Annotated in this window: 44 protein-coding genes and 1 riboswitch (2 of these 45 only partly in view); of the genes, 22 read left to right on the top strand and 22 right to left on the bottom strand. The window is 67.9% G+C overall.

The features are described from left to right. On the top strand, positions 1–1464 hold the 3' portion of the coding sequence (locus tag H1343_RS16055; RefSeq protein ID WP_185983827.1) for a M48 family metalloprotease. 81 nt of this gene lie to the left of the window's left edge; only the last 1464 of its 1545 coding nucleotides appear in the window; its start codon lies off the left edge, out of view; it ends in the stop codon at positions 1462–1464. A gap of 72 nt (positions 1465–1536) precedes the next feature. Here the strand turns inward: H1343_RS16055 and H1343_RS16060 are convergent, their stop codons facing one another. The 8 genes from H1343_RS16060 to H1343_RS16095 all read right to left on the bottom strand — a co-directional run bounded on the left by H1343_RS16060 (position 1537) and on the right by H1343_RS16095 (position 10404). Beyond that, positions 1537–2403: an RNA polymerase factor sigma-32 gene (locus H1343_RS16060; RefSeq protein ID WP_185983828.1), complete on the bottom strand. Its 867-nt coding sequence runs from the start codon at positions 2401–2403 to the stop codon at positions 1537–1539. A 279-nt stretch (positions 2404–2682) separates the two neighbouring features. Further along, positions 2683–3282, bottom strand: a complete 600-nt coding sequence (locus H1343_RS16065; protein WP_185983829.1) for a CarD family transcriptional regulator — start codon at positions 3280–3282, stop codon at positions 2683–2685. Positions 3283–3700: 418 nt separating this feature from the next. Next, entirely contained in the window at positions 3701–4039 is a 339-nt protein-coding gene (fdxA, locus tag H1343_RS16070; protein WP_185983830.1) for a ferredoxin FdxA, read from the bottom strand. A 202-nt stretch (positions 4040–4241) separates the two neighbouring features. Then, the gene (locus tag H1343_RS16075) at positions 4242–4628 is read right to left on the bottom strand and encodes an RNA-binding S4 domain-containing protein (protein WP_185983831.1); all 387 of its coding nucleotides are present in this window, start codon (positions 4626–4628) and stop codon (positions 4242–4244) included. Between the two features lie 10 nt (positions 4629–4638). After that, complete coding sequence (locus tag H1343_RS16080) at positions 4639–7839, bottom strand: helicase-related protein (RefSeq protein ID WP_246333162.1); 3201 nt, start codon at positions 7837–7839, stop codon at positions 4639–4641. Positions 7840–7953: 114 nt separating this feature from the next. Beyond that, entirely contained in the window at positions 7954–8289 is a 336-nt protein-coding gene (locus H1343_RS16085) for a PepSY domain-containing protein (RefSeq protein ID WP_246333163.1), read from the bottom strand. A gap of 107 nt (positions 8290–8396) precedes the next feature. Then, on the bottom strand, positions 8397–9122 hold the full coding sequence (phbB, locus tag H1343_RS16090; protein WP_185983832.1) for an acetoacetyl-CoA reductase: 726 nt from the start codon (positions 9120–9122) through the stop codon (positions 8397–8399). A 97-nt stretch (positions 9123–9219) separates the two neighbouring features. Then, positions 9220–10404 carry an acetyl-CoA C-acetyltransferase gene (locus H1343_RS16095; protein ID WP_185983833.1) on the bottom strand — a complete coding sequence of 395 codons (1185 nt, stop codon included), beginning with the start codon at positions 10402–10404 and terminating at the stop codon, positions 9220–9222. A gap of 252 nt (positions 10405–10656) precedes the next feature. Here H1343_RS16095 and phaR point away from each other — a divergent pair, with 252 nt between their 5' ends. Next, on the top strand, positions 10657–11253 hold the full coding sequence (phaR, locus tag H1343_RS16100; protein WP_185983834.1) for a polyhydroxyalkanoate synthesis repressor PhaR: 597 nt from the start codon (positions 10657–10659) through the stop codon (positions 11251–11253). 189 nt (positions 11254–11442) lie between these two features. On the opposite strand, the gene rpmF is transcribed toward phaR, so the two are convergent. Further along, complete coding sequence (gene rpmF / locus H1343_RS16105; protein ID WP_185983835.1) at positions 11443–11628, bottom strand: 50S ribosomal protein L32; 186 nt, start codon at positions 11626–11628, stop codon at positions 11443–11445. A 216-nt stretch (positions 11629–11844) separates the two neighbouring features. After that, positions 11845–12525 carry a monofunctional biosynthetic peptidoglycan transglycosylase gene (mtgA, locus tag H1343_RS16110; protein WP_185983836.1) on the bottom strand — a complete coding sequence of 227 codons (681 nt, stop codon included), beginning with the start codon at positions 12523–12525 and terminating at the stop codon, positions 11845–11847. Positions 12526–12693: 168 nt separating this feature from the next. On the opposite strand from mtgA, the gene H1343_RS16115 reads away from it, so the two are divergent. After that, complete coding sequence (locus H1343_RS16115) at positions 12694–13602, top strand: polyprenyl synthetase family protein (protein WP_185983837.1); 909 nt, start codon at positions 12694–12696, stop codon at positions 13600–13602. Positions 13603–13609: 7 nt separating this feature from the next. Here the strand turns inward: H1343_RS16115 and H1343_RS16120 are convergent, their stop codons facing one another. After that, entirely contained in the window at positions 13610–14305 is a 696-nt protein-coding gene (locus tag H1343_RS16120; protein ID WP_185985721.1) for a RibD family protein, read from the bottom strand. Between the two features lie 160 nt (positions 14306–14465). On the opposite strand from H1343_RS16120, the gene H1343_RS16125 reads away from it, so the two are divergent. Further along, the gene (locus H1343_RS16125) at positions 14466–15437 is read left to right on the top strand and encodes a bile acid:sodium symporter family protein (protein ID WP_185983838.1); all 972 of its coding nucleotides are present in this window, start codon (positions 14466–14468) and stop codon (positions 15435–15437) included. Here H1343_RS16125 and H1343_RS16130 read toward each other — a convergent pair. Then, complete coding sequence (locus tag H1343_RS16130; RefSeq protein WP_185983839.1) at positions 15427–16275, bottom strand: lytic transglycosylase domain-containing protein; 849 nt, start codon at positions 16273–16275, stop codon at positions 15427–15429. The two genes, H1343_RS16125 and H1343_RS16130, sit on opposite strands and share 11 nt — an antisense overlap. Then, on the bottom strand, positions 16272–17537 hold the full coding sequence (gene ispG, locus H1343_RS16135) for a flavodoxin-dependent (E)-4-hydroxy-3-methylbut-2-enyl-diphosphate synthase (RefSeq protein ID WP_185983840.1): 1266 nt from the start codon (positions 17535–17537) through the stop codon (positions 16272–16274). The genes H1343_RS16130 and ispG overlap by 4 nt, the downstream gene beginning before the upstream one ends. Positions 17538–17692: 155 nt before the next feature. Here ispG and H1343_RS16140 point away from each other — a divergent pair, with 155 nt between their 5' ends. Continuing rightward, a complete protein-coding gene (locus H1343_RS16140) occupies positions 17693–17851 on the top strand; it encodes a DUF3309 family protein (protein ID WP_185983841.1) in 159 nt (52 codons plus the stop codon). 84 nt (positions 17852–17935) lie between these two features. Further along, positions 17936–18088: a DUF3309 family protein gene (locus H1343_RS16145; protein WP_185983842.1), complete on the top strand. Its 153-nt coding sequence runs from the start codon at positions 17936–17938 to the stop codon at positions 18086–18088. A gap of 43 nt (positions 18089–18131) precedes the next feature. Here H1343_RS16145 and pyc read toward each other — a convergent pair whose 3' ends face one another. The 5 genes from pyc to H1343_RS16170 form a co-directional block, all read right to left on the bottom strand. Next, complete coding sequence (pyc, locus tag H1343_RS16150) at positions 18132–21590, bottom strand: pyruvate carboxylase (RefSeq protein WP_185983843.1); 3459 nt, start codon at positions 21588–21590, stop codon at positions 18132–18134. A 91-nt stretch (positions 21591–21681) separates the two neighbouring features. Then, on the bottom strand, positions 21682–24396 hold the full coding sequence (gene treY / locus H1343_RS16155) for a malto-oligosyltrehalose synthase (RefSeq protein ID WP_185983844.1): 2715 nt from the start codon (positions 24394–24396) through the stop codon (positions 21682–21684). Next, positions 24393–26204 (bottom strand): 4-alpha-glucanotransferase, encoded by a 1812-nt coding sequence (malQ, locus tag H1343_RS16160; protein WP_185983845.1) that lies wholly within the window; start codon positions 26202–26204, stop codon positions 24393–24395. The genes treY and malQ overlap by 4 nt, the downstream gene beginning before the upstream one ends. Further along, entirely contained in the window at positions 26197–28071 is a 1875-nt protein-coding gene (gene treZ, locus H1343_RS16165; RefSeq protein WP_185983846.1) for a malto-oligosyltrehalose trehalohydrolase, read from the bottom strand. The genes malQ and treZ overlap by 8 nt, the downstream gene beginning before the upstream one ends. A 142-nt stretch (positions 28072–28213) precedes the next feature. Further along, entirely contained in the window at positions 28214–29341 is a 1128-nt protein-coding gene (locus H1343_RS16170; protein ID WP_185983847.1) for a zinc-binding metallopeptidase family protein, read from the bottom strand. 224 nt (positions 29342–29565) lie between these two features. On the opposite strand from H1343_RS16170, the gene H1343_RS16175 reads away from it, so the two are divergent. From H1343_RS16175 to H1343_RS16185, 3 genes are read left to right on the top strand one after another with little or no spacing between them, the layout of a single operon-like run. Beyond that, entirely contained in the window at positions 29566–32877 is a 3312-nt protein-coding gene (locus H1343_RS16175) for a transglutaminase family protein (RefSeq protein ID WP_185983848.1), read from the top strand. After that, on the top strand, positions 32867–35152 hold the full coding sequence (locus H1343_RS16180) for a circularly permuted type 2 ATP-grasp protein (protein WP_246333164.1): 2286 nt from the start codon (positions 32867–32869) through the stop codon (positions 35150–35152). Before H1343_RS16175 ends, H1343_RS16180 begins: the two co-directional genes overlap by 11 nt. Beyond that, on the top strand, positions 35149–36018 hold the full coding sequence (locus H1343_RS16185) for a transglutaminase family protein (RefSeq protein ID WP_185983849.1): 870 nt from the start codon (positions 35149–35151) through the stop codon (positions 36016–36018). Before H1343_RS16180 ends, H1343_RS16185 begins: the two co-directional genes overlap by 4 nt. Here H1343_RS16185 and H1343_RS16190 read toward each other — a convergent pair. Continuing rightward, complete coding sequence (locus H1343_RS16190; RefSeq protein ID WP_185983850.1) at positions 36015–36722, bottom strand: TenA family protein; 708 nt, start codon at positions 36720–36722, stop codon at positions 36015–36017. The genes H1343_RS16185 and H1343_RS16190 overlap by 4 nt on opposite strands. A 36-nt stretch (positions 36723–36758) precedes the next feature. Next, a riboswitch (TPP riboswitch) is annotated at positions 36759–36853 on the bottom strand. A gap of 92 nt (positions 36854–36945) precedes the next feature. On the opposite strand from H1343_RS16190, the gene H1343_RS16195 reads away from it, so the two are divergent. Next, positions 36946–37974, top strand: a complete 1029-nt coding sequence (locus H1343_RS16195) for a DUF1176 domain-containing protein (RefSeq protein WP_185983851.1) — start codon at positions 36946–36948, stop codon at positions 37972–37974. On the opposite strand, the gene H1343_RS16200 is transcribed toward H1343_RS16195, so the two are convergent. Genes H1343_RS16200 through puuE form a run of 3 tightly spaced genes read right to left on the bottom strand, consistent with a single transcriptional unit; the run spans position 37947 to position 40896 of the window. Further along, the gene (locus H1343_RS16200; RefSeq protein WP_185983852.1) at positions 37947–38444 is read right to left on the bottom strand and encodes an ureidoglycolate lyase; all 498 of its coding nucleotides are present in this window, start codon (positions 38442–38444) and stop codon (positions 37947–37949) included. The two genes, H1343_RS16195 and H1343_RS16200, sit on opposite strands and share 28 nt — an antisense overlap. Continuing rightward, positions 38441–39460, bottom strand: coding sequence for an allantoicase (gene alc / locus H1343_RS16205; protein WP_185983853.1), 1020 nt, complete (start codon positions 39458–39460; stop codon positions 38441–38443). Before alc ends, H1343_RS16200 begins: the two co-directional genes overlap by 4 nt. Beyond that, a complete protein-coding gene (gene puuE, locus H1343_RS16210; RefSeq protein ID WP_185983854.1) occupies positions 39457–40896 on the bottom strand; it encodes an allantoinase PuuE in 1440 nt (479 codons plus the stop codon). Before puuE ends, alc begins: the two co-directional genes overlap by 4 nt. 163 nt (positions 40897–41059) lie before the next feature. Between puuE and uraH the strand changes: the two genes are divergently transcribed. From uraH to treS, 12 genes are all read left to right on the top strand, one after another. Beyond that, entirely contained in the window at positions 41060–41431 is a 372-nt protein-coding gene (uraH, locus tag H1343_RS16215; protein WP_185983855.1) for a hydroxyisourate hydrolase, read from the top strand. Continuing rightward, positions 41431–42861: a xanthine dehydrogenase small subunit gene (xdhA, locus tag H1343_RS16220; protein WP_185983856.1), complete on the top strand. Its 1431-nt coding sequence runs from the start codon at positions 41431–41433 to the stop codon at positions 42859–42861. The genes uraH and xdhA overlap by 1 nt, the downstream gene beginning before the upstream one ends. Then, the gene (xdhB, locus tag H1343_RS16225) at positions 42861–45263 is read left to right on the top strand and encodes a xanthine dehydrogenase molybdopterin binding subunit (RefSeq protein WP_185983857.1); all 2403 of its coding nucleotides are present in this window, start codon (positions 42861–42863) and stop codon (positions 45261–45263) included. The genes xdhA and xdhB overlap by 1 nt, the downstream gene beginning before the upstream one ends. Next, a complete protein-coding gene (gene xdhC / locus H1343_RS16230) occupies positions 45260–46168 on the top strand; it encodes a xanthine dehydrogenase accessory protein XdhC (protein ID WP_185983858.1) in 909 nt (302 codons plus the stop codon). The genes xdhB and xdhC overlap by 4 nt, the downstream gene beginning before the upstream one ends. Further along, a complete protein-coding gene (locus H1343_RS16235) occupies positions 46152–47690 on the top strand; it encodes an ABC transporter ATP-binding protein (protein WP_185983859.1) in 1539 nt (512 codons plus the stop codon). The genes xdhC and H1343_RS16235 overlap by 17 nt, the downstream gene beginning before the upstream one ends. After that, positions 47680–48750 (top strand): ABC transporter permease, encoded by a 1071-nt coding sequence (locus H1343_RS16240; RefSeq protein WP_185983860.1) that lies wholly within the window; start codon positions 47680–47682, stop codon positions 48748–48750. Before H1343_RS16235 ends, H1343_RS16240 begins: the two co-directional genes overlap by 11 nt. Next, on the top strand, positions 48747–49673 hold the full coding sequence (locus tag H1343_RS16245) for an ABC transporter permease (RefSeq protein ID WP_185983861.1): 927 nt from the start codon (positions 48747–48749) through the stop codon (positions 49671–49673). Before H1343_RS16240 ends, H1343_RS16245 begins: the two co-directional genes overlap by 4 nt. Positions 49674–49711: 38 nt before the next feature. Then, the gene (locus H1343_RS16250) at positions 49712–50791 is read left to right on the top strand and encodes a BMP family ABC transporter substrate-binding protein (protein ID WP_185983862.1); all 1080 of its coding nucleotides are present in this window, start codon (positions 49712–49714) and stop codon (positions 50789–50791) included. 183 nt (positions 50792–50974) lie between these two features. Further along, entirely contained in the window at positions 50975–52222 is a 1248-nt protein-coding gene (locus H1343_RS16255) for a urate hydroxylase PuuD (protein WP_185983863.1), read from the top strand. After that, positions 52210–53610: a guanine deaminase gene (guaD, locus tag H1343_RS16260; RefSeq protein ID WP_246333165.1), complete on the top strand. Its 1401-nt coding sequence runs from the start codon at positions 52210–52212 to the stop codon at positions 53608–53610. The genes H1343_RS16255 and guaD overlap by 13 nt, the downstream gene beginning before the upstream one ends. 195 nt (positions 53611–53805) lie before the next feature. After that, on the top strand, positions 53806–55848 hold the full coding sequence (locus H1343_RS16265; RefSeq protein ID WP_185983864.1) for an alpha-1,4-glucan--maltose-1-phosphate maltosyltransferase: 2043 nt from the start codon (positions 53806–53808) through the stop codon (positions 55846–55848). Positions 55849–55922: 74 nt separating this feature from the next. Then, positions 55923–57671, top strand: partial view of a maltose alpha-D-glucosyltransferase gene (gene treS / locus H1343_RS16270; RefSeq protein WP_185983865.1) — the 5' portion only. It continues 1587 nt past the right edge of the window; the window shows 1749 of its 3336 coding nt (coding positions 1–1749); it begins with the start codon at positions 55923–55925; its stop codon lies off the right edge, out of view.

Genomic DNA, 57671 nt, shown 5'->3' on the forward strand with positions numbered 1-57671 from the left:
CTGTTCGCGGCCCTTTCCCTCGGCGCTTGCAACACTCTCGGCCAGAGCTTCGAGGAAGCGGCCGGCGAGGCCGAACTGCGCTCGGGCTATCTGCCCGGCGCCGCACGCCAGCCCGTCACCTTCGAGGGTATCCAGCAGAACGACCCGCAATCCTCGATCGGCCGCACGCAGCATCCGCGCATTCTCGCAGCCTATGGCGGCGCCTATTCGGATGAGCGTCTGGAGCGGACCATCGCCGGCATCGTCGGGCGATTGAGCTCGGTTTCGGACGATCCGGGCCGCGCCTATCGCATCACCATCCTGAACTCGCCCAACATCAACGCCTTCGCGCTGCCGGGGGGCTATCTCTACATCACCCGAGGGCTTCTGGCGCTGGCCAATGATTCGGCGGAGGTCGCGGCCGTGATCGCGCACGAGATGGCGCACGTCTCGGCCAATCACGGCATCGAGCGCCAGCAGCGCGAGGAAGCGGCCGAACTGGCGGGCCGCGTCGTCAACGAGGTGCTGTCGGGTGATACGGCGGGCCGCGCCGCGCTCGCGCGCGGGCGCCTCAGCCTCGCCAGCTTCTCGCGCAACCAGGAACTCCAGGCCGATGCGCTCGGCATCCGCCAGATCGGACGCGCCGGTTACGATGCGACGGCGGCCGCGCGGTTCCTGGGCGCGATGGAATCGTTCACCAGCTTCCGCAACGCCTTCCAGGCCAGCAACCCAGAGCTCGACTTCCTCGCCTCCCATCCGGCCGCCCCGCAGCGCGTGCAACTGGCCAACCAGCACGCGGCCGAATTCGCCTCGCAGACCGGAGCGACCGACCGCGACCGCTATCTCGACGGCATCGACGGCATGCTGTTCGGCGACACGGCCGCCGAGGGCTATGTGCGGGAACGCTCCTTCTTCCATCCCGCGCTCGGAATCGGCTTCACGGTGCCGGAGGGCTTTATCATCGACAACACCGCCGAGGCGGTGCTCGCGACCGGGCCCGGCGACGTGGCGATCCGCTTCGACGGTGTCGCACTTCCCCAGCGAACCAGCCTGACCGACTATATCGGCAGCGGCTGGATCGGCGGGCTCGACCGCTCGACGATCCGCACGATGCGTATCGGCGATCTCGAAGCGGCGTCGGCGCAGGCTGCAGGTGGATCCTACGTCTTCGACGTTACGGTGGTCCGGGTCGGCGGGCAGGTCTACCGGTTCCTCACGGCGCTGCCGGCGGCCTCCTCGGACCGGCTGGAGCCGATCGCACGGCAGATGTCCTCGTCCTTCCGTATGCTTTCGGCACAGGAACGCGAGGCGCTGAAGCCGCTGCGCATCCGCGTCGTCACCGCGAGGGCCGGCGACACGCAGAACTCGATCGCGTCGCGCATGGTTGGCGTCGACCGGCGCGTCGAACTCTTCCGGCTCCTGAACGGGCTGGAGGGCGGCGGCACCGTGCGGCCGGGCGAGCGCTACAAGATCATCGCCGAATAGGTGCCTAACGGAAATAATAAAAAAGGCCGCCCCCGAGGGCGGCCCTTTTTATTCCAGCGTATCGAAACGAGATCAGCTTACATAAGCGGCCTGATCGGGGTTGGTTTGGAGCAGCGCGGCACGAAGCTTCTCGAGAGCGCGCGTCTCGATCTGGCGCACGCGCTCCTTCGAGATGCCGAGCTTGGAGCCCAGGGCCTCCAGCGTCGCGCCGTCGTCCTGCAGGCGGCGCTCGCGGATGATCTTCAATTCGCGCTCGGACAGAACGTCGAGCGCATCGTGCAGCCAATGGACACGGCGCTCGTCATCAATCGAAGCCGAAACCATCTCGTCCGGCAGGGGATCGCCGGCGACGAGGAAATCCTGCCGGTCCGCGCTGCCCGACTCATCTTCCATCAGCGGCGCGTTCAACGAGGAATCCGGGCCCGAAAGGCGCGAGTCCATCAGGGCGACGTCGCTCTCGGAAACCTTCAGCGCCGTCGCGATCTCGCGGTACATCGCCGTGCCGGAGAGGCTCTCGGAGCCTTGGCTAAGACGGGCGCGCAGGCGGCGCAGATTGAAGAACAGGGCCTTTTGAGCCGAGGACGTACCGCCCCGCACGATCGACCAGTTGCGAAGGATGTAGTCCTGGATCGAGGCGCGGATCCACCAAGTCGCGTAGGTGGAGAAGCGCACCTCGCGCTCGGGTTCAAAGCGGGCCGCGGCCTCCAGAAGGCCGACATGGCCTTCCTGGATGAGGTCGTTCATGGCCAGACCGAAATGCCGGAACTTCGAGGCCATCGAGATCACCAGGCGCATATGCGCCGAGGTGATCTTGTGCAGGGCATCCTGGTCGCGCATTTCCTTCCAGCGAATGGCGAGCTCGTATTCCTCCTCGCGCTGCAGATAGGGCGCTGCCATTGCTGCGCGGATCATGACACGGCGTGCGGACTGGGATTTCATGAGTTCCAACCTTCCGGATCGCTGGGCTTCTGGCGATGGAAGACGCCGTTGCCGCGAGTGGACGCCGACGCCTGTGTCTGTTCACAACAGCGCGAAGAGCCAAACGTTCCGGGAAGGGAAAACTTTTTTGCGCGATGTAGAGGAGAGCGCAGAAAAGACAATGGCGGCCACTTCGGGCCGCCATCACGTTATTCAGCACTAGCAGGCGTAGCCCGCAAAGAAAAGGCCGACTGCGCGAGCAGCCGGCCTTTTCAGCATTCGCGGTAGAAAGGCGCTGCCTCAGGCAGCCTTCTCCTGCTCGGCCGGCTCCACGCCGTCCTCGTCCTCGGCGTCCACCTCGGCCTCGGCCTTGGCGCCGCGCTTGGGCCCCTTGGCGAGGTTGAGCTCGATCAGGCGCACGCCCTCGGTCTCGGAGACCTCGTTCACGGCCGCGATCTCGCGGGCCATCCGCCCGAGGGCCGCCTCGTAAAGCTGGCGCTCGGAATAGGACTGCTCAGGCTGCGAATCGGCTCGGTAGAGATCGCGCACGACCTCGGCGATCTGGATCAGGTCACCGGAGTTGATCTTCGCATCATATTCCTGCGCCCGGCGGCTCCACATGGTCTTCTTCACGCGGGCGCGACCTTGCACGACCTTGAGCGCGCGATCCACGAAGTCCGTCTCGGAGAGCTTGCGCATGCCCACGCTCTCGGCCTTGGCCACCGGCACCTTCAGGCGCATCTTGTCTTTCTCGAAGTCGATAACGAACAGCTCGAGCTTCATGCCCGCGACTTCCTGCTCCTCGATCGCCACGATCTGGCCCACGCCGTGGGCCGGGTAGACGATGCTCTCGCCGGTCTTGAAACCCTGACGCTGGGAGGTCTTCTTCTGGATGCTCATACGCTTGATCAAACTCCCTATTGTGCCGAGCCGCGACAGCCGCTAGGCACGGGGACGACGAAAAACCGTCGCCGGTTTGTGAGAGCACCACCGACAGGTGGGCAACAGGCCGATCCGCACGAATGCGCACGCAAGAACGCTGGCGGATAAGCCAGTGCCCCTTGTCCCGAGTTGACGAAGAAAACGCCTTTCGGACGTGCCGAGAATACCGAGCCCTAACGGCTCGCCATCATGCCGGCGTTCGACTGTTGCAGAAATAATACCTTATCGCAGCGCGAATTTCAACAAAATTGCTGCGGGTGCGCGCGCGTGCCCGCCTCCCCTTGCCGGGATCCCTAACGCCGCCCTGACGCGGCCGCTGCGAATGAAGCGGTCTGGTGGCGCTTCACACTCTCATCACCCTTTGGCGATGCGCCCGTCAATCGCCCTGGCCCGGCTCCGGGGAAAAGAATTCCTCGAACTTGCCGGTCTTGCCATCGAACTCCTTCGCGTCGGCGGGGGCTTCCCGCTTCACCGTGATGTTCGGCCAGGCGGAAGCGTATTGCGCGTTGACCTTCAACCACTTGTCAAGGTTGGGCTCGGTATCGGGGCTGATCGCCTCGGCCGGGCATTCGGGCTCGCACACACCGCAATCGATGCACTCGTCGGGATGGATGACGAGCATGTTCTCGCCTTCGTAGAAGCAGTCCACCGGACAGACTTCGACGCAATCCATGTATTTGCAGCGAATGCAGTTGTCTGTGACGACGTAGGTCATGGCAGGCCTTGAACGATGGTGCGGCCGGCGCGGCGCAGCGCGCGGACAGTCTTCTGGCGCGGGGTCACGCCCTGCTTGCTCACAGAATGCTCCACGCGCCAGCCGAGGTAGCCCCTGGGAACCGCAGTTGCAAGGGACAAGCTTTGCGCCGAACGCTGCGCGGACGGAAGCGTTTTTCGCGGCGCGGCGCACAGCCATGCCGTCAACCGTCGAAGCCGCCCCTCTTGAAGGCCGCCGCCTCACGGCGCTCACGCCTGTCGGGGCGCCCTTCGGCGACCGGGGCGGACAGTCTCTCGACGCTTGGTGTGGCAGGCACGACCGGCGAGAGATCCTCGTAGAGTTCCTGCGCCTCAGGAGCCGGTCCGCGCCGATCGCCGATCGCGACGACTTTCAGGACACGCACCCGCTCGTGGACGGACAGGGTCAGCACGTCGCCCGGCCGCACGAGGCGGGCCGCACTCGAAACCTTCTCGCGGTTGATGCGCACCGCGCCCGAGACAACGAGCTTCTGGGCCAGCGAGCGCGTCTTCAGGAGACGCGCGAAGAACAGCCACTTGTCGATCCGCTGTCCGCTGCGCGCTTCGCTCATTCGGGCCCGGCTATTTCTTGAGCTGCTCTTTCAGGGCCGCCAGCTTGGCGAAGGGCGAATCCGGGTCGATGGCTTTCGCACGCTCGGGGCGCCGGTCCTGACGCCCCTCGCCATGCGCCTGTGCGCCCTCGAAGCGCGGCTTGCCGCCCGGCCGCTTGCCGAAGCGCTCGCCCCGGCCGCCATCCTCGCGCTTGCCTTCGCCGCGCTCGGGACGCTGGCCACGTCCGCCGCTCTCGTTCCGGTCGCGCTGGCCGCGGCCCTTGTTGCCACCAGCCTCGTCGCGACCGCCGCCCCGCGTGTTGCGCCCGGCCTCGGCGCCACGGCGATGATCGCGGCGTGCTCCGCCACGGCCTTCGCCACGCGAGGGACGCCACAACTGCACCATCTTCGTCGGCTCGGCCTCGGCTGCCGGTTCGCTCGCCGCGGCGTTGCCTGCAGGGGGCGCGCCGTCGCTCGCCTCGGCCGTTACGGGTTCTGCGGCAACGTCGGGCGATGCGGGTTCGGCCGCAGGCTCCTCGACCGTTGCGGGCTCGGGCGCATCCACGGCCAGCCGTTCGTCCGCCGGCTGCCCGCCCCCGGCTTCTTCGCTGGCGGCTTCGACCGTGAAAGCATCAGTCGCGGGCGCGTCGGCCGCCTCATCGCCCTGCGGCGCCTCGACAGGCGCCTCGTTCACCGGCGCCTGACTCGCGGCGCTCTCGCTCGTCGTGATCTCGGCGAGCTTGGCGTCGACTTCAGTCGCCTCAACCTCCTGCGCACGATAGCCGAGACCCTTCAGGATCGCGTCCATGTCCTCGGCGGTGGCGCCGAGGATCGACATCATCGCGGGCGTCACGATGAACTCGCGACCGTTATAGGCGCCTTCGGGGCGTTTGGCCGCGCCCGGCTTCCAGGCCAGCGCCGGACGAATGAGATCCGCCAGGCGTTCGAGGATATCGACGCGCACGGCTCGGCTGCCGAGAAGGCGATAGCCGGAAAGCGCATAGAAGATCGGATCGAACCCCGCTTCCGGGCGCGCTGACGTGCGTCCCGTCGCCAGGAGCTGCGTGACCTCGCCATAGCCCGGCCTGTCGCGCCCCTCGTTCGCGATGCCCCAGAGCAGCGTCAGGAGGCCGGCGGGCGCCGGCTTGATCAGCGCGGGGACGAAAATGTGGTAGGCGCCGAAGCGCACGCCGAGGCGGCGCAGCGCAGCGCGCGCATCCTGATCGAGCGCGCGCACGTCATCGGCCACGTCGCGGCGCTGCAGGAGACCGAAGCTCTCATAGAGGCGATAGGCGATGCCTTTCGCCGTGCCTTCCAGCCCTTCGCCGGACTGCAGATCGGCCAACGGCTTCAGGATGGTCGAGACCTGATAGGTAACGTAGCGTTCTGCACGCGCGGCGACCTTCTCCCGCGCCGCGCCTTCGAGCTGTTCATCCGCCAGAATCACGATGCGAGGCTTCAGCGGGTCGTCGCTGGCGCTGAGTGTGGCGACGGGCGCGCCGAGCCAGCGCAGGAGCCCGTCCTGGCCGAGCGCGATGTCGCCGTTGGGCGCGTTGAAGAAGCGCTCGGCACGCGTCTCGTACTCGCCGGCCAGGGCCTTCTGGGCCGCGGCCCGAACGGCGCGCGCGTCCTGTCCGTCCGACTTGGCGTCGGCCGTGAATCTGAAGCCCTGCAGCTCCCCGACATGGTGGCCCTCAACGAGCACCGTGCCGTCGCCGCCGATTTCAGCTTCCATGAATGCGTTCTCTCTCAACCGCCGCATCAAGACGCTTGTCCTGCGATCTACGAAGCGTTTCGTCAACCGCTCGTGAAGCGCGTCGGAAAGCCGGTCCTCGATGGCGCGCGTCTTTTCCTGCCAGTGTGTCGGATCGGCCAGCCAGCCGGGCCGGTGCGATATGTAGGTCCAGGTGCGAATCTCCGCGATGCGCTGGGACAGCGTGTCGATATCGCCCTCGGTGCGATCCGCGCGCTCCACCTGGTTCGCCATGTAGTCTTCCGCCACATGCCCGTGCCCGACGAGATCGGCGTAGATCGATGCGATGATCTCGGCGTGCTGCGCGGGGGCGATGCGTCGGTAGTCCGGCAGCTTGCAGGCCTCCCAAAGAAGCTCGACCGCCTTCGCGCCGACGGCCTTTCGGGCAACCGCCTCATCACGCGACAGGAATTCCAGCGCGCGCTGGTCCACCGAAGGGAGCGAGCGGGCGAGCTCCGGCGTGCCGGAGCCGCGCTCGAGGCTCGCGCACAGGCGGTCGATCGAGCCGAAGTCGAGCTCGCGGGAGCGCCACTGCACCACTTTCACCGAAGCGAAGCGATGCGCCTCCAGATCCTCGACGAGTTCGGGAGAGAGCGGATCGACCCGGCCGGTCACACCGAAGGTGCCGTCGCGCACATGGCGACCGGCGCGCCCGGCGATCTGGCCAAACTCGGCCGGCGTGAGCTGGCGGTACTGGAAGCCGTCGAACTTCCAGTCCTGCGCGAAGGCGACATGGTCGACGTCGAGATTGAGGCCCATGCCGATCGCGTCGGTCGCGACAAGGAAATCGACGTCGCCGTTCTGGTAGAGTTCGACCTGCGCGTTGCGCGTACGCGGGCTGAGCGCGCCGAGAACCACCGCCGCCCCGCCCCGCTGCCGACGGATCAGCTCGGCGATCGCGTAGACCTCCTCGGCCGAGAAGGCGACGACGGCCGAACGTCGCGGTAAGCGCGTGATCTTTTTCGAGCCGGCGTAGAGGAGGTTGGAAAGGCGGGGACGCGTGACGAACTGGATGCCCGGCAAAAGCCGCTCCAGCACACCACGCATCGTCTGGGAGCCGAGGAGAAGCGTCTCTTCGCGCCCGCGCGCATGCAACACGCGATCCGTGAAGACGTGGCCGCGTTCCAGATCACCGCACAGCTGAACTTCGTCGATCGCCACGAACGCGGCGTTCGGCTCGCGCGGCATCGCTTCCACCGTGCAGACCTGATAGCGCGCGTTCTTGGGCTTGATCTTCTCCTCGCCGGTGATCAGCGCGACAGCGCCGACGCCGACGCGCTCCACCACCCGCGCATAGACCTCGCGCGCCAGAAGCCGCAACGGCAGGCCGATGACGCCGGAGGAGTGGGCCACCATCCGCTCGATGGCCAGAAACGTCTTGCCGGTGTTGGTGGGGCCGAGAACGGCCGTGACGCCGGCCCCGTCGAAGGGCCGGACTGTGCCCTGGGGCGGAGGGCTCGAGAAGGGCGCGTTCATCATCACTGCGCCTTGATAGTGGGGAGCGCGCCCGCGAAACGCAACGCGGCTTCATGCCTCGCGCACAAGAAAGGGCTCCGCTGACCGGCGGAGCCCTTCAGGTGAGCTGCGACGATGTCAGCGGACCGATATCACCGCGCCGGTGCGGCGGTCTATATCGACCTGCAGGTCGTCGCCGCGTCGGTCGGCGCCGACCACGCGGTAGCTGTTCGAGCGGCGGCTGACGGTGTCGATCTCGCGCATGCCTTCCGAGCGCGCGATCGAAACGGCGTCGCGCTCGCCGATCTCACGGCCCGTGCCGCGCTGCGGCGCATCACGGTCGCGCGTGTTCTCGCCGGGCTGGACGATGCGAACGCCGTCCGGACCAATCTGGATGCCCTGCGCTAAAGAGGGTGCGGCACCGGCGATGAGCGCGGTGGCGGCCAATGCGAAGATGGAGGATTTCATGCTCATGCTTCACTCCCATGCCTGAGCCAAAAGGTGCATTCACATGGGAGAAAGAACGGCCTTCGCCGAACCGCGTTCCCGGCCGCCCTGCGCAAGCCATGAGGCGAGATGTCTCAGGCCAGGTACTGTCCGCCATTCGCCGTCAGGGTCGCTCCTGTGATGAAGGCCGATTCGTCCGAGACGAGGAAGAGAACACAGCGCGCCACTTCATAGGCCTCTCCGAGCCGTCCGACCGGGATATGCGCGACGATCTGCTTCTGCATCACCTCTTCGGGGATCGTCGCCATCATGTCGGTGTTGATGTAGCCGGGGCAGATGGCATTGACGGTAATGCCCTTCTTCGCGCCCTCCTGCGCCAGCGCCTTGGTGAAGCCGATGTCGCCGGCCTTGGCGGCCGAGTAGTTCGCCTGCCCCATCTGGCCCTTCTGGCCGTTGATGGAGGAGATGTTGACGACGCGCCCGAAGCCGCGCTCGCGCATCCCGTCCCAGACAGGCCGCGTCATGTTGAAGAGGCCCGAAAGATTGGTGGTGATCACCGCGTTCCACTGCTCGGCGGTCATCTTGTGGAACATCGCGTCGCGCGTGATGCCGGCATTGTTGACGAGAATCTCGACCGGGCCGAGATCCGCCTCCACCCGGCGCACGCCCTCCTCGCAGGCCGCGAAATCGCAGACGTCCCACTTGTAGGCCGGGATGCCGGTCTCTGCGGTGAAGGCTTTCGCCTTCTCCTCGTTGCCCGCGTAACAAGCGGCCACCTCGTAGCCCGCCTCACTCAACGCCTTCGAGACCGCAGCCCCGATCCCGCGCGTTCCTCCCGTCACGATCGCCACCCTGCCCATTCGCGCCTCCCGTCGTTTCTGGTCAGTATCGATGCTGTCTCTCTTCCTAGATGCAGAACGGCCGGCGCATCTCCAGAGCGCGCCGGCCCTTCATCGATCACATGCGCTCGAGGCACATGGCGACGCCCATACCCCCGCCGATGCACAAGGTCGCGAGGCCGCGCCTGGCGTCGCGCCGCGCCATCTCGAAGAGCAGGGTGTTCAGGATGCGCGCGCCCGAGGCGCCGATCGGATGGCCGATCGCGATGGCCCCGCCGTTGACGTTGACGTTCTCGACGTTCCAGCCGAGTTCCTTGTTCACCGCGCAGGCTTGCGCGGCGAAGGCCTCGTTGGATTCGATCAGGTCGAGATCGGCGATCGTCCAGCCGGCTTTCTCCAGCGCCTTGCGCGAGGCGGGGATCGGCCCCGTGCCCATCACCGCCGGATCGACGCCCGCCGTCGCCCAGGAGACGATGCGCGCCATCGGTGTGATGCCGCGCCGCCCGGCCTCGACCTCGCTCATCAGCACGGCGGCGGCCGCCCCGTCGTTGATGCCGCTGGCGTTGGCGGCCGTGACCGAGCCCTCCTTGTCGAAGGCGGGGCGCAGCGCCTGCACCTTCTCCAGCGTCGTGCCGTGCTTGATGTACTCGTCCTCGGAGACGACGGTGTCGCCCTTTCGGCCCTTCACGGTGAAGGGGACGATCTCGTCCTTGAAGCGGCCGGCCTTTTGCGCGGCCTCGGCCTTGTTCTGCGAGGCGACGGCAAAGGCGTCCTGCTCCTCGCGCGTGATCTGCCACTGGCGCGATACGTTCTCGGCCGTCGTGCCCATGTGATAGCCGTGGAACGCGTCGATCAGCCCGTCCTTCAGCATGGTGTCGACCATCTTCATGTCGCCCATCTTGGTGCCGGCGCGCAGATGCGCGGCATGCGGGGCCATCGACATCGATTCCTGCCCGCCGGCGACGACGATCTTCGCATCGCCCGTGGCGATCTGCTGCATGCCGATGGCGACCGCGCGCAGGCCCGAGCCGCAGAGCTGGTTCAGCGCCCAGGCCGTCGTCTCCTGCGGGCAGCCGGCGGCCATCGCCGCCTGCCGCGCGGGGTTCTGCCCCTCGCCGGCCTGCAGGATCTGGCCCATGATCACTTCGTCGACGTCGCCGCCCTCGACGCCCGCGCGCGACAGCGCCTCACGGATAGCCGTCGCGCCGAGCTCATGCGCGGGCACGCTCGCGAAGGCGCCGTTGAAGGCGCCGACGGGCGTGCGCGCCGCCGATGCGATGACGATCGATTGCTCAGAAGCCATGAGATGTCCTTCCCTGCCGTGGGCGAGCGCATGCCGCATCCCGGGCGGCTCGCCCGCGCCTTGCCAAATCGTTTCCTCGCGCAACTCCGCCCGAGCGCGCGGCCCACCCTACTTAGGACGAACCTGCCGTCCTGCACAACGCGAGGGCAACAGCGAAACTCTTTGGCGGCGCGGCAAAACTATGGCTACATTCCATTCAAGCCCATCCGACGAAGATGGCGCGCCACGGAACCGCCGGGAGACGATCCGAACATGGCTCGAAATACCGAAACGACGATCATCAAGAAATATGCGAACCGCCGGCTCTACAACACCGGCACCTCGATGTACGTGACGCTCGAGAACCTTGCGGCGATGGTGAAGGGAGGCGAGGACTTCACCGTGCAGGACGCCAAGACGGGCGACGACATCACCCATCAGGTTCTAACACAGATCATCTTCGAGCAGGAGAACAAGGGCGGCCAGAACCTCATGCCGGCCACCTTCCTGCGCCAGCTCATCCGCTTCTACGGCGACCAGATGCAGATGGTCATCCCGGCCTATCTTGAGCAGTCGATGGCCGCCCTCTCGCGTGAGCAGGAAAGCTTTCGCGGCGAGGCCAACCCGATGGCGCAGACGACGCGAATGATCGAGGAGCAGGTGCGCCGCAACACGGAGATGTTTCGCGAGGCGATGGGCATGTTCAATCCGTTCCTCGCCGGTGCCGCGCCCAGCGGAGCGCCAGGCGCCAAGCCCGCACAGCAATCCGAGGCCCAGGAAGGGTCGAGCGACGATCTGGCGGCTATGCGCCGCGAAATCGCCGAGATGCAGAAGAAGCTCGAGGCGTTGAGCGGGGCCAAAGCGAAGTAGCCAAGGCGCCGCGCGTCATCTCGCGCACCCAAGACTGGCCTGTCAGGCTTTCAGAACCGATCAGGGTTTCCGAGCCGAAGCCGGCACCGGAGAACCGGCGCCAAAGAAAAAGCCGGGCATCGGCCCGGCTTTTCGATCTCATGCAGGGTCACGGCCCTGTTCGGCCGCGCACCACCGACGGCGACGGTGTCAGCCGTTGTCCTTGACGGCGAAGACCTGCTTGCCGCGGTACATGCCCGTCTTCAGGTCGATGTGGTGCGGGCGGCGCAGCTCGCCGGAGTTCTTGTCCTCGACATAGGTCGGGGCGCTCAGCGCGTCGGCCGAACGGCGCATGCCGCGCTTGGAGGGGGTGGTCTTTCGCTTGGGTACGGCCATCTTCTAAGCTCCGTGGCGGCTCTCGGCGCGTGCGCCTTTCCGCCCAATCTCGTTCACATCACCGGGGGCCGGAACTCTTCGTCCGCCACCCCTGCCGCCACGAATGTCGTGAGGACCGTGACGGGCACGACCGCTCCAGACCACCGAGGCGACGGGAATTCGTGCGTGCCCATAGCAGGATCGCCGCCGCCTGTGAAGAGGGTCGGGCCGTCGAGCTCAAACGTCGAGACACTCGACATAGGCGCCCGAGCCTCGCGCGCGAGCCTGGACGCGGTCGGCGATGCGGGCGAGGCCGGCGGTCGGATTGGCCGGGTCGCGCGCCAGCGGCGCCGGAAGCGACGCCGCCAGAAGCGCGGCCTGGCGCGCCGAGAGGTCGCTCGCAGGACGGTTGAAGTAGTAGCGTGCGGCGGCCTCGATCCCGTAGATGCCCGGCCCCCACTCGGCGACGTTCAGATAGATCTCCATCATCCGGCGCTTCGACCAGAGGGCATCGGCATACATCGCCAGCGGCACCTCCAGCCCCTTGCGGAGATAGGATCGGCCGTTCCACAGGAAGAGGTTTTTCACGGTCTGCATCGGGATGGTGGAGGCGCCGCGACCGCCCGAACCTTCGGCCAGTGCCTGGTCGATCACGGCGCTGAGCTCGGTCCAGTCGATGCCGTCATGGGCGCAGAACTGGCCGTCCTCCGACATCATCACCGAATGGACGAGGACGGGCGCGATCCCGTCCAGCGGCACCCATTGCCGGTCGAAGGGCTGGAAGGTGAAATGCTCCGCCAGCATCAGCGTCGAGAGCGGCCGCAAGGCCGGCGAGGCGTAGATCGGCACGAGCAGAAGCGGAATCGCTGCGAGAACGAGAGCGACGACGACGATCAGGCGCAGGATGCGTCTCAGCATTCGCTTATCGCTCGCCCCTTCCCTGCGAGCGGCCCCGCTCGCGCGCCACGGCCCCTCGCCTTGCGTCGCCCTCGTTGTAGAGCATCGACGAAGCGCTCTGCAAACACCCTTGCGGCGCGGCGTGGATGAGGCCACAGACGGGCCCTTGGTCTTCGAAGGAGCGACGGCATGAGCGAGCGGGCGGCGGCGTTCGAAGCAAGGTTTTCGGCAGCGGCCGGCGAGACGGAGGCGCGGCTGGCCGCGATCCTCGCCGACGGGTCGCACTTCGTCGAGGGCACGCCCCAGACGCTGCTGGCCGCGATGCGCCACGGGGCGCTCGGCGGCGGCAAGCGGCTGCGCCCGTTCCTCGTCGCCGAATCGGCGAGCCTCTTCGGTGCGGTCGGCGACGGCCCGGCGCAGATCGGCGCCGCGCTCGAACTCCTGCACTGCTATTCGCTCGTCCACGACGATCTGCCGGCCATGGACGACGACGACATGCGGCGCGGGCGACCGACCGTCCACAGGGCCTATGACGAGGCGACGGCCATCCTGGCGGGCGACGCGCTCCTGACGCTGGCCTTCGCGCTCGTCGCCGATGCGCCGGGCGTGCCACCAGAAAGCCGCGTCGCGCTCGTCGCGGCACTCGCGAGTGAGGCGGGCGCGGCCGGCATGGTCGGGGGGCAGGCGCTGGATCTGGCAGCAGAAGCGCGCTCGCTCGACGAGGACGAGATCGCCCGGATGCAGGCCATGAAGACCGGCGCGCTGCTCACCTTCGCCTGCGAGGCGGGGGCCATCCTCGCCGGCGCGTCGAGCGCGGACCGGGCGCGGCTGCGCCATTTCGGTCAGGCCATCGGCCTCGCCTTCCAGCTTGCCGACGATCTTCTCGACGAGACGGCGGACGCTGCGACGCTTGGCAAGGCCGCCGGCAAGGACCGCGGGCGCGGCAAGAAGACCCTACCCGCGCTCCACGGCGTCGACTGGACGCGAGCGCGCCTCGCAGCACTCGTGGCAGAGGCCGAGGCGCTCCTTTCGCCCTTCGGCGAGCGCGGCGACACTCTGGCCGCCGCCGCTCGCTTTATCGCGAACCGCGATCGCTGAGGCGCGCTCAGCGGTTCGTCACGCGGTAGCGCAGCCAGACCGCGCCCCCTTCGATTACTTCGTGCGAAACGAGTTCGATCGCCTCGACGGGCGCCCGCTCGCCTGCCGCCGTCTCCGATGCGTTGAAAACGCTCGGCGCGCCCTCCGCCCCGTCGACGGCCGGGGCGATCACGACGCTGATCTCATCGACCAGGCCGGCGCGCAGAAAGGCCCCGTTCGCACCGCCCCCGCCCTCGATCAGAAGCGTCTCGAGGCCGAGTTCGTGTCCAAGCGTCTCGAGCGCCAGCGCGAGGTCGATTTCCGTCTTTCCGGCGAAGACGTAGGAGACGCCGTCGCTCCGGAGCCCGGCCAGATGCGCATCCGAAACCGCCTCCGTCAGCACCACGACGATCGGGTCGCCGTCAATGTCGGCGCGTCCCCAGGCGATCTTGCCGTGCGCGTCGAGGACGATGCCGTAGGCTTCCGCGCCCCTTTTCGCGATGAAGGGCTCGCGCGCGAAGGTCTGTTCGCTCGCCTGCGGGTAGCTCTCGCCCTTGGCGAACTCCTGCCCGGTCGTGCGTCCGACGATCCACGAGCCTCCACCCAGGCGGTCGTGCACGCCCTCGAACAGCGCGCCCATGTCGATGCCACGCGGGCTCCAGCGGCTGCCGAGCGTGCGCCCGTCGATCGAGGATACCATGTGGCAAATCGAGTTCGGTCGCATCGTCGGCATTCCTTCGTCCATTGCCTTGCTCGCCTCGACGGCGGGTCGGAGCGCTACAGCTAAGCTGGAACCGGCCTTCGGCAAGCGGGCGCAAGGAACGCTTTGCATCCGCGCGCGATGGCGCTATGGGGAACCGAACCCACCGGTACGGACCAACCCCATGCTCGACGCGCTAGGCCGCTTCTCCGCCTTCATCGGCAGAACTTTCGCCCTCTGGAGCTTGCTCTTCGCGGTCGCTGCCTTTCTCGTGCCCGCTCCCTTCACCGGGCTCGCCGGCTGGATCGTGCCGCTGCTCGGCATCATCATGTTCGGCATGGGCCTGACGATCTCGACCGACGATCTGCGCCAGGTCGTCAAGCGGCCGGGCGACGTCGCCATCGGCATCGCCTGCCAGTTCACGATCATGCCGCTCGTCGCCGTTCTCCTGACGATGGTCGTGCCGATGTCCCCGGAGGTCGCGGCGGGCGTCATCCTCGTCGGCTGCTGCCCCGGCGGCACCTCGTCCAACGTCATGACCTATCTCGCCAAGGGCGACGTCGCTCTCTCGGTCGCCTGCACCAGCGTGACGACGCTGCTGGCGCCGCTCGTCACGCCCTTCCTCGTCTGGCTCTTCGCCAGCCAGTATCTGCCGGTGGACGCCGGCGCGATGTTCCTCTCCATCCTGCAGGTGGTGCTCCTGCCGATCGCCGCCGGCCTCCTGGTGCAGAGGATCGTGCCGCGCGCGGTGCGCGCCGCCCTGCCCATGCTGCCCCTCGTCTCGGTCGCGGGCATCGTCCTCATCATCGCGGCGGTCGTTTCGGTGAACCAGGAACGGATCGCGACGACCGGCCTCCTGATCTTCGCGGTCGTCGCCGCGCACAACCTCTTCGGCCTCGCGCTGGGCTTCTTCGCCGCGCGCCAGCTCGGCCTGCCGCTGGCCAAGGCGAAGACGATCAGTCTCGAAACGGGCCTGCAGAACTCGGGGCTCGGCGCAGCGCTCGCGGCAGCGCATTTCTCGCCGCTCGCGGCCGTTCCGTCCGCCATCTTCTCCGTCTGGCACAACATCTCCGGGGCGCTGGCCGCCAACTGGATGGCCACGAAGACCGACGGCTCGGAGCGTCCGGTGCAGCCCGCGCCGCCCGTCAGTTCCTGATCACGACGCAGGAGCCGCCCGCCGAGCGCAGGCGCGTGCAGACGCTCTCGGCCTCTCCGCGCGTCTGCGCCCCGACGCGTACCGCGCTAATGCGGCGCGGCCCGGAGATCGGGCGCGTGCGCATCACGATCGGATCGACGCCGCCGAGGATGCCCGGATAGGCGTCCTGGAGCTTGCGGTACATGCGCATGGCGATCGCCTCGTTGACGTGGCCCGCGACCTGCGCGCCCCAAGGCTGCATCGGTGCCGATTCGGCGCTGGCGAACACGGCCCGCGTCTCCATGATCGGCAGGCGCCGGCAGCTCTCGTCGAAGGGCCGCTCGGCATCCAGAGGCTTCACAGCCGCCTCGCGGATCTCCTCGCGGAACCATGAGGCCGGCTGCGCGGTGATCGAATAGACGTAGTCCTCGGTCTCGTAGGGAAGGCGCCCGCCGCTCGTCATCCAGCGCTTCACGCGGTTGATGCCGCCGTTGTAGGCCGCCGCCGCGAGCCCCCAGGAGCCGAGCTCAGTGCGCAGATCGCGCAGATAGAGCGCCGAGTGGCGGATCGCCTCGTTCTTGTCGAAGGGGTCGGCGAGCCCGCGCTCGGCCGCCGTGTAGGGCATGAACTGGGCAATGCCCTGCGCACCGACGGGCGAGCGCGCGCCCTCGTCGAAGCGGCTTTCCTTCCAGATCAGCCGGGCGAAGAAGTCCGGCGACATGCCGGTCGCCGCCGCGTTCTGCGCGATGAGGTCGCAGATCGCGCCAACGCGCGGGTCCGCTTCGGGCTCCTGCGCGCGCGCGGCAAAGCAGGCGATGAGGAGCGCGGCGGCCGCGATGCCGGCGCGCCATGCGCTCATTCGGCGGCGTCGCGCCGGCCGAAGCGGCGTTCGATGTAGTCCGCCACCATCACGCGGAAATCCTCGGCGATGTTGGCGCCGCGAAGCGTCGCAACCTTCTGCCCGTCGACATAGACCGGGGCGGAGGGCGTCTCGGCCGTGCCGGGCAGCGAGATGCCGATATCGGCGTGCTTGGATTCGCCCGGTCCGTTGACGATGCAGCCCATCACAGCGACGGACAGCGCCTCGACGCCCGGATAGCGCTCGCGCCATTCCGGCATCGCCGCGCGGATGTCCGACTGGATCGTCTCGGCCAGTTCCTGGAAGAGCGTCGAGGTGGTGCGCCCGCAGCCGGGGCACGCCGCGACGATCGGGATGAACTGCCGGAAGCCCATCGTCTGCAGGATCTCCTGCGCGACCTGCACTTCCTTCGTCCGGTCGCCGCCGGGCTCGGGCGTCAAGGAGACGCGGATCGTGTCGCCGATGCCCTCCTGGAGGAGAATGCCCAGCGAGGCCGCCGAGGCGACGATGCCCTTCGAGCCCATGCCCGCTTCGGTCAGGCCGAGATGGATCGCGTGGTCCGTGCGGCGCGACAGATCGCGATAGACCGCGATGAGGTCCTGAACGTTGGAGACCTTCGCCGAGAGGATGATCTTCTCGCGCGCAAGGCCCGTCTCTTCGGCGAGTTCGGCCGAATAGAGCGCTGAACGGATGATCGCCTCGCGCATCACCGCGCGCGCCGGCAGGGGCGCCGCGCTCTGCGAGTTCTCGTCCATCAGCCGCGTCAGGAGTTCCTGGTCGAGCGAGCCCCAGTTGACGCCGATGCGCACCGGCTTGTCGTAGCGGATCGCCGTCTCGACGATCTGCACGAACTGGCGATCCTTCTTGTCCTTGAAGCCCACATTGCCCGGATTGATCCGATATTTGGCCAGCGCCTGCGCGCAGGCCGGGTAATCGGCGAGGAGCTTATGGCCTATATAGTGGAAGTCACCCACCAGCGGCACGTCGAGGCCAAGGCGTTCCAGACGTTCGCGGATGCGCGGAACGGCCGCGGCCGATTCCTCGCGGTCCACTGTGATGCGCACGATCTCCGACCCTGCCTTGGCGAGCTGGGCCACCTGCGCGACCGTGGCGTCCACGTCGGCGGTATCCGTGTTGGTCATCGACTGGACGACGACCGGTGCGCCGCCGCCCACCATCACGCCGCCGACGCTGACGCCGACCGTCGAGCGGCGCGGCAGGGGGTCTGCGATCACGGGATCGAACGGGGTCTCGGCGTTCATCGGCTCATGTCCGGCTTGCGGGGGCTTGGCATCGAGTTGAGCGCTCGCGCGCCTGTTGTCAAATAAGGCCGCGATCTTTGCGGAAGAATGACGGTGGCTTGATCGGCTTCGCACCGCCCTTCTATCAAGGGGCGCGATCGCTACGGAGACCACTGATGACGCTCGGCGCCACCCTGACGCTTCTTTCGCTGGCCGCGCTCGTCGCGGTGCTGCCCTTCTGGCCGTGGTCGCGCGAATGGGATTATCGCCCGGCGATCATGCTGGCTGTGTTCTGCACGTTCATCGTGGTTCTCTGGGCGGTCTTCATCATCTGAGGAGGCTGTGGGAACCCGTTCGGCTCCTCACAGGTTCACCGGCCGAAGGACACAAAGAAGTCTCATTTGGCTGGAGTTCGCCCCGTGAACATCATCATCGTCATTATCCTCGTCCTACTCCTCGTCGGCGCCCTGCCCTCATGGGGCCACTCGCGCAACTGGGGCTACGGGCCGAGCGGTATCCTCGGCATTATCCTGATCGTCGTTCTCGTCCTTCTCTTGACGGGACGGATCTGACGCGAGGAGCCGGGGCGCGGATGCGCGCGCCCCGGCCCTTCCGTCATACCTGATAGGTGAAGAGGAGGTCCTTGGCATCGATCTGATCGCCGGCCTTCACGAAGACGGCCTCGATCGTGCCGTCACGTTCGGCGTGGAGCGCGGCTTCCATCTTCATCGCCTCGATCGAGAGGATCACGTCGCCGGTCTTCACCGCTTGCCCCACCGCCACCGCCAGCGTCGAGACCACGCCCGGCATCGGCGCACCGATCTGGGCGGCATTGCCGGGCTCGGCCTTGGCGCGCGCGGCAGAACCGTTGCCTGCGGAGCGATCCGGCACCTTCACGCGGCGCGGCTGACCGTTCAGCTCGAAGAACACCGTCTTCTTGCCCTTTTCGTCCGTATCTGCCGTGCCGAGGCACCGGATGACGAGCGTCTTGCCGCGCTCCAGATCGACCAGGATCTCCTCCTCCGTCTCGATGCCGTAGAAGTAGTTCGGCGTCGGCAATGTGGAGACCGGGCCGTAGAGATCGGCCGCCGCCGCGTAGTCGACGAAGACCTTGGGGTACATCAGGTATGAGGCGAACTCGGCGTCGGTGATTTCGCGGCCGACCTTCTCCTGCGCCGCCGCCCGCTCGGCACCGAGATCAGCGTCGGGGATCAGCGAGCCCGGCCGCACCGTGATCGGCGCATCGCCCTTCAACGCCTTCTTCTGCAGACCTTCCGGCCAACCGCCGGCCGGCTGGCCGAGATCGCCTCGCAGCATGGCGACGACGCTTTCCGGGAAGGCGATCTCGCGCGCCGGGTTCTCGACATCGGCGACCGTGAGGTCCTGCGCGACCATGGTCAGCGCCATATCGCCGACGACCTTGGAGGACGGCGTAACCTTGACGATGTCGCCAAACATGGCGTTGGCCGCCGCATAGGTCTTGGCGACCTCGTGCCAGCGCGTCTCCAGTCCCAGCGAGCGCGCCTGCTCCTTGAGATTGGTGAACTGGCCGCCCGGCATCTCGTGGAGGTAGACTTCGGAGGCCGGACCTTTCAGATCGCTCTCGAAAGCGGCGTACTGGGTGCGCACCGCCTCCCAGTAGAAGGAAATCCGGCGGATCGCGTCGGCCGAAAGGCCGGGGTCGCGCTCCGTGCCCTTCAGCGCCTCGCAGATCGAGCCGAGGCAGGGCTGCGAGGTGTTGCCGGAGATCGAATCCATCGCCGCGTCCACGGCGTCGACGCCCGCCTCCACGGCTGCCAGAACCGTCGCAGCCGAAATGCCGGAAGTGTCGTGCGTGTGCAGGTGGATCGGCAGACCCACCTCCTCGCGCAGCGTCTTGACGAGCGTGCGGGCGGCGGCCGGCTTCAGAAGCCCCGCCATGTCCTTGATGCCGAGGATGTGGGCGCCCGAGGCCTCCACCTCCTTGGCGAGCGCGACATAGTATTTGAGATCGTATTTCGGGCGGGCGCTGTCGAAGAGGTCCGCCGTGTAGCAGACTGCGCCCTCGCAGAGCTTGCCCGATTCCACGACCGCGTCGATGGAAACCCGCATGTTCTCCACCCAGTTCAGGCAGTCGAACACCCGGAATAGATCGACGCCGCCCCTGGCGGCCTCGGCAACGAAGCGCCGGACCACATTGTCCGGATAGTTTGTGTAGCCGACGCCGTTCGAGCCGCGCAGCAGCATCTGCGTCAAAAGGTTCGGCGCGCGCTCGCGGATGAGCGCCAGGCGCTCCCACGGGTCCTCGGTGAGGAAGCGCATGGAGACGTCGAAGGTCGCCCCGCCCCAGCATTCGAGCGAAAGAAGCTGCGGCAGACCGCGCGCATAGGCCTCGGCGACGCCGACGATGTCGTGCGTGCGCATGCGCGTCGCCAGCAGGGACTGGTGCCCGTCGCGCATCGTCGTGTCGGTGACGAGAACCTCTTTCTGCGCGCGCATCCAGTCGGCAAAGCCCTTGGCGCCCAGCGCCTCAAGCCGCTGGCGCGAGCCGTCGCGGATCTGGCCGTCGAAGATCGGCGCCACGGGCCGACGCGCGTCGGCAGGCGGGCGCGGGCGGTTCTTCGTCTCCGGATGGCCGTTGACGGTGACGTCCGCCAGATAGGTCAGGAGTTTCGTCGCCCGGTCGCGACGGCGCACCTGCGCGAAGAGCTCGGGCGTCTCGTCGATGAACTTCGTCGTGTAGGAAAGGTCGCGGAACTTCTCGTGGCGGATGATCGCCTCGAGGAAGGTGAGGTTGGTCGCCACCCCGCGGATGCGGAACTCGCGCAGCGCCCGGTCCATGCGCATGACCGCTTCCTCGGCGCTCGGCGCCCAGGCCGTCACCTTCTCCAGGAGCGGGTCGTAGAAGCGGGTGATGACCGCGCCCGAATAGGCCGTACCACCGTCGAGCCGGATGCCGAAGCCCGTTGCGCCGCGATAGGCGGTGATGCGGCCATAATCCGGGATGAAGTTGTGCTCGGGGTCCTCGGTGGTGATGCGGCACTGCAGGGCATGCCCGTTGAGCTTGATGTCGCCCTGCGCGGGAACGCCGCTCTCCGGCGTGCCGATCGCCGCGCCGTCGAGGATGTGGATCTGCGCCTTGACGATGTCGATGCCCGTCACCTCCTCGGTGACGGTGTGCTCGACCTGGATGCGCGGATTGACTTCGATGAAGTAGAAGGCGCCGCTTTCGGCATCCATCAGGAACTCGACGGTGCCGGCGCCGATGTAGTCTGTGGCGCGCGCGATCTTCAGCGCGTGGCCAGAAAGCTCCGCGCGGCGCGCGTCGTCCAGATACGGCGCCGGCGCGCGCTCCACGACCTTCTGGTTGCGGCGCTGGATCGAGCAGTCCCGTTCGAAGAGATGGACGACGTTGCCGTGCGTGTCGCCGAGCACCTGCACCTCGACATGCCGTGCCTTCTCGACGAGCTTTTCGAGGTAGACCTCGTCCTTGCCGAAGGCGGCCTTCGCCTCGCGCTTGCCTTCCGTCACCTCGCGGGCGAGGTCCTCCGCCTTGCGGATCGCGCGCATGCCGCGCCCGCCGCCGCCCCAGGAGGCCTTCAGCATCACCGGATAGCCGATCGTCTCGGCCATCCGCGCGACCTCGTCCAGGTCGTCTGGCAGAGGCTCGGTCGCGGGAACGACCGGCACGCCGAGCTCGATGGCGAGATTGCGCGCCGCCACCTTGTTGCCGAGCTTTCGCATCGTCTGCGCGGTCGGGCCTATGAAGGTGATGCCGGCGCCGGCACAGGCATCGGCGAATTCCGGGCTTTCCGACAAGAGGCCGTAGCCGGGATGGATCGCGTCGGCGCCGGAGAGCTTCGCGACGCGGATCACCTCCTCGATCGAGAGATAGCTCTCGATCGGACCTAGATCCCTGGCCAGATGCGGACCACGCCCGACCTGCCAGCTCTCATCCGCCTTGAAGCGGTGCAGCGCGTACTTGTCCTCCTCGGCCCAGATCGCGACGGTCTTCAGACCGAGCTCATTTGCGGCCCGAAAAACGCGGATCGCGATCTCGGAACGGTTGGCGACAAGGATCTTGCGGATCGGCATGCTCAGCTCTCCCCCATGCATGGCGGGGAGAACTATATCCCGACGCAGAACTTGTGCAATGCAACAAGCAGAGCGGCGCCAAGGTGGATTGCTAGAGCTGGAACGCCTTGAGGAGAGCCACCGGCAACGGATCGAGAAGATCGGCAAGCGCAAGCGAATCGCCTGCCTCGAACCATCCGTCGATGCTCAGCGCATCCTCGTATCGCCGCCCCGCAAGGTCTGCCGGCAGGCGCACCGCAGTGTCTCCCCAACGCGCGCCGACCGTACCGAGAGCGTCCGATCCCTCGAGGAGAGCCAGCGTCATCCGCGGCACCACGACGATGGCCGCGCGTCCCGCGTCGTCCGTGCGGGCGAAGGCGACCACATGGTCCGCGAGCTTGCCTTCGACGGCGAGCGGGCGATAGGCGCCCTTGGTGAAGAGATCCGGCGCAGCGGCACGGGCATGGAGGCCGGCCGCCGTCAGCTTCGCCTTCACGCGTCCGTCGCGCCAGCTCGCCAACGCCTCGGCCGGGGTCTGGCCGTCATCCATCGCCGCGACGCGCTCGCCGAAGTCGAACTTGCGGCGGTTGTCGGGATCCACGAGCGAAAGATCGTAGAACTCGGTGCCCTGGTAGATGTCGGGCACCCCCGGACAGGTGAGCTTGAGAAGCGTCTGCGACAGAGAATTGAGCGCGCCGGCCGCGACGAAGGGCTGGCAGTCGCGCCAGAAGGAGGCGAGCCAATCGCCGCTTTCGTTCGCGTCGAGAGCAGCCTCGACGAACTGCCGCAATCCCTCCTCGTAAGGCGCGTTGGGCGCCGTCCACGTGGTGAAGCGCTTGGCCTCGCGCACGGCCTTCTCCATGAAGGCGGTCAGGCGTACGGAAATTGCCGCGCGCGCATCGGCGTCGGCCGGATCGAAATCGGCCGGCAACACACCGAGGAGCGACTGGTAGAAGCCCCATTCGGTCGCAGGATCCGGTGCCGGCAGGCCCGTCGGGTGAACGCCACGGAAGGGCTCAAGCGCGGCCTTCGCAGCGTCGACGATCTCCGTCCAGCGTTCGGGCGCTTCGCTCAGGGTGTAGAGGCGCGCGCGCGCATCCTCGCCGCGCTTGGTGTCGTGCGTCGAACTCGCCATCAAGCCGAGCGGCTGGTCCTGAAGTCGGATCGCCATCGCTTCGTGAAACGCGTCGGCATCAAGGCCATAGTGATCGGGCTCGCCACCCACCTCGTTCAGCGCGATCAGGCGGTTGTAGCGATAGAAGACCGTGTCCTCGACGGCCTTCGCCATCACCGCGCCGGTCGTCTGCTGGAAACGGCGAGAGAAGTCGAGCGCGCCCGTGACGTCGCGTCCGTCCTCGAAATCGAGCTTCAGGAGCCGCCCCACGAAGGCCACCGGCTCGTCGGCCTCGACGCCACGCCGCGACTGGGCGAGTTCGACGGCGTCGTCGATGATCTCGATGTCCTTCGAGGGCACGCCGTCGATGCCGACATAGGTGCGGTAGACCGGCAGCGCGGCGGCGACCTCGACGATGGACTGCGCCATCGCGTCACGGCCGAAGTCGCGCGTCGCCAGCCCGTGCGCCGCGACGCCGAGCGCGAGGTCGGTGAGGACCGCGAGTTCGCCGGCGAGGTTGTGCGACAGGATATGCCGCTTCTGCCCGGCGATCATCTCGCGCAGATCCTCGCGCTCGCCGACGAAGCCCTCGTAGCCGGCGGTCATCTCGATCTCGCGGGAGCCATCGACATAAAGGCCCGACAGCGCCGTGATGAATTCGTAGCCCGTCGTGCCCTCGATCTCCCAGGAGGCACGAATGCGTTCCGGGCCGGTCAGGATCTTCTCGACATGGATGACAGGCTCCGCGCCCACCGCCGAGAAGGCTTGGCGCAGATCGAGAAGGTAGTTCTTGGGGTCTGCGACGCCGTCGACATGGTCGATGCGGATGCCGTCGAGCCGCCCCTCGCGCGCGAGCTTGACCACCGTGCGGTGGCTCTCGCGGAAGATGCGCCGCATTTCCTGGCGCACGCCGATGAGTTCGGCGATCTCGAAGAAGCGGCGGTAGGAAAGCTTCTCACGCGCCAGCCGCCACCAGGAGAGCCGCCAGCCCTGCGCCTCGTGCAGCGCGTGGAGCGCCGCGCGATCTCCGTTGACCGCCTCGACCGCCTTGTCGAGAGCGCTGCGGAAGGCAGGCTGGCCGAGGAGTTCGGCGAAGCGCTCGGCGAGATCGTCCCCGTCTGCGGGCACGGCGGCGGAGAAGCGGCGCACGAGGCGGTCGCGTTCGGGATGATCGAGGAAGCCGAAGACATGGCTCAGCGTGCGCGGATCGATCGGCAGCGTATAGCCGGCGGCATCGAAGCGCAGCTCGCCGCGCTCCTCGTCGAAGAGCACCGAGAGTTCGCCATCGTCCAGCGCCTCGCCATAAGGCTTGCCGAGGATCGGGATCAGGATCTTCTCGGCTTCCCAGGAGATGTCGAAGGTCTGCGCGTGGCGCGAATCCTTGCCCCAGCGCAGGACGTCCTCCCACCAGCCGTTGCGCGGCGAGACGCCCATGTGGTTCGGCACGAAATCCAGGATAAGGCCGAGGTCGCCGGCGCGCAGCGCGTCGCTCATCGCCCGGAAACCTGCCTCGCCGCCGAGATCACTCTCGAACGCGTTGTAGTCGACGACATCGTAGCCATGCGTCGAGCCTTCCGAGGCTGCAAAGACCGGCGAGGCATAGAGGTGGCTGACGCCGAGCGTCTTCAGATAAGGCACCAGGCCCTCGGCCTCCGCGAAGTTCGTGCCCTCGCGGAACTGCAGGCGATAGGTGGCGACGAGCGGGCGGGTCATTCGGCCTCCGGCCTTTCCTCGCGCAGGGCGCGGGCGATCATCTGGAATCGGGTGTTGTCGGCCACGGCCTCGAGCGGCAACTCGCAGCGGATGCGCCAGTTCGGATATTCGTCGGTAGTGCCCGGCAGGTTCGGCTGGCGCGTGGCGCCGATCATGTCGTCGAGCTGCACGGCGAAAAGCTGCGAGTTCGTTCGCGCCGCGAAGCGATGGATGGAAACGGCCATCGCTTCGCTCAGCTCGTCCTCATCCTCGGCCGGCAGGCCCTCGCGGGCGAGCGCGTCCAGGAGATCACTGCGGTCGCGCCCGCGCTCGCGCAGGCTGCGTTCGGTCGCCGCCTCGTCCTGCCGCCCCGCCTCCTGGCGGAGCGTGATGTCGGAACCCGTCCACCAGCCGGCCAGCGTCGCCAGATCGTGCGTCGAGATGCAGGCGAGTGAGCGCTGCGGATAGGCGCCGGGCGCAAGGAAGCCTTCCCCTTCCCTGCGCTCAAAATAAAGCACGCGATAGGAAAGGATGCCGGCCGCCTCCGCAGCCGGTCGGAAGCCAGCCGGCACCGTGCCCAGGTCTTCGCCGATGACGACGCAGGCGTTGTCCTGCGAAGCTCGCGCCACCGTGTCGATCATCGCGCCGAGCGGATAACGGACGTAGCCACCGTCGCGCGAGTGGGCGTGCGTCGGGATCCACCAGAGCCGCGCAAGCCCCATCGCATGGTCGATGCGCACCGCTCCGGCATGAGCCATCAGCGCGCCATAGGCGTCGGCGAGCGGGCGATAGTCCCGGGTCGCCAGCGCCTCGGGCGAAAGCGGCGCGAGGCCCCAGTCCTGCCCGTCCGAATTGAACATATCCGGCGGCGAGCCGACGCGCGCGTCGGGCGTGGTGAGTTGCGGATCGGCCCAGGTGTCGGCGCCATCCGGCGATACGCCGACGGCGAAGTCGAGATAGAGGCCGAGGCTCATGCCGGCGGCGAGCGCGCGCTCCTGCGCGTGGGCAAGCTGACTGTCGGCGACGAACTGTAGCCATTCGTGGAAGCGAATTTCGGCGGCGTTGTCTCGCGCGAAGGCCGTCGCGCCTTCGCCGGCCAGATGGTGCAGGTCCTCCGACCAACCGTGCCAGCCGGTGCCGTTGCCCGCCGCGACCTGCGCGGCCGAAATCGCCTCGAACAGCGCGAAGTTGCGCAAGGGCGCGCCGCCCGCCGTGCGGAACGCCTCGAAGGCCTCGTCAACCGGCTCGTCCAGCCGGTCATAGAGCGTGCGGAGGAGGCGACGTTTCAAGCTGCCCGCCGCCGCATAATCGACAAGGTCGCCGCTCAGCCGGTCGAAAAGCGCCGGCTCGGCAGCCTTCAGCTCCGCGATCGCCGCCTCGCCGCCGTCCAGCCGGTCGACCGCGATGTAGAACGGGTTGATAAAGCGGCGCGTGGAAGGCGAATAGGGACTGTAGCGGCCGGGATCAGCCAGGAACAACGCGTGCAGCGGATTGACGCCGACGAAGTTCGCACCCGCCTTCGCACCGATCTCGGCGAGCGCCGCAAGATCCTCGAAATCGCCGAGGCCGAGACTGCGCGCCGAGCGCAGCGCATAGAGCTGGCAGGTCACACCCCAGAGGCGTTTCTCGCCGGGAAGCGCGCAGACGAGCGTGGCCGCGTGCGGCGCCTCGTCGAAGCGCCCGCGCGCGCCCGCCTCCGGGTCGATGCCGAGAACGCGCAGGAGCCCGGCCTTCGCCTCGTCCGAGATCGCCTTGTCCTCGCCGAGTTCGGAGATGTAGCGCGTCTGGATGCCGTGGCTCGTCGCCAGTTCGTCGAGACGATCAGTCATCCTTGAAGACCTCGACGAGATAATCATCCGCCATTAGGAAGCAGACCGAATAGCCGGGCACCACGCCCTTCTGCAGTTCCGCGAAGTTGTGGACGTGATTGGCGAAGATCTCGCTCGCCGCAGCGATGGCGGGCGAGAGCAGCCCGTTCTCAATCTCCCACGGATCGTCCGAGAGATTGGCGAAGAGGTGCCAGACCTTGCCGGGCGCCAGTTTCCAGGCGACGGCGAAGGCACGCCCGTCGACCAGCGCCGAGCCGCAATCGCCGGGGGCGTGCTCCAGAAGCGGAAACAGGTGCTCGGCGCGGGCGGCCAAAAGCTCCTGCGTCACCTGCAGGCGGCGCTTATTGACCGGCCGCGCGAGCTGAGTCCAGTCGATGCGCGAGGTCTGGAAGGTCGCGGGGTCGTTGGGGTCGGGAAACACGGCGCGGGCGCGAGAATCCTGGAACGCCGCGAAGTGGCTGAACTCCTCCTTGCGGCCCTTGGAGACCGCTTCGCCGAGTTCGCCGTGGAAGTCGGTGAAGAAGCAGAAGGAGTTGCAGTCGCCGAACTCGTCGCCCTGGAACATCAGCGGTATCTGCGGCGACAAGAGGAGGATCGGCACGAGGCAGTCATGCGCGCGGGCCGAAGCAAGGGAGCGCAGCTTGTCGCCGAAGGCGCGATTGCCGATCTGATCGTGGTTCTGGATGAAGTTGACGAAGGCCGTCGGCGGCAGATGCGCCGAAAGATGGCCGACCTTCTTGCCGCGATGGCTCGAATCGACGCCCTGATAGACGAAGCCGCTGGCGAGCGCGGTCGCCATCTCTTCGGCGCTCGTCGGGTCGAAGTCCTTGTAGTAACCTTCCTGCTCGCCCGTCGCGAGGACGTGGGCGGTGTGATGGAAGTCGTCGTTCCACTCGCCCGAGACGAGCGGGATGGCGCCCTCCGGTCCGCGTTCGATGTGCCAGACGATGTTGCGGTCGTCCTCAGTGGTGATGTGGACGTGCCGGTCGGTGACATGAGCGCGAACGCGTTCGGCCAGTTCCTGAACGAAGGGTGTTCCACCATCGGTATCCTTGATGGAGTCGATAGCGTCGAGCCGCAGGCCGTCGATCCGGTATTCCTCGAGCCAGTACAGCGCGTTCTCGATCATGAAGTCGCGCACCGGCTTCTCGTCATAGGCGATCGACGGACCCCAGGGCGTCGGGATCTCGGCATGAAAGAAGTCCGGCAGGTAGGAAGGGATGTAGTTCCCGTCCGGCCCGAAATGGTTGTAGACGACGTCGAGAAAGACCATCAGTCCGCGCTCGTGCGCCGCGTCCACCAGACGCTTCAGCCCCTCCGCGCCGCCATAGGCCTCGTGCGGGCAGTAGAGGAGCACGCCGTCGTAGCCCCAGCCGCGCCGACCGCCGAACTGGGCGACGGGCAGGAGCTCGATGGCTGTGATTCCGGTCGCCTTCAAATGGTCGAGCCGTGCGACGACGCCGTCGAACGTGCCTTCCGGCGAGAAGGTGCCGGTGTGCAGTTCGTAGAAGACGCATTCGTGCCAGGGCCGGCCCTTCCAGTCGCCCGTGCGCCAGACATGGGCGTTCGGGTCGACGAGACGCGACAGGCCGTGGACATCGGAAAGCTGCGCACGCGCCGCCGGGTCGGGCACGACGTGGCCGTTGTCCACCCGGAAACCGTATCCGGCATTCACGGGAACCTCGGTGGTGACGATCTCCCACCACCCGTCCTCGCTCCGCGACATCGGCATCTGCGTGCGGCTGCCAACGCCTTCATGGATCAGCTCTACGCCCTTGGCATGCGGCGCCCAGAGGCGGAAGCGCGTGCCCGCAGGGTCATAGCGCGTGCCCCAGCATGTCTCGAAGGCAAATCGCGTATCGTCCATTCTCGGAATATCCCTTCACCGCCGGCCGAGGGCCGGAGGTCATCGCCTGCGTTGTCGGGAGTGCCCCGCCTCGTCCAGCGAGACATGGAGCGCTGCACGGCGGACGGGAACCGTCCGCCGTGCGCAAATTCGCGGCGCGGCGTCAGGTCGCGTCGGGCTGCTGGTCCTTGGCCAGTTCCTCGCTGACGCCGGCCTGCGCCGCGAAGCCGACACGACCATGGACGAGATCGTGGATGAAACCGAGCTTGCTGACGACGAGCGGTGAGAGGACGAAGGGATAGACGTCCTGCAGGCCCATCGAACGGTTCAGCGAGTTCAGCGCCGAGGAAAGCGCTGTCCACGCTTCGGCGATCTGATCGATCGTCGTCGCGTCGTCATATACCTTGAAGTCCAGGTCCGTGGTCAGGATGCCATCGCGGTCGAGCCGCGGATGCAGCGTGATGCCCCAGGAACCGCCGGTCTCCAGCGAATCCACGATGTGGAGATAGTGCGCCCAGGTCTCGGCGAAGTCCTCCCAGGGATGCGCTCCCGAATAGGAGGAGACGAACTCGTTCTGCCAGTTCGCCTTCGGACCGTTGGCGTAATGGGCCTGCAACGCCTGACCGTAATCGGCGGAATCGTCACCGAAGACGGCGCGGCAGGCATCGAGCGCCCCACCGTCGCGCACGAGGCGGTCCCAGTACCAATGGCCGATCTCGTGGCGGAAGTGGCCGAGGAGCGTGCGATAAGGCTCTCCCATGGCTGAGCGGCGCTTCTCGCGCTCCGCGTCGTCCGCCTCGGCGAGCGCAATGGTGATGTGGCCGCGGTCATGGCCCGTCATTACGGGCTGGCCGTCGCCCACATCTTCGAGGAAATCGAAGGAGAGGCCCTCGGGGTTCTCCTCGCGCGTCATCAGCGGCAGGCGAAGGCGCAGGAGCGTGTAGATCAGCCGCTGCTTGGCGAACTCGATCTTCTGCCAGAGTGCGACGTTCTCCGGGTCTGAGAGGTCCGGGATCGTCTTGTTGAAGCGAGAGGCGATCGACAGGGTCTCCGAACTCTCGGCGTCGAGCAGCCAGTTGCAGACCCCGTACTCGTAGTTCGCGCAGTATTTCCAGCGCTCGCCGTTCGCGCCCCTGCCGACCGAGACCCAGAAGCCGGTCTGCGGGTCCGGCTCGAGCGCCAGCATCCGGTTTGACAAGGGCTCGTAGCCGAGCGCGTGCCCGCAGCGTTCGCACTTGGTGTTGTGGAAGTGGACGACCTGGTCGCAGGAGGGGCAGGAGAAGAGCTTCATGGCTCGATGTTCCGGGAGGAGGCGCGGCGCGCGTAAGGGTTGCGCGCACGGGTTGCGATGGGTTGGAAATCGCCCGGGCGGCATCGTGGTTCCCGTCCGGGCCCGGCCGCGACGAAATATTCACCGAGACGATGCCGCGCTGCATCATGCGTGCTTGCCGCCCCGGGCCGATCCGCTAATCTCCGCCCTCCGGCGAAGAACGAGAAGGCGGACGAAACGCACCGATGTCGATCCTGGCCAGCCTGAACCACGTCACGCATTACCGCTACGACCGGCCCGTGCGCCTCGGACCGCAGATCATCCGGCTGCGGCCGGCTCCGCACTCCAAGACGCGCGTGCCCTCCTATGCACTGAAGGTGCGGCCCAAGAACTATTTCATCAACTGGCAGCAGGACGCCTTCGGCAACTGGCTGGCGCGTCTGGTCTTCCCGGAGCCCGCCACGGAGTTCCGCGTGGAGGTCGACCTCATCGCCGACATGACGGTCTACAATCCGTTCGACTTCTTCGTGGAAGAGTACGCCGAGGCCTGGCCCTTCACCTACGAGCCGGTTCTGGCCGAAGATCTCGCGGCCTATCTCGGCCCCGAATCCTCCGCACCGGTTCTGATCGACTTTCTCGCCGAGCTGGACCGCTCGCAGTCGCATACGGTGGATTTCCTCGTCGGCCTGAACCGCCTCCTGTCGGAGCGCATCGCCTATACGATCCGCATGGAGCCGGGCGTGCAGACTCCGGCCGAGACGCTGACCAAGGGTTCGGGCTCGTGCCGCGACACCTCGTGGCTTCTTGTGCAGGTGCTGCGCCATCTCGGCTTCGCCGCCCGCTTCGTCTCCGGCTACCTGATCCAGCTCAAACCCGACCGCGTCTCGCTCGATGGGCCGAGCGGCACCGACCACGATTTCACCGATCTTCACGCCTGGGCCGAGGTCTACCTGCCGGGCGCCGGCTGGATCGGCTTCGACCCGACCTCCGGCCTGATGACGGGCGAGAGCCATATCCCCCTGGCCGCCACCCCGCACTACCGCTCCGCCGCGCCCATTACCGGTGCGGTGGATCCGGCCGGCGTCGAGTTCGAGTTCGACATGCGCGTGACGCGCGTCGCCGAGCGCCCGCGCGTCTCCTGGCCGTTCTCCGACGAGAGCTGGCAGGCGCTTGACGACCTCGGCCGCGCGGTCGACGCCGATCTCGCCGCGAGCGACGTGCGGCTGACGATGGGCGGCGAGCCGACCTTCGTCTCCATCGACGATTTCGAGGCCGGGGAATGGAACGCCGACGCGACCGGGCCGGCCAAGGCCGGGCTCGCCGACGAACTCGTGCGCCGCCTTCAGGCGCGCTTCGCGCCGGGTGGCTTTCTCCATCACGGCCAGGGCAAGTGGTATCCCGGTGAGACGCTGCCGCGCTGGACCTATTCGCTCTATTGGCGAAAGGACGGCAAGCCCATCTGGAAGAACCCGGCGCTGTTCGTGCGCGAGGCCGGCGGGAAGGAGGCGACGATCGAAGCGGCCGGCAGCCTCCTGCGCCGCGTCGCGCGCCGGCTGGGCGTCGAGGAAGAGAACGCCGTCCCCGCCTACGAGGACCCGGCCTACTGGCTGAGCCGCGAGGCGCAGCTTCCCGTGAACGTCGATCCGGCCGATTCCAAGCTGGAAGACGCCGAAGAGCGGGCCCGGCTCGCCCGCGTCTTCGACCGCGGCCTCGACAAGCCGTCCGGCATGGTGCTGCCGGTGCAGGAATGGCAGGCACGGGGGCGCCGCTTCCGCTCCGAGCGCTGGAAGACCCGGCGGGGGCGCATCTTCCTCGTGCCGGGCGATTCCGCCGTCGGCTATCGTCTGCCGCTTTCGGCCTTGCCGCACCTGACGCCGGCGCAATACCCCTACACCCACCCGGCCGACCCGATGCAGGACTTCGATCCCCTGCCGGAGCCCGAGGCGATCGGGCAGCCGCAGCCGCGCATCGAGCGTGCCGACGCGCCGGTCTGGCAGGCCCCGCCGAGCGAGGCGGGCGAGATCGAGGGCGCGGTGCGCACCGCGCTCGCCATCGAGCCGCGCGACGGCAAGCTCTGCGCCTTCATGCCGCCGGTGGAGACGCTTGAGGCCTATCTCGAGCTTCTGGCCGCCGTCGAGGAAGCCGCCGAGGCGCTCTCGCTGCGGGTGCGCATCGAGGGCTACGCGCCGCCCTTCGACCCGCGCGTCGAGGTGGTCCGCGTCGCGCCCGATCCTGGCGTCATCGAGGTGAACGTCCATCCCGCCGCCTCATGGGATGCGGCAGTGGCGATCACGACGGGCGTCTACGAGGATGCGCGACAGTCGCGCCTCGGCACGGACAAATTCATGATCGACGGCCGCCACGCCGGCACCGGCGGCGGCAACCACGTCGTCGTCGGCGGCGCGACGCCGTCCGATTCGCCCTTCCTGCGCCGGCCGGACCTCCTGAAGTCACTGGTGCTGCACTGGCAGCGCCACCCCTCGCTCTCCTACCTCTTCTCGGGCCTCTTCATCGGCCCGACGAGCCAGGCGCCGCGCGTCGACGAGGCGCGGCACGACCAGCTCTACGAACTCGAAATTGCGATGGACCACGTGCCGGCGCCCGGCGCCGGCGAAGCACCGCCGCCCTGGCTGGTGGACCGCCTGTTCCGCAACCTCCTCGTGGACGTGACCGGCAACACGCACCGCTCCGAAATCTGCATCGATAAGCTCTACTCGCCGGACGGGCCGACGGGCCGCCTCGGCCTCGTCGAGTTCCGCGGTTTCGAGATGCCGCCGGACGCGCGGATGAGCCTGGCCCAGCAACTCCTCATCCGCGCGCTGATCGCCAAGTTCTGGAAGGAGCCGCAGGACGGGCGCTTCGCCCGCTGGGGCACCAGCCTCCACGACCGCTTCATGCTGCCCGAATTCGTCTGGGCAGACTTCCTCGACGTCCTCGCGGACCTCGAACGGTCGGGCTATTCCGTGCGACCGGAGTGGTTCGCGGCGCAGTGGGAATTCCGCTTTCCCTTCTGCGGCAGGATCGAGCGCGAGGGCGTCTCGCTGGAACTCAGACAGGCGCTGGAGCCCTGGCACGTCATGGGCGAAACGGGCGCGATCGGCGGTACGGTTCGCTTCGTCGATTCCTCGGTCGAGCGCATGCAGGTCAAGCTGTCGGGCTTCGACCCCGCGCGCCACGCCGTCACCTGCAACGGCCGCCTCGTGCCGCTGCGCGAGGCCGGCACTGCCGGCGAAGCGGTGGCCGGCGTGCGGTTCAAGGCGTGGCAGCCGGCCTCGGGCCTGCACCCGACCATTCCGGTCCACGCACCGCTGACCTTCGACATCTACGACAAGTGGTCGGAGCGCTCGATCGGCGGCTGCACCTATCACGTCGCCCATCCGGGCGGGCGCAACTACGAGACCTTCCCGGTCAACGCCAACGAAGCCGAAGCGCGCCGGCTCGCGCGCTTCGAGCCGATGGGGCACACCGCCGGGCCGTTCACCCCGCCGTCCGAGCGGCCCGATCCCGCCTTCCCGCACACGCTGGACCTTCGCCGGCCGCCCCATCTTGCCAACTGACATGGGACTGCCTGCCAGCGCGGATGCGTTGCTCGACACCTATCGCACCCAGCCCGGCCGACGCGACGAAATGCTGCTGCCCGGCGGCGGCCTTGCACCGCATTACCGCCCGCTGGTGGAGGCGCTGGGCGCACTTTCGCCCGGTGAGCGCGAGGCGCGCTTTGCCGCCTCCACGCAGTATCTGCGCGAGGCCGGCGTCTTCTACCGCGTCTATTCCCAGGGCGAGCGAGCGGCCGGCGACGCGCGCCTCTGGCCGCTCTCGCATCCGCCTGTCGTTCTGGCGAAGGAAGAGTGGGAGGGCCTCGAGCGCGGCCTCGTCCAGCGCGCGCGATACCTCGAAGCGCTTCTGGGCGATCTCTACGGCGAACGACGACTGGTGCGCCAGGGCCTGCTGCCGGCCTCTCTTCTCGGCCGCAACCCCGAATTACTGCGCCCCCTCGCGCAACAGGGCCTTTCGGGCGAGCCACTCATCCGGTTCATCGCGGTGGATCTCGGCCGCGCGCCGGACGGTCGCTGGCGGGTGCTGGCGGACCGCACGCAGGCGCCTTCCGGCGCGGGCTTTGCGCTGGAGAACCGCGTCGCGTCCTCGCGCGCGCTGGCCGACCTCTCGCGCGAAATGAACGTCCGCCGGCTCGCCGCCTTTTTCGACGGTTTCCGCCGCACGCTCGCAGCGCTCTCCGGGCCGAACAGCGGCAAGATCGGGCTCCTTTCGCCCGGCCCCGGCAACGAGACCTATTTCGAGCACGCCTATCTGGCCCGCTATCTCGGCTTCCAGCTTCTGGAGGGCGGCGACATCGACGTCGCGCAAGACGCGGCCTTCCTGCGCACCGTAGAGGGGCCGGCCCCGCTCTCCGTGCTCTGGCGGCGTCTCGACGCGGACTTCGCCGATCCGCTGGAGCTGTTCTCGCGCTCGGCGATCGGCACGCCCGGCCTTTCCCGCGCCGTGCGCGCCGGGCGTCTGAGGCTCGTCAACGCGCTCGGATCGGGTCTTCTGGAGACGCGCGCCTTCCTCGCCTATGAAGCGGCGGTGGCCGAGGCTCTGATCGGCGAGACGCTCGAAATGCCCGGCCTTCGAACGCAGTGGTGCGGCGCGCCGGGCGACGCCGATGAGGGCCTTTCGCTGCAGCCCGCCTTTCCGGGAAAGGCGCCATGCGTGCCCGGCGATGCAGCGGGTTTCGTGCGGCAGGAGGAGATCGCGCTCTCCACCGCGCCCGTTTTCGACGGCGGCATCCTTTCGCCGCGCGCGGTTTCGCTGCGGGTCTTCCTCGCCCTCGGAGAGGACGGCTGGGCGGTGATGCCGGGCGGCTTCGCGCGGCTCTCCGGACATGACGGAACGCTTTCCATGCAGGGCGGCGGCCTTTCGGCAGATGTCTGGGTCGTCTCCGACCGCCCGGAACCGCCGGTCACCCTCCTCGGCGATGCGTCGGCCACGCGGCGGCGTCTGCCCGGCGCCCTGCCCGCCCGCGCAGCCGACGATCTCTTCTGGCTCGGGCGTCTGACGGAGCGCACCGAGGTCGTCGCGCGCCTCGCGCGCATGGCCGAGGGCCGGCGACGGGAAGGGGCGGCCGATCATGAGCTGACGGCGCTCATCGAAGGCTTTGTCGGCGGCCCCGGCGATCCGCGCGGCGCGCTTCTCACCTTGGCGCGGCAGGCGCTCGACACGGCCGCACGCATCCGCGACCGTTTCTCGCCGGACGCCTGGCGGATGCTGGCCGAACTCGTCGCGCTTCTGGAGGAGGCGCCCGGGAACGAACGCCTATTCGGCCACGCGCTCACGCAGCTCGCAGGCTTCACAGGGCTCGTGCGCGAGAACATGTACCAGTTCACGGGCTGGCGCTTCCTGCAGCTCGGCCGCCAGCTCGAACGCGGTCTGACCACCGCCCATGTCGGCGCGCGGCTCCTCTCGCGCGAGAACGCGGAGGGGGCGCTGGAAGCGGTTCTGGAATTCACCGACAGCCGCATGACCTACCGCCGCCGCTTCTCGGTCGACCTGTCGCGCGAGGCGGTCGTCGATCTGTCGATCCTCGACCCCCACAATCCGCGCTCTCTCGCCTTTCAGGCGAACGGCGTGGAGGGCGGGCTGACGGGCCTTGCCGGGGAGACGACAGGAAGCGGCAAGCGGGCCGCGCGGCTCGCCGTGCGCCTGCGCACCGCCGCCGCGATCGAGGTCGACCCGGCGTTTCTCACGCGCATTGTGGGCGACTTCGCCGCGATCTCCGACGAGGTCTCGGCACGCTATTTCCGCCTGTCGGGCGGGCGGGACAAGATCCGATGAGATACGACATCCGCCTGCGCGTGGGCTATCGCTACGGTCAGCCGGTGAACAGCGCGCGGCATCTCCTGCGCGTCCGCCCGCGCGGCGATCGTGGCCAGACGGTCGAGTCCCTGTCGCTGACGTTTTCGCCGCAGCCTTTCGAGGCGGTTCGCGAGGCGGATTTCTTTGGCAACGCGACAGACCATCTGCGTCTCACCGGTGCGCATGACGCCTTCACCGCCGAGATGCGCGCTCGGGTGCGCGTCGAGCGCCGGGCACCCGCCCCGGCACCGGGCCTTGCCGCGATCGCCCAGGAGGCGCGCACTGTGCGCGATGCGGAAGGGGCGAGCCCCGTCCACCATCTCGGCCCGAGCCGGCTCGTCACCCCGGACCGCGCGATCACCGCCTATGCGCGCGGCGCCACGCAGGGTCACTTAGACGGCGCCGACGCGGCTCTGGCGCTGGCCCGCGGCATCCGCGAGGACTTCGCCTATGTTGCCGGTTCGACCGACGTCTCCACCAGTGTGGCGAGCGTCTTTTCGCAGCGGCGGGGCGTCTGCCAGGACTTCGCGCATGTAATGATCGCGGCCCTGCGCGGTCTCGGGGTCCCGGCCGCTTATGTCTCGGGCTTCCTGCGCACCGAGCCGCCGCCCGGCATGGCCCGCCTGGAAGGCGCTGACGCCATGCACGCCTGGGTCGACGTGTGGCTTGGCACAAGCGTCGGCTGGGTCGGCTTCGATCCCACGAACGGATGCATGGCGGTCGGGGACCACGTCATAGCCGCCATCGGCCGCGACTATGCCGACGTCGCGCCGGTGGACGGCGTGGTGACGACGACGGGCGCACAGAGCGCCTGGCACACGGTGGACATCGTGCCGCTCGATTAATTTCCAGCCGAGAGGCCCATCGCCCAGAAGTCCGCCTCCAGCCGGCAGGCGGTGGCGAAGGTCTCGCACAGCTCCGGCCAGCGCGGCGAGGAAGATGCGTCCGGGCCGAGCAGCCGCGCGCCGAGACGCTCGGCCAGCGCCGCGACAACGGCGCACGTCTCCCGGTACTCCTCGCCGGCATAGGTCGCGACCCACTCGCCATAGGGCCCTTGCGTGCCGTGCTCGGCGGCAAGGCGCGCGCCGATCTCGCCGTAGCCGAGCACGCAAGGCAGAAGCGCGACGAGGAGGTCGAGCCCGTCGCCCGCCATGCCCCGGTCGATGACGTAGCGCGTATAGGCAAGGTTCTGCGGCGCCTCGCGCGTCGCCCCCAGCGCCGCCTCGTCGATGCCCTCCCGCGCGCAGATCTCGACATGCAGGCGCGTCTCGGTGTCGACGAGCGCGTGGACCGTCGCGGCGCAGAGGCGCATCTCCTCGAGACGCGTCGACTTGAAGGCGAGGAGCGACCACGCCCGCGCGAAGTGGATCAGGAAAACGTAATCCTGGCGCAGATAGTGCAGGAAGGCCGCCCGCGGCAGCGTGCCGTTGCCCAGCCGCTCGACGAAACCATGCCGCGCATAGGCGCTCCAGTCGTCACCCGCCGCCGCGCGCAGCGCCGCAAAGAGCGGGGAGCCGAAATCGGGGGCGGCTGGCTGATGGGCTCTCATCGCGTCTGTCCTTTCGGGCGCGGGCGATGAAAGGCGCGCTTGCGCCTCTCGACTCCCTCCGCCGGCATGATCCGGTTCAGGTTCCAAGGGTGCTTCTCAGCCCGCGCTTGCGGACGCCCCCGTCGACGGGTTCAACCTATCGCGGCAGGCCGTGTATGGCCACCGTCACGAGACTGCCGAAAGAGGGCGGCAGGATCGCCCGATCACAGACGAAAGGACCGCCATGCGCCCGCTCCTCCTCATCGCTCCCGCCCTCCTCGCGACCCCCGCGCTCGCGCAGGAGGCCGGCAAGATCAAGTATTTCGGGGACTGGGTGGTCGGTTGCGACAACCGCTGGGACTGCACCGCCATCGGCCTCGCGCCCGAGGCCGCGCCAGCGCCCGCCTATCTGAAGATCACGCGCGAGGCGGGCGCCGAATCCGGCCCGGACGTTTCCGTCGCGATCCTCGACGATGCCGGCGAAGGCGGTACGATCGAGCTGTCGTTGACGGGCGGCGAGGCCCTGCCCGTGATGGAACTCGACGCGGAGCCCGGGGAGGGGAGCATCGTCTCGGCCGCGCTCGGTCCGGTCGATCACGTCGCCTTCATCGACGCACTGTTGCCCGCGCAGACCCTCGATGTCTCGCTCGGCGAGACCAGCGTGCCCGTCTCGCTCGCCGGCATCTCGGCGGCATTGCGCTACATGGACGCCATGCAGGAGCGCGCCGGCACGAGCGGGGCGCTCGTCGCGAGGGGCGACCGCCCCGCCGACACGATCCCGCCGACGCCACCGGCCGTCACCGTCGATGCCATGACCCTCAGCGAGGTTTCAGAGCCCGGCGAACGGCCCGAGGGCCTTCCCGAAAGCGACGAATACTGCCCCGAGACCGCCGGCGACTACGTTCTGGAGGCCGAGGACGGCACGCGCCTGTGGGGCGTGTGCTCGAGCGCGGGCGCCTACAACATCTCCTACGATTTCTCGATCGTGCGCGAAGGCGAGGTCACGCCGGCCGATTTCGGCCCGCAGGGACAGGGGATGTCGCCCGATGGCGACCAGCGCTCCACGCTGGTCAACCCGATGCTGGCCGAGGACGGCCGCACGTTCGAGGCTTTCGCACGCGGGCGCGGCATCGGCGACTGCGGCTCCTACACGCGCTTCGCGTTCACCGCCGACGGCCCGGCTCTGGTCGAGCAGTCCGTGATGGGCGAGTGCCGAGGCGTATCGCCCGACGACTGGCCGGTGCTCTACCGGGCCGAGCTCTCCAGCGAATAGGGCTCGTCGAAGAAGGCTTCCTCGTAGTTGACGCCCTCCCCGCCGCGATCGACCACGAGGAAGTCCGACGCTTCCTCCAGCGCGATCAGCGGGTGGTGCCAAGTGCCGGCGGCGTATGACACGCCCTTGCTGCCGTCGCAGAGGAAAGCGACGGGCGCGCCCGGACGGCCGTCCTCGTCGGGCGCGACGACGACGAGGAACGGGCGCCCCTGAAGCGGTACGAAGGCCTGGCTGCCGAGCGGGTGGCGTTCCAGCATCTCCACCTTCAGGGGCAACTCGAAGGGCTTGCCCCTGAAGATCGAGATCAGCGCGCGGCCGCCGCCGAGCTCCACCGGCGCGATGTCATGGAAGCGCGTGGTGGAGCCGCCGTTGATGAGCTGTATTTCGCTGGCGTTGTCCGGCTCGATCACCTCGCCGAAGGGGCGGAAGGCATCGGCCGTCAGTTCCTGCGCGACGAGCCTGCCGCTCATGCCTCGCGCCGCCCGAAGAGTCGCAGGCGCGAGACGCCGCCATCGGGGAAGATGTCCAGCCGGACATGCGTGACAGGGCCAAGCGGCTCGACGGTGGTGATCTCGATCTGGTCGTCGGCGGAAAGCTTCGTTTCGGTCACGAGGAGCGGCCAGTCGGCCGAGGCCTCCTCGATGACGTCAGCGGAGGGATCCGAGCCGAGGCGCTTGGCGCGCAGGGTGAAGCGATCGGGGAAATTTCCCTTGAAATGGCGCGTATCGATATGGACGCGCTCCACCGTGCCCGCGGTGCCAAGCTTCAGGACGCACCAGTCGTTGCCCGGCACGCGGCGCCGCGCTGTTTCCCAGCCGTCGGCCATGACGGGCGCGGTGCCCGGCGCCAGCATGTTGGCCGGATGGCCGTAATGCGCGTCGTTCCATGCCACCGCCGTGCCGCCGTTGAGGAGCGAGGCGAGGTCCACTTCTTCCTGCGGCGAGACGTCCGCCCAGTCCTTGGCGACGGTGCCATAGACACGCAGCCGCGCGACGCCACCGTCCGGGTGGATATGCAGGCGCAGCCAGCGCCACGGCCCGCGCTCGGCGATGTCGAAGAGATTGTGCGAATCGCCCTTCAGCGCGGCCTTGGGGACGATGGTCGTCCAGTCGCCCTCGCCCGGCTCCTCGACCGTGTCGGCCGCCTCGATCTCGGCGTGCGGCGGGAAGTTGCCGGTGAAGAAGGAGGTATCGATGTCGATCGCGTGGATGACGCCGCGCTGGCCGAGCTTCACGAGCGCATGGTCGTGGCCCGGCACGCGCTTGCGGCGCGATTCCCAGCCGTCCATCCACTTGCCGTTGTCGTCGAAGCGGTCCGGGTAGAAGAGTGCCGGCCCCGGCTGGATCATACGCGCCTTGTCGGCGAAGAAGTCGTCGGTCGCGAAAGTCACCTGCGTGCCGAGCCGCGGGTGGGCGAGGTCGACGAAGCGCTTCAGAAGCTCCTCGGCTTCCGGCGCGGGCGCCGCCGTGATGAAATTCTCGCTCAATTCGTCCCTCCGAAGATCGCCTGAATGCGCAAGGCGGCGATCTTTTCGACCTCGCGGCACGCGGTTGCAAGCTCTTCCTCGGGCGTGGCGTCGATCCGTCGCTCGAAGGCGGCGAGGATGTCGCTCTTCGTCAGCCCACGAACCGCGATCACGAAGGGATGACCGAAGCGCGCCTGATAGCGGTCGTTGAGCTCGGTGAAGCGGGCGTGTTCCTCGGCCGTCAGGCTGTCGAGCCCGGCGGAAGCCTGCTCCGACTTCGATTCCGCCGTCAGCCCGTCGGACATCGCGAGCTTGCCGGCAAGGTCCGGATGGGCGCGCAGGACTGCGAGACGCTCCTCGCCCGTCGCGCGACGGAAGGCAGCGTTCAGCGCGGCCGAGAGGCCGGGTGCGGCGTCGTTCGCGTCCGAGAGGCCGCGATCGAAAGCCCGCTCGGCAATGAAGGGTGAATGCTCGAAGACGCCGCCGAACATGTGGAGAAACACGTCGCGCTCCAGCCGACTCGGCCGAAGGCCCGCGCGATGCGGGAAATGCTCGCGCCAGTGCCGCGCGATCGCTGCGCGCGTGGCGACCCAGACGTCGTCATGGCTCTGTACGTAGTCGAGGAAGCGGGCGAGCGACGCTGCCCGGCCCGGCCGCCCGACGAGCCGACAATGCAGGCCGACATTCAGCATCTTCGGCGCGCCAGCCTTGCCCTCCGCATAGAGGACGTCGAAGGAGTCCTTCAGATAGGCGAAGAACTGGTCGCCCGAACTGAACCCTTGCGGCGTCGCGAACCGCATGTCGTTGGTGTCGAGCGTGTAGGGCAGGACGAGCAGCGGGCCGGAGCGCGTCTCCTGCCAGTAAGGCAGGTCGTCCGCATAGGCGTCCGAGGCGTAGAGAAAGCCGCGCTCGGCAGCGAGTTCGAGGGAGTGTTCCGAGGAGCGACCCGTGTACCAGCCGAGCGGCGCCTCGCCCGTCACGGCCTTGTGGATCGCGATCGCCTCGTCCATGTCGGCGCGCTCCGCCTCGATGGTGTGGTCCCTGTAGTCGATCCATTTCAGCCCGTGCGAGGCGATCTCCCAGCCGGCGTCGCCCATCGCAGCGACCTGCTCGGGCGAGCGTTCCAGGGCCGTCGCGACGCCGTAGACCGTGACGGGCATCGCACGCTCGGTGAACAGGCGCCAGAGCCTCCAGAAGCCGGCGCGCGCGCCGTATTCGTAGATCGACTCCATGTTCATGTGGCGCTGGCCGACCCAGGGCTGCGCCCCGACGATCTCGGACAGGAAGGCTTCGGAGGCCTTGTCCCCGTGCAGGACGGAGTTCTCGCCGCCCTCCTCGTAATTGATGACGAACTGGACGCAGATCTTCGCGTGGCCCTGGCCGGACGGGTTCGGCCAGCGTGGATTAGGCGTCTTTCGGCCATAGCCGCGCATGTCGCGGGGATAGCGGTCGGGCATGTCGGGGCCTCCGTCGTTGAGGCCCGTAGCGATACGCGAACCGAAGACCATTTCAAGCGCGCATCATCGCTTGAACCGTTCCAAGCTTTCCACTTTACGGGGCCTGGGCATGGGGGCAGACTGGTGGACCGGACGGTCAAAAAACGGGCGATACGAAACTTCCATGGCGTTTGAGAATGACACTGGTGGGCGCCTCACGACGCATGTGCTCGACACGGCGACGGGCCGGCCGGCAGCCGGCATCGAGGTTTCGCTGTTCCGCCTCTCGAACGGCGTTCGCGAGGCCGTCGCGAGCGCGCGCACCAATGCGGACGGACGCTGCGACGCCCCGCTTCTGACCGGCGAGGAGTTCGAAACCGGCGCCTACGAGCTCGTCTTCGGCGCGGGCGCCTATCTCGACGCCCAGCGCCTCGACCTTCCCGAGCCGAAGTTCCTCGACGAGGTGGTGATCCGCTTCGGCATGGCGGAGCAGCGGCACTACCACGTCCCGCTCCTCCTCTCGCCCTTCGGCTACTCGACCTATCGGGGGAGCTGATGGCGCCGATCCGCTATCTCCTGAACGGCGAGGCGCGCAGCGTCGAGGGCATCCACCCGACGACGACGCTCCTGAACCACCTGCGCACGACCGAGCGGTTGACCGGCACCAAGGAAGGCTGCGCGGAGGGCGATTGCGGCGCCTGCACCGTGATCGTGTCCGAGCCCGATGGCGCGGGCGGTCTGCGTCGGCGTACGATGAACGCCTGTATCCTGTTCATGGGCGCGTTGAACGGCCGCGCGGTGGAAACGGTGGAGAGCCTTGGCGGCACGCACCCGGTGCAGACCGCGATGGTCGAGCGTCACGCCAGCCAGTGCGGCTTCTGTACGCCGGGCTTCGTGATGCAGCTCGCGGGCGGCTGGATGAACGAGGCACTTCACGACCGGCAATCGGTGAAGGACGCGATCTCCGGCAATCTGTGCCGCTGCACCGGCTACGGGCCGATCGTGGAGGCCGGGCTCGAACTCGCCCGCCATCCGCGTCCCGACACGCACGCGGCCGATGCGGAGCTTGCCGGACGCCTCACCCGCCTGCGCGGCGACGAGGTCTACCGTTACGAGGGCGAAGGCGGGCTCTGGCTCTCGCCCGGCAATGTCGACGATCTCGCCGACACCTGTGCCGCGCATCCGGATGCGACGCTCGTCGCCGGGGCTACGGATGTTGGCTTGTGGGTGACTAAGCAGCATCGCGACCTGCCCGTCCTCATCGACGTCTCACGCGTCACCGATCTCGGCCATGTCGAGGAAGGACCGGGCGCTCTCTATTTCGGCGCCGCCGTCACCCACGCGCAGGCGATGGCGCGGCTCGGCGACATCCATCCCGACCTCAAGGAGATGATGCGCCGCTTCGCCGGCGCGCAGATCCGCAACGCCGGAACGATCGGCGGCAACATCGCCAACGGCTCGCCGATCGGCGACCTGCCGCCCGCGCTCATCGCGCTCGGTGCCTTCCTCTATCTGCGCCGCGGCGAGGAGGCACGGCGCATCGCGCTGGAGGACTTCTTCATCGAATACGGTCGCCAAGACCGTGCGCCGGGCGAGTTCGTCGTCGCCGTCGAAGTGCCGCTGCTCCAGGAAAACGAGCGCTTCCACGTTTCGAAGATCTCCAAGCGAATGGATTCCGACATTTCGGCCGTCCTGGCCACCTTCAAGCTCGGCTTCCACGGCGACCTCGTCGCGGAGGCGCGGCTGGCCTTCGGCGGCATGGCGGGCACGCCGAAGCGCGCATCGTCGGCCGAGGCCGCACTCGTCGGGCGGCCCTTCGACGAAACCGCCTGCCGCGACGCGATGGCCGCGCTCGCACAGGATTTCCAGACGCTGACCGACATGCGCGCGACGCGAGACTACCGCCTGAAGGCCGCGCAAAACGCGCTCGAGCGCTTCAGGCTGCAGCTTTCGGGCGTGCCGACGCGGATCGCCGAGGTCGCGTGATGGACGAGACCCGCATCCAGGATCGCGGCGAGGCCGGGACCATCGAGCCGACGGCGCTGCACGAGAGCACCCCGAAGCACCGGCGCTCGATCGTCGGCGGCGTCGGTGCGGCGCTGGCGCACGACAGCGGTGCCAAGCACGTCTCGGGCGAGGCGCGCTACACCGACGACGACCCCGAACTGCCCGGCACGCTTCACGTCTACCTCGCCATGTCCGCCCGCGCCCATGCGCGCATCCTCTCGATGGACATCGGGAAGGTGCGCGCCGCGCCCGGTGTCGCCTGCGTGCTTTGCGCACAGGACATACCCGGCAAGAACGACTATTCGCCGGTCTTCGGCGACGATCCGATCTTCGCGGAAGAAACCGTCTCCTTCGTCGGCCAGCCACTCTTTGCCGTCGCGGCTGAGACGCTGGCGGCCGCGCGGGCGGCGGCAAAGCTCGCGATGGTCGAATACGAGGATCTGCCGGCGGCGATCACGATCGACGAGGCGATCGCGCTGGGCGATGCCGAGGGCGATCTTCTGCCGCCACACGTCATGCGCCTTCAAGATGCGGCGGCGGCTCTTGCGAGCGCGCCGCATCGCGTGGAAGGCCGCATCGAGACCGGCGGGCAGGACCACTTCTATCTTGAGGGCCAGGTCGCCTACGCGATCCCCGGAGAGGATGGCGACGTTCTCGTGCGCTCCTCCACGCAGCATCCGTCCGAAGTGCAGCACAATGTCGCGAAGGCCCTCGGACGACCGGACCACGCCGTGACCATCGAGGTACGGCGCATGGGGGGCGGCTTCGGCGGCAAGGAAAGCCAGCCCGCGCTCTTCGCCGCCGTCTGCGCGCTCGTGGCCGTGAAGACCGGCCGCCCCGCCAAGTGCCGGCTCGACCGCGACGACGACATGGAGATGACCGGCAAGCGCCACGAGATGCGCACCGACTACGCGCTCGGCTATGACGAAGACGGTCGAATCCTGTCCGCCGACTTTTCTCACTTCGTGCGCTGCGGCTATTCCAAGGACCTGTCCGGCGCGATCGCCGACCGGGCGATGTTTCACGCCGACAACGCCTATGCGCTGCCCAGCGCGCATATCCACTCACGCCGGCTCAGGACGCATACCGCCTCCAACACCGCGTTCCGGGGCTTCGGCGGGCCGCAGGGCATGGTCGCCATCGAGCGCGCGCTGGACCGTATCGCGCACGAGACCGGGCTGGACCCGCTGGATGCGAGGAAGCGCAACTTCTATCCGGCGATGGGTTCGGACCGCGAAGCGCAGACGCCCTACCACATGACGGTCACCGACTGCGTGATCGCCGAGATCGTGGAAGAGCTGGAGGAGACGTCCGGCTACCGCGCGCGGCGCGAGGCGGTGCGCGCCTTCAACGAACAGAGCCCGATCCTGAAGAAGGGCCTTGCGCTCACGCCGGTGAAATTCGGCATCTCCTTCACGACGACGCATCTCAATCAGGCCGGCGCGCTCGTCCATGTCTACAAGGACGGCTCGGTCCACCTGAACCACGGCGGCACGGAGATGGGCCAGGGGCTCTTCACCAAGGTCGCGCAGGTCGTCGCGGAAGAATTCCAGATCGACGCGGCCCGCGTGAAGATCACCGCGACGACGACGGGCAAGGTGCCGAACACCTCGGCGACGGCGGCCTCCTCCGGCTCGGACCTCAACGGCATGGCGGCGCAGGCCGCCGCGCGCACCATCAAGGAGCGGCTGATCGCCTATGCCGTCTCGCGCTATGGCGTTCCGGCCAAAGAGGTGGAGTTCCTGCCCGGCCGTGTGCGGATCGGCGCGCACGAACTCTCCTTCGAGGATCTCGTCGGCGAAGCCTATCTCGCCCGCGTCTCGCTTTCCTCGACCGGCTTCTACGCGACGCCGGGCATCCAATACGACCGAGAGACGGCGTCCGGCACGCCCTTCTACTATTTCGCCTACGGCGCGGCGTGCTGCGAGGTCGTGATCGACACGCTGACCGGCGAGAACCGCGTCCTTCGCGCCGACATCCTGCACGATGTCGGCCGCTCGCTGAACCCGGCGATCGACCTCGGCCAGATCGAGGGCGGCTTCATCCAGGGCCTCGGCTGGCTGACCACCGAGGAACTGTGGTGGGACAGAGCGGGGCGCCTGCGCACCCACGCGCCGTCAACCTACAAGATCCCGACCGCCAACGACCGGCCGGACGATTTGCGCATTTCGCTCTGGGACAAGGGACGCAACCCCTCGCCGACGATCTACCGTTCCAAGGCCGTCGGCGAGCCGCCCTTCATGCTGGCGCTCTCGGCCTTCTCGGCCCTGACCGACGCCGTTCTCGCGGCGGGGAACCATCGCCGCTTCCCCGATCTCGACGCGCCCGCGACGCCCGAGCGCATCCTCGCCGCCGTCGAGGCCGTTCGAGGCCGCGCATGAACGCGCTCCTCACCCTTCGCGACTGGCTGGCGGCGCAGGTACCCTGCGTCGTCGTCCGGGTGGAGGACGCGCAGGGGTCGACGCCGCGCGAAGCCGGCGCGACGATGCTGATCTCGGCCGGTGAGACGCACGGCACCATCGGCGGCGGCGCGATGGAGATGGAGGCGATCATCGAGGCGCGGCGGCTCCTCGCCGCCGGCGAGGACGCATCCGAGCTTTCGATCGCACTCGGACCATCTATCGGCCAGTGCTGCGGCGGGCGGGTGCGCCTTTCGCTGAGGCGCGCGACGCCGAGCCTGCTCGAAGCGCTGGAAGCGGTCGAGACGGCAAGCCGGGCCGAAGCGCCGACGGTGCTGATCTTCGGCGCAGGTCATACCGGACAGGCGATGGCCCGCGCGCTCGCCCCCCTGCCCCTGGCGTTGACGATCATCGACACGCGAAGCGAACGCCTCGCCGTGCTGCCGGCGGGCGTTTCCCGGATCGCGACAGCGCTGCCGGAAGCCGAGATCGACGCGGCACCGCCGGGCGCAGCCTTCGTGGTGATGACGCACGATCACGCGCTCGACTTCATCCTGGCGGAGCGCGCGCTCGCTCGTAGCGATGCGGCCTATGTCGGGATGATCGGATCCGCTACCAAGCGCGAAAAGTTTCGCCGGCATCTTGCCGACACAGGCTCGCCGGCCTGCCCGGACGCCCTCGTCCTGCCGATCGGCGGCACGGCCGTGCGCGACAAGCGCCCCGAAGTCATCGCCGCGATGACGGCGGCGGAGCTTCTGGCGCGATTTTCGGCTTTGGAAAAGGCCTGCACAGGCTTTGCGCAGGGGCAGCCGCAGTGCAATAAAGACGGGGCGGACGCGCCCGGTCGTCCGGTCCGGGAAACGGAGCGCCATGCCGCCACGTCTTGAGCTCGAAGCCGTCTCGAAACGCTACCCCGGCGTCGTCGCGAACGATTCGATCTCCTTTGCCGTCGCGCCCGGCACGATCCACGCGCTGCTCGGCGAGAACGGCGCCGGCAAGTCCACCCTCGTGAAGATCATCTACGGCGTCCAGAGCGCCGACGAGGGCACCATTCGCGTCGACGGTGCGCCGGTGTCGATCGCCTCGCCGCGCGAGGCGCGCGCGCTCGGCTTCGCGATGGTGTTCCAGCATTTCTGCCTGTTCGAGGCGATGACGGTGCTCGAGAACATCGCGCTCGGCATGGACGAGCCGCCGCCGCGCCGCGAGCTGGAGGCGCAGGTCCGCGAGGTCCTGAAGCGCTACAGGCTCTCGCTCGACCCGCACCGCTTCGTCCACACGCTCTCGGTCGGCGAGCGCCAGCGCATCGAGATCGTGCGCGCGCTCCTCGTGAAGCCCAGGCTCCTCATCATGGACGAGCCGACATCGGTCCTTACGCCGCAGGAGGTGGAGGAACTGTTCGCCACGCTCCGCCAGCTGCGCGACGAAGGCTGCTCGATCCTCTACATCTCGCACAAGCTGGACGAGATCAAAGCGCTCTGCTCGACCGCGACGATCCTGCGCGGCGGACGGGTTGTGGCGACCTGCGACCCGGCGGTGGAAACGGCCCGCTCTATGGCCGAGATGATGATCGGCGGCGACCTCGCCGACGTGCGCCGCCGCAGTTGGCGCTCCTTCGGCGAGCCGCGTTTCACGGCGCAAGGCATCTCTGCAACGGGCGAGCCGCCCTTTGGCACCAGCCTGAAGGATGTTTCCTTCGAGGTGCGGGCCGGCGAGATCCTCGGTATTGCCGGGGTGGCGGGCAACGGCCAGAGCGAACTCTTCGAGGTTCTGTCGGGTGAGCGAACGCAGGGCGTTGCCGGCTCCATCAAGCTGGAGGGTGCGGAGATCGTCGCGCTCGGCGTCTCGGCGCGCCGCGCGCGCGGGCTCGCGAGCGTTCCGGAAGAGCGCAACGGCCATGCCGCCGTGCCGGCGATGTCTTTGTCGGAGAACGCCATTCTCTCGGCGCGCCGACGCATGAAGCTCTCCGATGGCGGGCTCCTGCGGCTCGCCCGGGCACGCGACTTCGCCGCGTCGATCATCTCGGGCTTCTCGGTGAAGGCGACCGGGCCGGGTGCCGCCGCGGGTTCTCTTTCGGGCGGCAACCTTCAGAAATTCGTGATGGGCCGCGAGATCGGCCAGGAGCCCTCCGTCCTTCTTGTCTCGCAGCCGACCTGGGGCGTCGACGCGGGCGCCGCCGCCTTCATCCGGCAGGCGATGGCCGACCTTGCCGAGAAGGGCGCGGCGATCGTCGTCGTCAGCCAGGATCTCGACGAGCTCCTGTCGATCGCCGACCGCATCTGCGTCATCAACGAGGGGCGCCTGTCGCAGCCGCGCGACGTCGGCTCGGTCTCGGTGGAAGAGCTCGGCCTCCTGATGGGCGGCGTCCATGGCGGCGAACCCGCTTCCGACGAGGTGCGCGATGTCGCTTAGGCTCGAGCCGCGGCTGAAGCCCAGCCGCGCGGCCGTCTTTCTGTCGCCGCTCGGCGCCGTCGCGGCGACGCTGATCGTCGGCGCGGTGGTGTTCACGCTTCTGGGCTATGACGGTCTCGGCGCAGTGCGGCAGATCTTCCTCGCCCCCCTGACGAGCGTCCATCGCTGGCAGGACCTTCTGGTCAAGGCAGCGCCGCTCGCCATCATCGCGCTCGGGCTCTCCATCGGCTTCCGGGCAAATGTCTGGAACATCGGCGCCGAGGGGCAGTACGTCGTCGGCGGCCTCGCCGGCACCGGCATCGCGCTCGCCACGCTCGACCTCACCGGCTTCTGGATCCTGCCGGCGATGATTCTCGCAGGCCTCGCTGGCGGCATGGCCTATGCGGCGATCCCCGCGCTTCTGCGCGTGAAGCTCGGCGTCAGCGAGATCCTGTCGAGCCTGATGCTGAACTACGTCGCCATCCAGCTTCTGTATTATCTGATGCGCGGTCCGTGGCGCGATCCGATGGGCTTCGGCTTCCCGCAGAGCGCGTTGTTCTCGCTCGACCAGACGCTGCCGATCGTCGTGCCGCGCACGCTCATCCATCTCGGCATACCGCTGGCGCTGGCGCTCGCGCTTCTCGTCTGGTTCGTGATGGCGCGCACCATCGCCGGGTTCCAGGTGCGCCTTCTCGGCCTTTCGCCGCACGCCGCGCGCTACGGCGGCTTTCGCGAGAACCGCGTCGTCTTCCTGTGTCTTGCCATCGGCGGCGCCTTCGCCGGCCTTGCGGGCATTCTGGAGGCCGCCGGTCCCTTCGGCCAGATGGTGCCGAGCTTTCCGACAGGCTACGGCTTCACCGCGATCATCGTCGCCTTTCTCGGGCGCCTCCAGCCGGTCGGCATCGTCCTCGCCAGCCTCGTCCTCGCGCTCACCTATGTGGGCGGCGAAAGCGCGCAGACGATGATCGGCCTGCCGGCGGCCGCCATCGGCGTCTTCCAGGCTATGCTCCTGTTCTTCCTGCTGGCCTCCGACATCCTGATCCGCTACCGGCCGCGCTGGCATGCAAGGGCCGCCGCATGAGCCCGGAATTCGCCGTCGCCGTCGTCTTCGCCGTGGTCATGTCGGCAACGCCGATCCTTATCGCAGCGCTGGGCGAGCTGGTGGTCGAGAAGTCCGGCGTCCTCAATCTCGGCGTCGAGGGCATGATGCTGATCGGCGCGGTGACGGGCTTCATCGTCACGGTCTCGACGGGTTCGCCCTGGCTCGGCGCGCTGGCGGCACTCGTCTGCGGCGCCGCCGTCTCGCTCATCTTCGGCTATTTGACGCTGTCGCTCACAGCCAACCAGGTGGCGACGGGGCTGGCGCTGACGATCTTCGGCACGGGCGTCTCGGCGCTTCTGGGCGCCTCCTTCGTCGGCATGACGACCTCGACGCTCGGGGCGGTCTTCCCTCGTGCGCTGAGCGCAGACCCGATCTGGCGCGTCCTCTTCGGCTATTCGCCGCTGGTCTACTTCTCGTTCTTCCTGACCTTCGCAGTCTGGTATTTCCTCAAGCATACGCGCGGCGGGCTGATCCTGCGCGCAGTCGGCGAGAACGACGCCTCCGCCCATTCCATCGGCTATCCGGTTCTGCGCGTGCGCTATCTCGCGGTTCTCTTCGGCGGGGCGATGGCCGGGCTCGCCGGCTCCTTCTACTCGCTGGTGCTGACGCCGATGTGGGCCGAGCGCCTGACCTCCGGGCGCGGCTGGATCGCCATCGCGCTCGTCGTCTTCGCCGCATGGCGGCCCGGCCGGCTTCTCGTCGGCGCCTATCTCTTCGGCGCGGTGATCACGCTCGAGCTTCAGGCCAAGGCCGCGGGATGGTCCGGCCTTGCGCCCGAGTTCCTGACGAGCCTTCCCTACCTGATGACGATCCTCGTCCTCGCCCTCATCTCCGGCCGCAAGCTCTCCGCCCGCACGGCCGCACCCGCATGCCTCGGAAAGCCCTTCCGGGCCACCGCATGAACCCGCTACAGTCCCGCTTTCTCGATGGAGCCCTGCCGATGACCCACTTCACCCGCCGTGCGCTGATGGCCGGTACCGCCGCCGTCCTCGCCTTCGCCGCCCTGCCCGCCTTCGCGCAGGTCACGGACCGCCCGGTCAAGGCCGCCTTCGTCTATGTCGGCCCGGTCGGCGACTTCGGCTATTCCTTCGCCCATGACCAGGGCCGGCAGTACCTTCAGGAGCAGCTCGGAGACGCTGTCGAGACGAGCTTCGTGGAGAACGTCTCCGAAGGGCCGGACGCCGAGCGCGTCATCCGCCAGCTCGCGCAGGACGGCAACGACATCATCTTCGCCACCTCCTTCGGCTTCATGAACCCCACGCTGCGCGTCGCGCGCCAGTTCCCGGACGTGAAGTTCGAGCATGCCACCGGCTACCAGACGGCCGAGAACATGGCCGCCTACAACGCCCGCTTCTACGAGGGGCGTGCCGTGCTCGGCACCATCGCCGGCATGATGTCGGAGACGGGCAAGGCCGGCTACGTCGCCTCCTTCCCGATCCCGGAAGTGGTGATGGGCATCAACGCCTTCACGCTGGCCGCGCGCGCCGTGAACCCGGATTTCGAAACGCAGGTGGTCTGGGTGAACTCCTGGTACGACCCGGCTCGCGAGAGCGAGGCGGCGAACGCCCTTCTCGACCAGGGCGCCGACGTCATCACCCAGCACACCGACAGCCCCGGCCCGCTGCAGGCGGCCGAGGAGCGCGGCGCGATCACTTTCGGCCAAGCCTGGGACATGTCGAACTTCGCGCCGAACGCGCACATGACGGCCATCGTCGATCAGTGGGGCCCCTATTACGTCCAGCGCGTGCAGGCCGTGATCGACGGCACCTGGGAGACGGGCAATGTCTGGCTCGGCATGCCGGAGGGCGAGGTCGAGATGGCGCCCTGGAACGAGCGCATGCCCGCAGAGGTGCAGGAGGCCGCGCAGGCGATCGTCGACGGCACCAAGGACGGCTCCTACCACGTCTTCACCGGGCCGATCACCGATCAGGCCGGCGAAGTGCGCGTGCCCGAGGGGCAGGTCATGGCCGATCCGGACCTCCTCTCGATGGAATGGTATGTCGAGGGCGTTTCCAACTAAGAGATCGCGCTGCGTCCCTCTAGCACGGGCGCCCTATCCACCGAAACCGGAAGGCGCCCGCCGGGCGCTTTCCCCATGCCCGCCTTTCCCACCGTCTCCTGAACGGCGAGGGGCCACGAACGGCACATCGGATCAACGCATGAGGCGGCCGCGACAAGGGGGCGGCGCCTCGGGGGTCATCCCATGTGGACCTATTTCTCCGAGTGGCTGCAATTCGGCGTGCGCTGGCTGCATGTCGTCACCGCGATCGCCTGGATCGGCTCGTCCTTCTACTTCATTGCGCTGGATCTCGGGCTGCGCAAGCCACACGGCACGCCCCCGGAGGGCGTCGGCGGGGAAGCCTGGCAGGTGCATGGCGGCGGTTTCTACCACATTCAGAAATACATGGTCGCACCGGCGCACATGCCCGAGGACCTTACCTGGTTCAAATGGGAGAGCTACGCGACGTGGCTTTCGGGCTTCGCGCTCCTCTTCCTTGTCTACTATGTCGGCGCGGACCTCTATCTGATCGACCGTTCCGTCGCGGACCTGCCGGTCTGGGGCGCGAGCATCATCGGCATGGCCGGCCTCGCGCTCGGTTGGATCGTCTACGACTTCATCTGCAAGTCGCCGCTGAAGGGCAACGACACGGCGCTTCTGGCGGTCCTCTTCGTCTATGTGGTCCTGGCGAGCTTCATCTTCGCGCAGCTCTTCTCCGGGCGCGGCGCTATGCTGCACACCGGCGCAATGATCGCCACCTTGATGACGGCGAACGTCTTCCTGATCATCATTCCCAACCAGAAGATCGTGGTGGCGGACCTCAAGGCCGGGCGCGTGCCGGAGGCGCGGCTGGGGGCGGAAGCCAAGCAGCGCTCGCTGCACAACAACTACCTGACCCTGCCCGTCATCTTCCTGATGCTCTCCAACCACTACCCGCTCGCCTTCGCGACGCAGTGGAACTGGCTGATCGCGGGGCTCGTGCTCCTGATGGGCGCGGTGATCCGGCACTTCTTCAACACGATGCACAAGACGCATCAGAAGCTCTGGTGGTGCTGGGCGGTGGCCGGGCTTCTCTTCGCGGCCGTCATCACGCTTTCGGGCGCGCCGGGCTGGCGCGCGAGCCCGCAGGCACAGGCCGCGCTACCGCGCATCGAAGGCGACCCCGGCCGCGCGCTGATGACCTCCAGCCACTTCGCCGAAGCGGAGGGCGTCGTCCTGTCGCGCTGCTCGATGTGCCATGCCCGCGAGCCGCTCTGGCCGGGGCTCGCCCATGCGCCGAAGGCGATCTATCTGGAGACGCCGGAGGACATCGTGCACAACGCCCGCCTGATCGACGCGCAGTCCGTGCGCTCCCACGCCATGCCGCCCGGCAACGTTACCGGGCTTGAGCCGGACGAGCGCCAGCTTCTGGCCCGCTGGATCGCCTCGGGCGACGGGCGGTGGCGGCCGTGAAGGCGCAGCAGCAAAGCGGCGCGAGCCTCGCGATCCGCGCCCGCATCCTCACCTTCGACGGCGATCCGCGGGTGGACCCCGCCGCCACGCGCTACATCGAGGACGGCATGGTCACGGTCCGCGACGGGATCGTCGAGGCCATCGGCGAGGCGCGCGACCTCCTGCCCAGCCTGGCGCATGACCTGCGCATCGTCGACCATCGCCCGCACCTCCTGATGCCGGGCTTCATCGACCCGCATCTGCACATGCCGCAGACGCAGGTGATCGCCTCCTACGGCACCGAGCTCCTGGAGTGGCTTCAGAAATACACCTTCCCGGAGGAAAGCCGCTACGGCGACGCAGCCGTTGCCGACGAGGCCGCCGCCTTCGTCCTCTCAGAGCTTCTGGCGAACGGCACCACGACGGCGGTGTTCTTCTGCACCTCCCATCCGCAATCGGTGAACAGCCTGATGGCCGAGGCCGAGCGGCGCGGGCTGCGCATCGTCGCCGGCAAGGTGATGATGGATCGCGGCGCGCCGGACGCGCTCCTCGACACGCCGCAGCGCGGATATGACGAGACGAAGGCCGCGATCGAGCGCTGGCACGGAAGCGGCCGCCTCTCGGTCGCCATCTCACCGCGCTTCGCGCCGACCTCCACAGAGGCACAGCTCGAGGCAGCCGGAGCGCTGGCCGCCGAGCACCCGGCACTGCCGATCCAGACCCATCTGTCCGAGAACCTTGCCGAGATCGCCTATGTGAAGGAGCTGTTTTCCTGGGCGCAGGACTATCTCGACGTCTACGAGCGCTACGGCCTCGTTCGCGAGAAAGCGCTGTTCGGCCACTGCATCCACCTGACGGAGCGCGAGAAGGCGAGCCTTGCGGAGCGCCGGGCCAGCGCGATCTTCTGCCCGACCTCCAACCTCTTCCTCGGCTCCGGCCTGTACGACCGGGCCGGGCTGATCGAGGCGGGCGTGCGCACCGGCATCGCCACCGACATCGGCGGCGGTACCTCCTACTCGATGCTGACGACGGCGGGCGAGGGCTACAAGGCGCTGGCGCTGCGCCACCAGAAGCTGCCCGTGCTCCAGGCCTTTCACTGGATGACGGCGGGCAATGCGCAGGCCATCGGCCTCGACGACAGGATCGGCCGCATCGCACCCGGCTACGAGGCGGATTTCACGCTCATCGACACGGGCGCGACACGCGCCATGCGACGGCGGCTCGAACGGGTGGAGACGCTGGAGGAAGAGCTTTTCCTGCTGATGACGATGGGCGACGACCGGGCCGTGGTCGCGACCTATGCCGCAGGGCGGCGCGTCCACCAGCGCGGCGGCGGTTTCCTGCCGGCCCGCGAGGCGCCGCAGCCGGTCGTCTCGCCGTCCGAACAGGCGGGCGCGGTCCAGCAATAGGCATCGCGGCTCGATATTTAAGCGCACCGTGATGCAACTCGACTCCGCCCGATCGATTCCTAGTTCCTGAGACACGCGAAGGCAGCGCCCGGCCGGGCCGCCTGCCAACTCGGCATAATCGGGATGGAGTTGCCTCTGCGCGTCCAGTCGGACGCGCAGAGGCAACTCCAAGGAATCAGGCAAGAGAGGGTGCCCATGGCCAGTGAAACCCTGACGAAGCCCCTGAGGGCGGCGGCCCGCAAAGCCGGGCTCGCCGGCAAATCGCAGGAGAGGCTGGAGACGCTGTCGCGCTCGCGCCTCGCCATCGAAGGGGTGACGCCGCTGATCGACGGCGGACGTTTCGCCGTCAAACGGTTGGTCGGGGAGCCGCTCGCCATCGAGGCCGACATCTTCTGCGACGGCCACGAGAAGATCGATGCGGCGATCCTTACGCGCCATCCGGGCGCGAAGGAGTGGGTCGAGACGCCGCTGACCTTCTGGGAGAACGACCGCTGGCGCGCCACCGTCTCCTTCGACGAGCCCGGCCCGGCCCGCTACACCATCATCGCCTGGCGCGACGCCTATGCCACTTGGGCGAGCGACACGAAAAAGAAGAAGGATGCCGGCCAGGATGTCTCGCTGGAGTTGCGCGAGGCGCGGGCGCTCGTGGAACGCGCCATTGAAGGCGAGCGCGGCACAAAGGCCGACCGCAAGGCGCTGAAGGCCTTCGTCGAACGGCTCGACAGGCATATCGCCGATCAGAATACGGAGGGGCAGTACGCGCTCTTCGAGGAGCGGGAGACGGTGGACTTGATGAACCGTGTCGGTCCACGCGACGACCTTACGCGCTGGGAGGTGGAGGTGCCGGTCTGGGTGGACCGCGAGGCCGCCGGCTTCTCGGCGTGGTACGAGCTGATGCCGCGCTCGCAGTCCGGCGACCCCGCGCGCCACGGCACGTTCGACGACGTCATCAAGCGCCTGCCGGACATCCGCGAGATGGGCTTCGATGTTCTTTATTTCCCGCCGATCCACCCGATCGGCAAGGCGTTCCGCAAGGGCAAGAACAATTCGGTCACGGCCCAGGAAGGTGAGCCTGGCTCGCCTTATGCCATCGGCTCCGCAGAGGGCGGCCATACGGCGCTGCACCCCGAGCTCGGCTCGTTCGAGGATTTCGCGCGCCTCGTGAACGAGGCCGGCGCGCATGGGCTGGAGATCGCTATCGACTTCGCGATCCAGTGTTCGCCCGACCACCCGTGGATCAAGGAGCATCCCGGCTGGTTCGACTGGCGGCCCGACGGCACGATCAAATACGCCGAGAACCCGCCGAAGAAGTATCAGGACATCGTCAACGTCGATTTCTACCGGCCGGACTCGATCCCGAGCCTGTGGATCGAACTTCGTGACGTCGTGCTCTTCTGGCTCGACAAGGGCGTGCGCATCTTCCGCGTCGACAATCCGCACACCAAGCCCTTCCCCTTCTGGGAGTGGATGATAGCGGAGGTCCGCGAGAAGGACCCCGGCGCGATCTTCCTCGCCGAGGCGTTCACACGGCCGAAGGTGATGAAGCGCCTCGCCAAGGTCGGCTACAATCAGTCCTACTCCTACTTCACGTGGCGCAACGAGAAGTGGGAGTTGGAGACGTATCTGAGGGAGCTGACGACCGAAGAGTGCGCGGAATTCATGCGGCCGAACTTCTTCGTCAACACGCCCGACATCAATCCGGTCTTCCTGCAGACGGGCGGGCGCCCGGCACATCGCCTGCGCCTCGCGCTGGCTGCGACGCTCGCCGGCAATTACGGCGTTTACTCCGGGTTCGAGCTCTGCGAGGCCGAGCCGGTGCCCGGCAAGGAGGAGTATCTCAACTCCGAGAAATACGAGATCCGCGCCTTCGACTGGTTCGCCCCCGGCAACATCCGCGAGGACATCGCCTTCTTCAACGCCCTGCGGCGCGCGGAGCCGGCGATGCGGGACTTCCGCTCACTCCAGTTCCTCAACTTCTGGAACGAGAACGTTCTCTACTACGCCAAGCGCACGGCGGACCGCTCGTCCTACCTCCTGTTCATGGTCAATCTCGATCCGCACAATTCGCAGGGCGGCCATTTCGAGGCCCCGCTCTGGGAGTTCGGCCTGCCCGACACCGGCTCGCTGAAGGTCGAGGATCTTGTCAACGGTCGCCAGTTCGTCTGGTCCGGCAAGGTGCAGCACTGGTGGCTGAACCCCGAGGAATGCCCCTACGCGGTCTTCAAGGTTTCGGCCTGACCGCATCTTCGCCGGGTTTGCCACCGAGCCTGCCCGGCCCTTCGCAAGTTCACGCCTTCCCGAAAAGAGCACCCATGAACGAGCAGATCGCCGCCCCGTCCGCAGCCGCCGAGGCCGCCAGCCCCAATCCGCAGGCCAACGACTGGTACAAGGACGCGGTCATCTACCAGCTCCACGTCAAGACCTACGCGGATTCGAACGGCGACGGGATCGGCGACTTCGCCGGGCTCCTGTCCAAGCTCGACTATGTCAAGGAACTCGGCGTCACGGCGATCTGGGTCATGCCGTTCTATCCCTCGCCGCTACGCGACGACGGCTATGACATCTCCGACTACGAGACGATCAACCCGTCCTACGGCTCGATGGAGGATTTCGAGCGGCTGGTGGAAGAGGCCCACAAGAGGGGCCTTCGCGTCATCACAGAGCTCGTCATCAACCACACCTCCGACCAGCACCCGTGGTTCCAGGCCGCGCGCAACGCTCCGAAGGGCTCGCCCGAGCGTGACTTCTACGTCTGGGCGGACGATGACAAGGGCTACGACCTCACCCGCATCATCTTCCTCGACACCGAGACCTCCAACTGGACCTGGGATCCGGTGGCAGGCCAGTATTTCTGGCACCGCTTCTACTCGCACCAGCCCGATCTCAACTTCGACAATCCGAAGGTGATCGAAGAGGTGCTGCGCGTGATGCGCTACTGGCTCGACAAGGGTGTGGACGGGCTGCGCCTCGACGCCATCCCCTATCTCGTCGAGCGTGAAGGCACCAACAACGAGAACCTGAAGGAGACGCACGACGTCCTGAAGGTGATCCGCGCCGAGATCGACGCGCACTACCCCGACCGGATGCTGCTGGCCGAGGCGAACCAGTGGCCGGAGGACACACGCCCTTATTTCGGCGACGGCGACGAATGCCACATGGCCTTCCACTTCCCGCTGATGCCGCGCATGTACATGGCTCTGGCACAGGAGGATCGGCATCCGATCACAGACATCCTGCGCCAGACGCCGGAAATCCCCGAGAACTGCCAGTGGGCGATCTTCCTGCGCAACCATGACGAGCTCACGCTCGAGATGGTGACCGCCGAGGAGCGCGACTACCTCTGGTCGACCTACGCCTCTGACAAACGAGCGCGCATCAATCTCGGCATCCGCCGGCGTCTGGCCCCGCTGATGGGCAACGACCGCCGCAAGGTCGAACTCCTGAATGCGCTCCTGATGTCGATGCCCGGAACGCCCGTCGTCTACTACGGCGACGAAATCGGAATGGGCGACAACATCTATCTCGGCGACCGCGACGGCGTGCGCACGCCGATGCAGTGGTCGCCGGACCGCAACGCCGGCTTCTCGCGCGCCGACCCCCAGCGGCTCTATCTGCCGACCATCCAGGATCCGCTCTACGGCTATCAGGCGATCAACGTGGAGGCGCAGTCGAACAACCCGGCGAGCCAGCTGAACTGGATGCGCAGGCTGATCCAGGTGCGAGGCACGCGCGAGGCCTTCGGGCGCGGCACGATCCGCTTCCTCTATCCGAGCAATCGCAAGATCCTTGCTTACCTGCGCGAGCATGCCGGCGAGACGATCCTGTGCGTGGCCAACCTCTCCTCCTCGGCGCAGGCGGTAGAGCTCGACCTCTCGGCCCACGCGGGTTCGGTGCCGGTGGAGATGCTGGGCCTCTCGACCTTCCCCGCGATCGGCCAGCTTCCCTACCTCCTGTCGCTGCCGGCCTATGGCTTCTTCTGGTTCGCGCTGACGCCGCCGGCCGCCCTGCGCGAGGGCGCCGCCGGTCCTCAGCCTCTGCCCGAGTTCAACACGCTCGTCATC

The sequence above is a fragment of the Aureimonas mangrovi genome, assembly GCF_014058705.1.
GTDB classification, from domain to species: domain Bacteria; phylum Pseudomonadota; class Alphaproteobacteria; order Rhizobiales; family Rhizobiaceae; genus Aureimonas; species Aureimonas mangrovi.

What these genes read in the sequence shown, in the direction of transcription:
- pyc (WP_185983843.1), bottom strand. Translation starts at nt 21,590, where the DNA reads ATGCCGATCCGCAAGATCCTTGTCGCCAACCGTTCCGAGATCGCGATC.
- H1343_RS16120 (WP_185985721.1), bottom strand. Translation starts at nt 14,305, where the DNA reads ATGCGACCGAACTCGATTTGCCACATGGTATCCTCGATCGACGGGCGC.
- puuE (WP_185983854.1), bottom strand. Translation starts at nt 40,896, where the DNA reads ATGCCCGACCGCTATCCCCGCGACATGCGCGGCTATGGCCGAAAGACG.
- H1343_RS16175 (WP_185983848.1), top strand. Translation starts at nt 29,566, where the DNA reads ATGTCGATCCTGGCCAGCCTGAACCACGTCACGCATTACCGCTACGAC.
- H1343_RS16195 (WP_185983851.1), top strand. Translation starts at nt 36,946, where the DNA reads ATGCGCCCGCTCCTCCTCATCGCTCCCGCCCTCCTCGCGACCCCCGCG.
- H1343_RS16125 (WP_185983838.1), top strand. Translation starts at nt 14,466, where the DNA reads ATGCTCGACGCGCTAGGCCGCTTCTCCGCCTTCATCGGCAGAACTTTC.
- H1343_RS16200 (WP_185983852.1), bottom strand. Translation starts at nt 38,444, where the DNA reads ATGAGCGGCAGGCTCGTCGCGCAGGAACTGACGGCCGATGCCTTCCGC.
- rpmF (WP_185983835.1), bottom strand. Translation starts at nt 11,628, where the DNA reads ATGGCCGTACCCAAGCGAAAGACCACCCCCTCCAAGCGCGGCATGCGC.
- xdhC (WP_185983858.1), top strand. Translation starts at nt 45,260, where the DNA reads ATGAACGCGCTCCTCACCCTTCGCGACTGGCTGGCGGCGCAGGTACCC.
- H1343_RS16130 (WP_185983839.1), bottom strand. Translation starts at nt 16,275, where the DNA reads ATGAGCGCATGGCGCGCCGGCATCGCGGCCGCCGCGCTCCTCATCGCC.
- H1343_RS16085 (WP_246333163.1), bottom strand. Translation starts at nt 8,289, where the DNA reads ATGAGCATGAAATCCTCCATCTTCGCATTGGCCGCCACCGCGCTCATC.
- H1343_RS16075 (WP_185983831.1), bottom strand. Translation starts at nt 4,628, where the DNA reads ATGAGCGAAGCGCGCAGCGGACAGCGGATCGACAAGTGGCTGTTCTTC.
- H1343_RS16190 (WP_185983850.1), bottom strand. Translation starts at nt 36,722, where the DNA reads ATGAGAGCCCATCAGCCAGCCGCCCCCGATTTCGGCTCCCCGCTCTTT.
- uraH (WP_185983855.1), top strand. Translation starts at nt 41,060, where the DNA reads ATGGCGTTTGAGAATGACACTGGTGGGCGCCTCACGACGCATGTGCTC.
- H1343_RS16115 (WP_185983837.1), top strand. Translation starts at nt 12,694, where the DNA reads ATGAGCGAGCGGGCGGCGGCGTTCGAAGCAAGGTTTTCGGCAGCGGCC.
- xdhA (WP_185983856.1), top strand. Translation starts at nt 41,431, where the DNA reads ATGGCGCCGATCCGCTATCTCCTGAACGGCGAGGCGCGCAGCGTCGAG.
- H1343_RS16080 (WP_246333162.1), bottom strand. Translation starts at nt 7,839, where the DNA reads ATGATGAACGCGCCCTTCTCGAGCCCTCCGCCCCAGGGCACAGTCCGG.
- H1343_RS16185 (WP_185983849.1), top strand. Translation starts at nt 35,149, where the DNA reads ATGAGATACGACATCCGCCTGCGCGTGGGCTATCGCTACGGTCAGCCG.
- phaR (WP_185983834.1), top strand. Translation starts at nt 10,657, where the DNA reads ATGGCTCGAAATACCGAAACGACGATCATCAAGAAATATGCGAACCGC.
- phbB (WP_185983832.1), bottom strand. Translation starts at nt 9,122, where the DNA reads ATGGGCAGGGTGGCGATCGTGACGGGAGGAACGCGCGGGATCGGGGCT.
- mtgA (WP_185983836.1), bottom strand. Translation starts at nt 12,525, where the DNA reads ATGCTGAGACGCATCCTGCGCCTGATCGTCGTCGTCGCTCTCGTTCTC.
- xdhB (WP_185983857.1), top strand. Translation starts at nt 42,861, where the DNA reads ATGGACGAGACCCGCATCCAGGATCGCGGCGAGGCCGGGACCATCGAG.
- H1343_RS16250 (WP_185983862.1), top strand. Translation starts at nt 49,712, where the DNA reads ATGACCCACTTCACCCGCCGTGCGCTGATGGCCGGTACCGCCGCCGTC.
- H1343_RS16240 (WP_185983860.1), top strand. Translation starts at nt 47,680, where the DNA reads ATGTCGCTTAGGCTCGAGCCGCGGCTGAAGCCCAGCCGCGCGGCCGTC.
- treZ (WP_185983846.1), bottom strand. Translation starts at nt 28,071, where the DNA reads ATGGACGATACGCGATTTGCCTTCGAGACATGCTGGGGCACGCGCTAT.
- H1343_RS16255 (WP_185983863.1), top strand. Translation starts at nt 50,975, where the DNA reads ATGTGGACCTATTTCTCCGAGTGGCTGCAATTCGGCGTGCGCTGGCTG.
- treY (WP_185983844.1), bottom strand. Translation starts at nt 24,396, where the DNA reads ATGACCCGCCCGCTCGTCGCCACCTATCGCCTGCAGTTCCGCGAGGGC.
- H1343_RS16060 (WP_185983828.1), bottom strand. Translation starts at nt 2,403, where the DNA reads ATGAAATCCCAGTCCGCACGCCGTGTCATGATCCGCGCAGCAATGGCA.
- H1343_RS16140 (WP_185983841.1), top strand. Translation starts at nt 17,693, where the DNA reads ATGACGCTCGGCGCCACCCTGACGCTTCTTTCGCTGGCCGCGCTCGTC.
- H1343_RS16065 (WP_185983829.1), bottom strand. Translation starts at nt 3,282, where the DNA reads ATGAGCATCCAGAAGAAGACCTCCCAGCGTCAGGGTTTCAAGACCGGC.
- H1343_RS16245 (WP_185983861.1), top strand. Translation starts at nt 48,747, where the DNA reads ATGAGCCCGGAATTCGCCGTCGCCGTCGTCTTCGCCGTGGTCATGTCG.
- malQ (WP_185983845.1), bottom strand. Translation starts at nt 26,204, where the DNA reads ATGACTGATCGTCTCGACGAACTGGCGACGAGCCACGGCATCCAGACG.
- ispG (WP_185983840.1), bottom strand. Translation starts at nt 17,537, where the DNA reads ATGAACGCCGAGACCCCGTTCGATCCCGTGATCGCAGACCCCCTGCCG.
- H1343_RS16235 (WP_185983859.1), top strand. Translation starts at nt 46,152, where the DNA reads ATGCCGCCACGTCTTGAGCTCGAAGCCGTCTCGAAACGCTACCCCGGC.
- H1343_RS16170 (WP_185983847.1), bottom strand. Translation starts at nt 29,341, where the DNA reads ATGAAGCTCTTCTCCTGCCCCTCCTGCGACCAGGTCGTCCACTTCCAC.
- H1343_RS16265 (WP_185983864.1), top strand. Translation starts at nt 53,806, where the DNA reads ATGGCCAGTGAAACCCTGACGAAGCCCCTGAGGGCGGCGGCCCGCAAA.
- H1343_RS16095 (WP_185983833.1), bottom strand. Translation starts at nt 10,404, where the DNA reads ATGGCTTCTGAGCAATCGATCGTCATCGCATCGGCGGCGCGCACGCCC.
- fdxA (WP_185983830.1), bottom strand. Translation starts at nt 4,039, where the DNA reads ATGACCTACGTCGTCACAGACAACTGCATTCGCTGCAAATACATGGAT.